This is a genomic window from Uliginosibacterium gangwonense DSM 18521, from assembly GCF_000373965.1.
GTDB lineage: Bacteria > Pseudomonadota > Gammaproteobacteria > Burkholderiales > Rhodocyclaceae > Uliginosibacterium > Uliginosibacterium gangwonense.
Genome location: NZ_KB892835.1, coordinates 344,470 through 402,140, shown reverse-complemented (window position 1 = coordinate 402,140; position 57,671 = coordinate 344,470). Strand labels below are relative to the sequence as shown.

The 57,671-nt window shown below is 58.7% G+C and carries 49 protein-coding genes (2 of these 49 only partly in view); 25 read left to right on the top strand and 24 right to left on the bottom strand.

Features of this window, described 5'->3' with window-relative positions:
* Nucleotides 1-103 carry the 3' end of a P-loop NTPase family protein gene (locus B145_RS0104690; protein ID WP_018605509.1) on the top strand. The gene continues 557 nt to the left of window position 1, outside the view, so only the last 103 of its 660 coding nucleotides appear in the window; the start codon falls outside the window, past its left edge; its stop codon occupies nucleotides 101-103.
* 142 nt (nucleotides 104-245) lie between these two features.
* On the opposite strand, the gene B145_RS0104685 is transcribed toward B145_RS0104690, so the two are convergent.
* Nucleotides 246-902 carry a response regulator gene (locus B145_RS0104685; protein WP_018605508.1) on the bottom strand — a complete coding sequence of 219 codons (657 nt, stop codon included), beginning with the start codon at nucleotides 900-902 and terminating at the stop codon, nucleotides 246-248.
* A 447-nt stretch (nucleotides 903-1,349) separates the two neighbouring features.
* Between B145_RS0104685 and B145_RS0104680 the strand changes: the two genes are divergently transcribed.
* From B145_RS0104680 to B145_RS0104670, 3 genes are read left to right on the top strand one after another with little or no spacing between them, the layout of a single operon-like run.
* Nucleotides 1,350-3,260, top strand: coding sequence for an ATP-binding response regulator (locus B145_RS0104680; RefSeq protein WP_018605507.1), 1,911 nt, complete (start codon nucleotides 1,350-1,352; stop codon nucleotides 3,258-3,260).
* 38 nt (nucleotides 3,261-3,298) lie between these two features.
* The gene (locus B145_RS0104675; protein WP_018605506.1) at nucleotides 3,299-3,736 is read left to right on the top strand and encodes a PhaM family polyhydroxyalkanoate granule multifunctional regulatory protein; all 438 of its coding nucleotides are present in this window, start codon (nucleotides 3,299-3,301) and stop codon (nucleotides 3,734-3,736) included.
* On the top strand, nucleotides 3,733-4,818 hold the full coding sequence (locus tag B145_RS0104670) for an FIST signal transduction protein (protein WP_018605505.1): 1,086 nt from the start codon (nucleotides 3,733-3,735) through the stop codon (nucleotides 4,816-4,818). Before B145_RS0104675 ends, B145_RS0104670 begins: the two co-directional genes overlap by 4 nt.
* A 27-nt stretch (nucleotides 4,819-4,845) precedes the next feature.
* On the opposite strand, the gene B145_RS0104665 is transcribed toward B145_RS0104670, so the two are convergent.
* The 4 genes from B145_RS0104665 to B145_RS0104650 form a co-directional block, all read right to left on the bottom strand.
* Complete coding sequence (locus B145_RS0104665; RefSeq protein ID WP_018605504.1) at nucleotides 4,846-6,219, bottom strand: ATP-binding protein; 1,374 nt, start codon at nucleotides 6,217-6,219, stop codon at nucleotides 4,846-4,848.
* Complete coding sequence (locus tag B145_RS0104660; protein ID WP_018605503.1) at nucleotides 6,216-6,893, bottom strand: response regulator transcription factor; 678 nt, start codon at nucleotides 6,891-6,893, stop codon at nucleotides 6,216-6,218. Before B145_RS0104660 ends, B145_RS0104665 begins: the two co-directional genes overlap by 4 nt.
* Before the next feature lie 105 nt (nucleotides 6,894-6,998).
* Nucleotides 6,999-7,121, bottom strand: a complete 123-nt coding sequence (locus tag B145_RS29450) for a hypothetical protein (protein WP_018605502.1) — start codon at nucleotides 7,119-7,121, stop codon at nucleotides 6,999-7,001.
* 170 nt (nucleotides 7,122-7,291) lie between these two features.
* Nucleotides 7,292-7,909 carry an OmpW/AlkL family protein gene (locus B145_RS0104650; RefSeq protein ID WP_018605501.1) on the bottom strand — a complete coding sequence of 206 codons (618 nt, stop codon included), beginning with the start codon at nucleotides 7,907-7,909 and terminating at the stop codon, nucleotides 7,292-7,294.
* 270 nt (nucleotides 7,910-8,179) lie between these two features.
* Here B145_RS0104650 and B145_RS0104645 point away from each other — a divergent pair, with 270 nt between their 5' ends.
* The 4 genes from B145_RS0104645 to B145_RS0104630 are packed head-to-tail and all read left to right on the top strand — an operon-like array spanning nucleotide 8,180 to nucleotide 12,354.
* Entirely contained in the window at nucleotides 8,180-9,982 is a 1,803-nt protein-coding gene (locus B145_RS0104645) for an alkaline phosphatase (RefSeq protein ID WP_018605500.1), read from the top strand.
* Nucleotides 9,983-10,441: a hypothetical protein gene (locus B145_RS0104640; protein WP_018605499.1), complete on the top strand. Its 459-nt coding sequence runs from the start codon at nucleotides 9,983-9,985 to the stop codon at nucleotides 10,439-10,441. It abuts the gene before it with no gap.
* Nucleotides 10,442-10,445: 4 nt separating this feature from the next.
* Complete coding sequence (locus B145_RS0104635) at nucleotides 10,446-11,135, top strand: ABC transporter ATP-binding protein (RefSeq protein WP_018605498.1); 690 nt, start codon at nucleotides 10,446-10,448, stop codon at nucleotides 11,133-11,135.
* A complete protein-coding gene (locus B145_RS0104630) occupies nucleotides 11,128-12,354 on the top strand; it encodes an FtsX-like permease family protein (RefSeq protein ID WP_018605497.1) in 1,227 nt (408 codons plus the stop codon). The genes B145_RS0104635 and B145_RS0104630 overlap by 8 nt, the downstream gene beginning before the upstream one ends.
* Nucleotides 12,355-12,408: 54 nt before the next feature.
* On the opposite strand, the gene alaS is transcribed toward B145_RS0104630, so the two are convergent.
* The 3 genes from alaS to B145_RS0104615 all read right to left on the bottom strand — a co-directional run bounded on the left by alaS (nucleotide 12,409) and on the right by B145_RS0104615 (nucleotide 16,300).
* Nucleotides 12,409-15,057 (bottom strand): alanine--tRNA ligase, encoded by a 2,649-nt coding sequence (gene alaS / locus B145_RS0104625; protein ID WP_018605496.1) that lies wholly within the window; start codon nucleotides 15,055-15,057, stop codon nucleotides 12,409-12,411.
* Nucleotides 15,058-15,160: 103 nt separating this feature from the next.
* Nucleotides 15,161-15,976 carry an FTR1 family iron permease gene (locus tag B145_RS0104620; RefSeq protein ID WP_018605495.1) on the bottom strand — a complete coding sequence of 272 codons (816 nt, stop codon included), beginning with the start codon at nucleotides 15,974-15,976 and terminating at the stop codon, nucleotides 15,161-15,163.
* A 3-nt stretch (nucleotides 15,977-15,979) separates the two neighbouring features.
* Entirely contained in the window at nucleotides 15,980-16,300 is a 321-nt protein-coding gene (locus B145_RS0104615; RefSeq protein WP_018605494.1) for a cupredoxin domain-containing protein, read from the bottom strand.
* Nucleotides 16,301-16,445: 145 nt separating this feature from the next.
* Between B145_RS0104615 and B145_RS0104610 the strand changes: the two genes are divergently transcribed.
* The 7 genes from B145_RS0104610 to ahpF all read left to right on the top strand — a co-directional run bounded on the left by B145_RS0104610 (nucleotide 16,446) and on the right by ahpF (nucleotide 23,886).
* On the top strand, nucleotides 16,446-18,608 hold the full coding sequence (locus tag B145_RS0104610) for a TonB-dependent receptor (protein ID WP_051082535.1): 2,163 nt from the start codon (nucleotides 16,446-16,448) through the stop codon (nucleotides 18,606-18,608).
* Nucleotides 18,609-18,690: 82 nt separating this feature from the next.
* Nucleotides 18,691-19,371 carry a Fe2+-dependent dioxygenase gene (locus B145_RS0104605; RefSeq protein WP_018605491.1) on the top strand — a complete coding sequence of 227 codons (681 nt, stop codon included), beginning with the start codon at nucleotides 18,691-18,693 and terminating at the stop codon, nucleotides 19,369-19,371.
* The gene (locus B145_RS0104600; RefSeq protein ID WP_018605490.1) at nucleotides 19,368-20,066 is read left to right on the top strand and encodes an energy transducer TonB; all 699 of its coding nucleotides are present in this window, start codon (nucleotides 19,368-19,370) and stop codon (nucleotides 20,064-20,066) included. The genes B145_RS0104605 and B145_RS0104600 overlap by 4 nt, the downstream gene beginning before the upstream one ends.
* A gap of 58 nt (nucleotides 20,067-20,124) precedes the next feature.
* A complete protein-coding gene (locus B145_RS0104595) occupies nucleotides 20,125-20,850 on the top strand; it encodes a MotA/TolQ/ExbB proton channel family protein (protein WP_018605489.1) in 726 nt (241 codons plus the stop codon).
* Entirely contained in the window at nucleotides 20,850-21,278 is a 429-nt protein-coding gene (locus tag B145_RS0104590; RefSeq protein ID WP_018605488.1) for an ExbD/TolR family protein, read from the top strand. Before B145_RS0104595 ends, B145_RS0104590 begins: the two co-directional genes overlap by 1 nt.
* A gap of 299 nt (nucleotides 21,279-21,577) precedes the next feature.
* Nucleotides 21,578-22,141: an alkyl hydroperoxide reductase subunit C gene (ahpC, locus tag B145_RS0104585; RefSeq protein ID WP_018605487.1), complete on the top strand. Its 564-nt coding sequence runs from the start codon at nucleotides 21,578-21,580 to the stop codon at nucleotides 22,139-22,141.
* Nucleotides 22,142-22,338: 197 nt separating this feature from the next.
* Complete coding sequence (gene ahpF, locus B145_RS0104580) at nucleotides 22,339-23,886, top strand: alkyl hydroperoxide reductase subunit F (RefSeq protein ID WP_018605486.1); 1,548 nt, start codon at nucleotides 22,339-22,341, stop codon at nucleotides 23,884-23,886.
* Between the two features lie 65 nt (nucleotides 23,887-23,951).
* Here the strand turns inward: ahpF and B145_RS0104575 are convergent, their stop codons facing one another.
* Entirely contained in the window at nucleotides 23,952-25,547 is a 1,596-nt protein-coding gene (locus B145_RS0104575; protein ID WP_018605485.1) for a methyl-accepting chemotaxis protein, read from the bottom strand.
* A gap of 181 nt (nucleotides 25,548-25,728) precedes the next feature.
* Nucleotides 25,729-27,027: an extracellular solute-binding protein gene (locus tag B145_RS0104570; RefSeq protein ID WP_018605484.1), complete on the bottom strand. Its 1,299-nt coding sequence runs from the start codon at nucleotides 27,025-27,027 to the stop codon at nucleotides 25,729-25,731.
* A 142-nt stretch (nucleotides 27,028-27,169) separates the two neighbouring features.
* Here B145_RS0104570 and B145_RS24430 point away from each other — a divergent pair, with 142 nt between their 5' ends.
* The 3 genes from B145_RS24430 (at nucleotide 27,170) to B145_RS0104555 (ending at nucleotide 30,268) form a co-directional block, all read left to right on the top strand.
* Nucleotides 27,170-27,568 carry a hypothetical protein gene (locus tag B145_RS24430; RefSeq protein ID WP_018605483.1) on the top strand — a complete coding sequence of 133 codons (399 nt, stop codon included), beginning with the start codon at nucleotides 27,170-27,172 and terminating at the stop codon, nucleotides 27,566-27,568.
* 83 nt (nucleotides 27,569-27,651) lie between these two features.
* Nucleotides 27,652-28,728: a 23S rRNA (cytidine(2498)-2'-O)-methyltransferase RlmM gene (rlmM, locus tag B145_RS0104560; protein WP_018605482.1), complete on the top strand. Its 1,077-nt coding sequence runs from the start codon at nucleotides 27,652-27,654 to the stop codon at nucleotides 28,726-28,728.
* 169 nt (nucleotides 28,729-28,897) lie between these two features.
* Nucleotides 28,898-30,268 (top strand): DEAD/DEAH box helicase, encoded by a 1,371-nt coding sequence (locus tag B145_RS0104555; RefSeq protein ID WP_018605481.1) that lies wholly within the window; start codon nucleotides 28,898-28,900, stop codon nucleotides 30,266-30,268.
* Between the two features lie 18 nt (nucleotides 30,269-30,286).
* On the opposite strand, the gene B145_RS0104550 is transcribed toward B145_RS0104555, so the two are convergent.
* The 3 genes from B145_RS0104550 to B145_RS0104540 all read right to left on the bottom strand — a co-directional run bounded on the left by B145_RS0104550 (nucleotide 30,287) and on the right by B145_RS0104540 (nucleotide 31,593).
* Nucleotides 30,287-30,721 (bottom strand): DUF192 domain-containing protein, encoded by a 435-nt coding sequence (locus B145_RS0104550; protein ID WP_018605480.1) that lies wholly within the window; start codon nucleotides 30,719-30,721, stop codon nucleotides 30,287-30,289.
* A complete protein-coding gene (locus tag B145_RS0104545) occupies nucleotides 30,718-31,308 on the bottom strand; it encodes a pseudouridine synthase (RefSeq protein WP_018605479.1) in 591 nt (196 codons plus the stop codon). Before B145_RS0104545 ends, B145_RS0104550 begins: the two co-directional genes overlap by 4 nt.
* A gap of 81 nt (nucleotides 31,309-31,389) precedes the next feature.
* A complete protein-coding gene (locus B145_RS0104540) occupies nucleotides 31,390-31,593 on the bottom strand; it encodes a cold-shock protein (RefSeq protein WP_018605478.1) in 204 nt (67 codons plus the stop codon).
* 469 nt (nucleotides 31,594-32,062) lie between these two features.
* Here B145_RS0104540 and clpS point away from each other — a divergent pair, with 469 nt between their 5' ends.
* Nucleotides 32,063-32,371 (top strand): ATP-dependent Clp protease adapter ClpS, encoded by a 309-nt coding sequence (clpS, locus tag B145_RS0104535; RefSeq protein ID WP_026258823.1) that lies wholly within the window; start codon nucleotides 32,063-32,065, stop codon nucleotides 32,369-32,371.
* The gene (clpA, locus tag B145_RS0104530) at nucleotides 32,372-34,645 is read left to right on the top strand and encodes an ATP-dependent Clp protease ATP-binding subunit ClpA (RefSeq protein ID WP_018605476.1); all 2,274 of its coding nucleotides are present in this window, start codon (nucleotides 32,372-32,374) and stop codon (nucleotides 34,643-34,645) included.
* Nucleotides 34,646-34,783: 138 nt separating this feature from the next.
* Here clpA and B145_RS29445 read toward each other — a convergent pair whose 3' ends face one another.
* Nucleotides 34,784-36,751, bottom strand: a complete 1,968-nt coding sequence (locus B145_RS29445) for an acid phosphatase (RefSeq protein ID WP_018605475.1) — start codon at nucleotides 36,749-36,751, stop codon at nucleotides 34,784-34,786.
* 350 nt (nucleotides 36,752-37,101) lie between these two features.
* On the opposite strand from B145_RS29445, the gene aceA reads away from it, so the two are divergent.
* The 3 genes from aceA (at nucleotide 37,102) to B145_RS24425 (ending at nucleotide 40,013) form a co-directional block, all read left to right on the top strand.
* Nucleotides 37,102-38,403: an isocitrate lyase gene (aceA, locus tag B145_RS0104520; protein ID WP_018605474.1), complete on the top strand. Its 1,302-nt coding sequence runs from the start codon at nucleotides 37,102-37,104 to the stop codon at nucleotides 38,401-38,403.
* A 193-nt stretch (nucleotides 38,404-38,596) separates the two neighbouring features.
* Nucleotides 38,597-39,454, top strand: a complete 858-nt coding sequence (locus B145_RS0104515) for a DMT family transporter (protein ID WP_018605473.1) — start codon at nucleotides 38,597-38,599, stop codon at nucleotides 39,452-39,454.
* Between the two features lie 175 nt (nucleotides 39,455-39,629).
* Nucleotides 39,630-40,013 carry a SpoIIAA family protein gene (locus B145_RS24425; protein WP_018605472.1) on the top strand — a complete coding sequence of 128 codons (384 nt, stop codon included), beginning with the start codon at nucleotides 39,630-39,632 and terminating at the stop codon, nucleotides 40,011-40,013.
* A 72-nt stretch (nucleotides 40,014-40,085) separates the two neighbouring features.
* On the opposite strand, the gene B145_RS27225 is transcribed toward B145_RS24425, so the two are convergent.
* The 7 genes from B145_RS27225 to msrA all read right to left on the bottom strand — a co-directional run bounded on the left by B145_RS27225 (nucleotide 40,086) and on the right by msrA (nucleotide 49,776).
* Nucleotides 40,086-41,627 (bottom strand): SpoIIE family protein phosphatase, encoded by a 1,542-nt coding sequence (locus tag B145_RS27225; RefSeq protein WP_026258821.1) that lies wholly within the window; start codon nucleotides 41,625-41,627, stop codon nucleotides 40,086-40,088.
* Between the two features lie 34 nt (nucleotides 41,628-41,661).
* Nucleotides 41,662-42,594 (bottom strand): response regulator, encoded by a 933-nt coding sequence (locus B145_RS24410; protein WP_018605470.1) that lies wholly within the window; start codon nucleotides 42,592-42,594, stop codon nucleotides 41,662-41,664.
* Between the two features lie 12 nt (nucleotides 42,595-42,606).
* Nucleotides 42,607-46,875 (bottom strand): PAS domain S-box protein, encoded by a 4,269-nt coding sequence (locus tag B145_RS0104495; protein WP_018605469.1) that lies wholly within the window; start codon nucleotides 46,873-46,875, stop codon nucleotides 42,607-42,609.
* Between the two features lie 246 nt (nucleotides 46,876-47,121).
* The gene (locus B145_RS0104490; protein ID WP_018605468.1) at nucleotides 47,122-47,481 is read right to left on the bottom strand and encodes a sirohydrochlorin chelatase; all 360 of its coding nucleotides are present in this window, start codon (nucleotides 47,479-47,481) and stop codon (nucleotides 47,122-47,124) included.
* Nucleotides 47,478-48,248, bottom strand: coding sequence for a tRNA threonylcarbamoyladenosine dehydratase (locus B145_RS0104485; protein WP_018605467.1), 771 nt, complete (start codon nucleotides 48,246-48,248; stop codon nucleotides 47,478-47,480). The genes B145_RS0104490 and B145_RS0104485 overlap by 4 nt, the downstream gene beginning before the upstream one ends.
* Nucleotides 48,230-49,210 (bottom strand): MBL fold metallo-hydrolase, encoded by a 981-nt coding sequence (locus B145_RS0104480; RefSeq protein ID WP_245541824.1) that lies wholly within the window; start codon nucleotides 49,208-49,210, stop codon nucleotides 48,230-48,232. Before B145_RS0104480 ends, B145_RS0104485 begins: the two co-directional genes overlap by 19 nt.
* Complete coding sequence (msrA, locus tag B145_RS0104475; RefSeq protein ID WP_018605465.1) at nucleotides 49,207-49,776, bottom strand: peptide-methionine (S)-S-oxide reductase MsrA; 570 nt, start codon at nucleotides 49,774-49,776, stop codon at nucleotides 49,207-49,209. The genes B145_RS0104480 and msrA overlap by 4 nt, the downstream gene beginning before the upstream one ends.
* A 155-nt stretch (nucleotides 49,777-49,931) precedes the next feature.
* On the opposite strand from msrA, the gene B145_RS0104470 reads away from it, so the two are divergent.
* A complete protein-coding gene (locus B145_RS0104470; protein WP_018605464.1) occupies nucleotides 49,932-51,092 on the top strand; it encodes an aldose epimerase family protein in 1,161 nt (386 codons plus the stop codon).
* Between the two features lie 74 nt (nucleotides 51,093-51,166).
* Here the strand turns inward: B145_RS0104470 and B145_RS0104465 are convergent, their stop codons facing one another.
* Genes B145_RS0104465 through B145_RS0104455 form a run of 3 tightly spaced genes read right to left on the bottom strand, consistent with a single transcriptional unit; the run spans nucleotide 51,167 to nucleotide 56,918 of the window.
* On the bottom strand, nucleotides 51,167-52,579 hold the full coding sequence (locus tag B145_RS0104465; protein ID WP_018605463.1) for an efflux transporter outer membrane subunit: 1,413 nt from the start codon (nucleotides 52,577-52,579) through the stop codon (nucleotides 51,167-51,169).
* The gene (locus tag B145_RS0104460) at nucleotides 52,579-55,716 is read right to left on the bottom strand and encodes an efflux RND transporter permease subunit (RefSeq protein WP_018605462.1); all 3,138 of its coding nucleotides are present in this window, start codon (nucleotides 55,714-55,716) and stop codon (nucleotides 52,579-52,581) included. Before B145_RS0104460 ends, B145_RS0104465 begins: the two co-directional genes overlap by 1 nt.
* 14 nt (nucleotides 55,717-55,730) lie before the next feature.
* The gene (locus B145_RS0104455; RefSeq protein ID WP_018605461.1) at nucleotides 55,731-56,918 is read right to left on the bottom strand and encodes an efflux RND transporter periplasmic adaptor subunit; all 1,188 of its coding nucleotides are present in this window, start codon (nucleotides 56,916-56,918) and stop codon (nucleotides 55,731-55,733) included.
* Nucleotides 56,919-57,212: 294 nt separating this feature from the next.
* Between B145_RS0104455 and B145_RS0104450 the strand changes: the two genes are divergently transcribed.
* Nucleotides 57,213-57,671, top strand: partial view of an acyl-CoA thioesterase gene (locus B145_RS0104450; protein WP_018605460.1) — the 5' portion only. It continues 33 nt past the right edge of the window; only the first 459 of its 492 coding nucleotides appear in the window; the start codon lies at nucleotides 57,213-57,215; the stop codon falls past the right edge of the window.

The following is a 57,671-nucleotide window of genomic DNA, read 5'->3' as shown; positions in this document are numbered from 1 at the left end:
CTGCAAACAACTGGCCAACCAGTTGCTGGAGATGATGGAAGGCAGCGATGAGGATGTTTCAAACGCGCTGGCGCAGGCTGCTGCGCTGAATGCGGGCAGGTAATCTCTGGCAGGCAACTCAGCCAAACAGTCGAGGCGCCACAGACCTGCTCGTGATCGGTGGCATCGGTGGCACAAGAAGAGGCCATCTCGGCCTGTTCAACATGCAGACCTTGATCACGCCCTTGCCCACGGCAAATGGAATCTCAGCCCCGCACGCCCTGGCGAGCCAGCAACACCAGCGCCTGGGCACGATTGGGCACCCCCAGCGCGCGCAGGATGGCAGAGCAATGGACCTTGATGGTGCCTTCGGCCAGCCCGAGCAGGTCGGCAATCTCCCGGTTGGTGCGGCCTTCGACCATCAGTTCCATCACCCGGGTCTGCGCGGCGGTCAAACCGAAATGTTCAGCGGCGGATTCCATACTGCGCCGTTTGCCGTGGCGGGCCGCAGAGGATACGGGGGTAGAGCCCCCCTCGGTCACCACCACGCCACCTGCCAGCAAAGTGTGGATCGATTCCACCAACTGGTCGGAAGACATGGATTTGGACAAAAACCCTGCCGCCCCGGCTTTGAGCGCACGTTTGACCGAAGCCTCATCCGCCAGCGCAGAGACCACTACCACGGGCACCGCAGGAAAGCGGTGCGCCAGTATTGAGACCAACGAGAAGCCACTCATGTCTGGCAGCATCAGATCCACCAACACAAGATCAAATTCCTTGCTGTCTTCGATCATGGCAAGAGCATCCTTGCCACATGAGGCAACACTGAATTCACAGGGGAACCCCAACTGACCAAGCGCACTAACCAACGCTTCGCGTACCAAGATATGGTCTTCAATCACGAGGACCCGACAATTTTCCATATGCGTCCTGCTCCCTGAGCCGTGCTTGTGCATGCAGCCCCATCTTAATGGCCGCCCTCATGGCAAACCATCCCGACCTACCCGCCCGGGCAGGTCTGCATACCTATTTATCTACATGTAGTGACTTATACCATTGCCAGCGCTTTCCAATCTGCATACCATCATTGCAACAAGCAGTCAGCCGACAAACGTAGCGCCACGCGACATTATGCCATTGCCCACATGCGGGTACATTTGATGCGCACCAAGCTTACTTCAGAAGTATGCTATCAGCAAACTCTTGTCATATCCGCATCGACCGTGTCCGCATATAGCACATCAAACAAAACAAATGCGCAAAAAAACGGCCACCACTGTTCAAACGCTGCTTCGCACTTGCTACGGGTGCGAAGCAGCCCACTTTCCTGCGCACAGATTGCCGACAACCTTTCACATGGATAACAAGTCATGAACATAGGCTGGGATATTCGCACCCGTGTACTTATCGTCGCCCTGGTACCCACCATTGTGCTGGGGATTCTACTGACGACCAGCCTGACATTTTCCCGCCTCAGTGATCAGGAAGACGCCATGCGCATGCAGGGCCAGGCTCTGGCGCGACAATTGGGGTCGGCCGCAGAATTCGGGCTGATTTCTGACAACCGTGAGCAGCTCCAAAGGCTGGCCACCTCGGCGCTGACCTCATCAGATTTGCAAGGGGTCTCCATTTTTGATCGCAAAGGGGGCCTGCTCGCCGTGGCTGGCATGCAGGCACACAGCACCAATATGCTGACAGGAGACTCCAGCATCCAGATGCTCAGCAACCAGATGTTGCGGATTTCCGAACCAGTCAGGGCGACTTCACCGGTCAAAAGCACCGGCAAACAAAAAATGCAGGCAAGCAACGCCTTGCTTGGGCAAATCGTGGTACTGGTCTCGCAGGAGCAGCTCGAACAGCTCAAATGGCGTCAGGTCGCCACGGCATTGGGCACACTGATCATCGTGCTGTGTGGCAGCGTGATCCTGTCGTTTTACATGAGCGCCACGGTGAGCAAACCGATCTGGCGCATCGCCCAGGCCATGACGGACATTGGCCGGGGCAAGCTGGACACCCGGGTACCGGTTGAAGGGCGTGGTTCGCTACGCAATCTGGCCGAGGGCATCAACGAGATGGCAGCAAGACTCGCTGTTGTGCGTGACGACATGGCCCAGCGCATTGATGCCGCCACCTCCCAGCTCCGCGAGCGAACCGAGGACGCCGAACGTGCCAACCTTGCCAAATCGCGTTTTCTGGCTGCGGCCAGCCACGACTTGCGCCAACCCATGCACGCCCTGGGTTTGTTCATCGCCGATCTGGCCCGCAAGCAGCACAGCGCCGAGAGCCGCCTGCTCATCGACCGCATCGCAGCCTCTGCCGAAGCAATGGAGAATCTGCTCGACAGCCTGCTGGATATCTCGAAACTTGACGCCGGGGTGGTCACGGCCAACCCTCGCCCATTTGCCCTGGCCCCGTTGTTTGAGCGCATTGAGACCGACTACGGCCCCTCGGCACGCGAACGTGGGTTACGCCTGCGGGTTCGGCCCACCCAACTGTGGGTACACAGCGACCCGCTGCTGTTTGAGCGCATCCTGATGAATCTGGTCTCCAATGCCTTGCGCTATACCCTGAAGGGTACGGTGTTTGTCGTGGCCCGCAAGCGTGGGGATCACGTCCTGATAGAAGTGCTCGATAGCGGGGTGGGCATTCCGCAAGAGGAACAGGCGGCCATCTTCCAAGAGTTCGTCCAACTGGCCAACCCGGCAAGGGATCGCAGCAAAGGCTTGGGCCTGGGTCTGGCCATTGTGCGTCGTCTGGCGGACCTGCTCTACCACCCCATCACCCTGCGCTCGGAACCCGGGCGTGGCTCCATCTTTGGCGTCATGCTGCCACGTGCCCCGGAAGAAAATCAGCAAACCCAGCCTGTGCTGCTGGACACGGAACAGGAATTCGTCGGCAAGATTGTGGCGGTCATCGATGACGATACCTTGGCCCAGGAGAGTCTGGTGGGCTTGCTGCGCGCCTGGGGCTGCTTTGTGGTGGCCGCCGATGGACCAGACAAACTCATGCTTTCGCTGGCGGAGGTGGAGGTGGAGCCCGACATCCTGGTCAGCGACTATCGCCTGCCCGGTCATCGCAATGGTCTGGACGTGATTGCCGAGCTACGCCACCGCTTCGGCCCAGGCCTGCCAGCACTTCTGCTCTCGGGCGATACGGGGCCGGAAACATTGCGCAGCGCCACGGATCAGGGAATACCCCTACTTCATAAGCCCGTCAGGCCTGCCAAGCTGCGGGCTGCGCTGGCGCATTTGCTGGGCCGGCAGGGTACGCCTGAGGCGTGAAAACGGTATGATTATCCCTTCACCACAAGGAGCGCATCATGAGTTCCTCTACGACACCTCCGCCTGAAGACGGTTTTGATTTTGTGCGCAAAATGTGGGGCGGCATGGGTTTTGGCCTGCCTGGGATGGCGACACCATCGCTTGATGTCACCGATCTGGAACGCCGCATCAATGACCTCAAGGCCGTTGAAGGCTGGCTCAAGATGAATCTCGGGATGCTGCAAATGACGATCCAGGGGTTGGAAGTCCAACGCGCAACGCTGGCTGCCGTGCAGGCAATGAGCCAGACCGCACGTGACAATCCTGAGGCAGCCAACCCGTTTGCCAACCCGGCGCTATGGTCCTGGCCATTTGGCAACACAGCCACACCGGCAGCCGACCCCGAAACCGGCAGCACGCCAGCCCAGTCTGCCGAGCAGACGCCTACCGAACAACAGCCGCCTAAGGCAGCTCGCAAACCCGCTTCACGTGCATGAATTCACCACGCTTTGTCAGTGCCAGCCACACCAGCCCAGACTGGGAATCCGCCCTGCATCAGCTCATCACCAAGCTGCCCCGGCTACAGCAGGCCAACCTTGGCTTTGTCTATGTTTCCGACGAACACGCGCATGGGCTTGAAACCATCCTCAGCCGCCTGAAGCAACATACAGGGGTGCAGGAATGGGTGGGCGCCACGGGGGTCGGGATCATCGGGCATGATGCCACCTATGGCGAACCGGGGATTTCTGTGCTGCTGGGCGCATTTACGCCAGAGAGCTTCCGGATTTTTTCCGGGCGCCGTCCTCTGCCCCGCGATTTCATCCCCTACTCGGCCTTCGTGCACTGTGACCCGCTGACTCCCGACATGGCCGAACTGGTCAGCGATATGGCTCAGAAAATTCGCGGGGGCAGGCTTGCAGGCGGGGTTGCCAGCGCCAAGGCCACAGCGTGGCACATCGCGGAGGAATGCCTTACCGGCGGCTTGTCCGGTGTAGCTTTCGGGCAAGACATCCAGATCATTACCGGCATCAGCCAGGGGTGTGCCCCTTTACCGGGCAACCGGCGGATTACCCAGGCACAGGATTCGCTGATCGAGCGCATCGATGGTCGCCCGGCGGTGGACGTTTTCCGCGAGGCCGCCGGGCCGGAGCTGGCGGCCGATCTGCGACGCGCCGCTTCAACGCTCATGGTGGGTTTGACCGAAGATGATCAGGATCGCCGCCTCTACTCGGTGCGCCGTATCGTTGCACTGGATTTGCGCAGCAATCGCATTGCGATCAACAGCAGCGTGGAAAACGGCCAGAATTTCATTTTCGTCAAACGCGACGGCGAGAGCGCCAAACAAGACTTGGTGCGGATGCTTGATGAGTTGCGGCAGGCTTGTCCACATCCACCCAAGGGGGCGCTCTACGTCAGCTGTGCCTCACGGGGCGGGGTGATGTTCAATGCAAACGACACCGAACTAAACGTGATCCGCGAAGTGTTTGGCGATATTCCCCTTGCAGGCTTCCATGCCGCCGGGGAAATCGCAGGCGACCACCTGTTTGGCTACACGGGCACGCTGACGCTTTTCCTGTAGCCCCACGCGGGGCAGGCGGGCTCCAGGCTACACCAAGGGAATTTGCAGGCGAACCGACAAACCGCCCAATTGTGCAGACTGTTCCAGTGCGATATCTATCCCGTATCGTTCTGCAATTTTCTGCACAATCGCCAAGCCGAGCCCGTTGCCATGCGCCTCCTGCCCGGCCATCCGATAAAAGCGCTTGAACACTTCTGGGCGCTCTTCGGGTGGGATACCGTGTCCATTGTCTTCCACACACAGCACGGCCATGTTCCCTTCGCGGCGTAGTGAAAGATGAACGACTCCTTCGCTGGCGCTGTATTTCACGGCGTTTTCAAGCAGATTGCGCAACAGAATACGCATTGCCTCAATATTTCCATTCGCATGGAAAGTCTCTTCGGGGAGATCTTCGGCAAGGTCCGCCCCGATGTCGACGCCACGTTCCTGCACCAGGGGTAACACATCTCCAATAGCCAGTCGGGCGGCCTGCGGCAGACTGATCACGGTTGTTTCATACGCACGTACGTCTTCACGGGCCAACATCAGCATCCGTTCCACCAGCCGGGTGGCGCGATCAATCCCCGCGATCAGGCGGGCACTGGCACGATCACGGGTTTCCTGGCAGTTCGCCCGCTGCAGGCTTTGCGCCTGCAAACGCAGCGCGGCCAGGGGTGAGCGCAACTCATGGGCCGCGTTGGAAACAAAGTTTTGCTGCGCAGCAAACGAATGGTTGATGCGGGTGAACAACACATTGATTTCCCGAATGAAGGGCAGGATCTCATCCGGTACGTGATCGGTACGCAAGGCTTGCAGATCGTTGGCCTGGCGCTGGGCGATTTCATGCTGGGAAGCCGTCAGCGGGCGCATTGCCCGCGAAATCCCCCACCAGATGATGAGCAGGATCAGCGGCCCCATCAACAGGCTGGGCGTGACGGTGCGCAAAGCCAGCTCACGAGCGCTATGGTGGCGCGTAGCCAAATCCTGGGTCACCTTGATCAGCTTGGTATGCGTCAGCAAGGTCAAGACCCGATACTTTTTGCCTTGGGTCGTCTGATAAGAAAACTCATGCAAGGGCAGTTTGGCGGGTTGCTGGTTCTGGGCCTGGCTCTGCGCTTCATCGTCCAGCGATGTAGCAAGCTTCACCACCAAGGGGCGCTGGGTGACCTCCAGGGTAAAACAGTTGTTGTCTGCATCATCAATAGGGGTCAGTGCGCTGCCAGACGAGACTTTCATCGTTGGCTCCAGCAGGCTGCGCCGCATGGCCAATCCAATCTGGAGCATGTGGTAGTCAGAGATGGTGTCCACCTCCTGGTCAGCCATGTAATAGGACACGGCAATCTGACCGAACATCCCCACGGAAATCACCACGCTCAGCATCAACAACACGCGATAGCGAACGGAGTTCAGAGATAGCTTCATGCCTGCTCCCCTCCATGTGCCTTGGGAATGAGATAACCCACACCACGCACGTTCTGGATCAAGGCATTCCCCAGCTTTTTACGCAAGCCATGGATATAGACTTCCACTGCGTTGCTATTCACCTCATCCTTCCAACTGAAGAGCTTCTCTTCCAGTTGGGCGCGAGACAGGATCATGCCAGGGCGCGCCAACAACGGTTCCAGCACCGCCCACTCGCGTGCCGACAGAATCACGGGCTCGCCTTCCACCAATACCTCCTTGGTCGCCGTGTTGATGCTCACCCCCATGTATTCGTACACCGGCTCAGCCCGCCCGGCACTGCGCCGCAGCAAGGCACGGATACGCGCCAGGAGTTCGTCCAGATCATAGGGCTTGACGATGTAATCATCCGCCCCGGCGTCCAGCCCTGCCACGCGCTGGGTCACCGCGTCACGGGCGGTAGCCACCAGCACAGGTGTTCTATCCTTGCGCGCACGCAATCCACGCAGAACCTCCAGGCCATCCTTGCGCGGCAAGCCCAGGTCGAGCAAAACAATGTCATACGGGTTGCCTTGCAAGGCGGTCTCGGCGGCCAGGCCATCACGCACCCAGTCGACGGCATAGCCATCCGCGCTCAGGCAATCCAGCACCGTTTCCCCAATCATCCTGTCGTCTTCAACCAACAGCAAACGCATAGCGGCCAGATTCCTATTCATTGATCACTGCAAAAACACCGGGCCCAAACATCCGCATGGCGCCTCAAGGCGCCATGCGGGGAATGATATGCTGACTTGAGCCTATCAATCGACAATTTCAAGCCTTTTGAAATTATCATGACTATCAACATCCAGACAGCCACTTTGGCTGCCGCTGAAAATATCCGAAGAGTCATACACAGCAGGGATGAATGCGCGGATCTTCATCACAGACGCCTCTATTTTTACTCACCAGACAAAGGGAGCCTGTCTACGATTTCAGCTTAACCACTAGCACTTAGTGGAAACTTAAAGCGCCCTTGACTCCATCGGATTGCTTGCACGCAAAAAAATGGGCGCCCTACGGCGCCCATCTGCCTACTCAAAGAGTAGCCGGATCAGAAACGATAACCCACACCAATGCCCGCCGTAATCGGGTTCAGGCCCACGCTCCCCACCTTGGTGCCGCCCACGGTCACATCGGTATTCATCTGGATGTACTTCACATCCAGGTTCACGGACCAGTGCTTGTCGATGAGGTAATCCACACCCGCCTGCGCGGCAAAGCCGACGCTGGAGTGATCCACACTCGCAGCGCCACCCAGAATGTTGCTGCGCTTGGTAAAGATCGTATAGTTCAAGCCCACGCCCAGGTAGGGCTTGAATGCCCCCAGATCGGTAAAGTGGTACTGCACCATGAGCGAAGGCGGCAAAGCCTTGATCGTGCCCTGCTTGGTGCCGCCCACCTTGATGTCGATATCCTGCGGATAGGTCAGCACCAGCTCGGTGGCAATGTTCTTGGTCCAGAAGTAGCTCACGTCAAACTCGGGAATCCAGCGGCTTTCTGCCTCTATCTTGGTCGTGCCATTCAGGGGCAGGCCATCGGACTGGGCATTGTCAAACTGAAGGTCCACTGCACGCACCCGCAGCAACCAGGGGCTGTCTTCGGCCTGCGCGGCATTCCCAAAACAAACTCCAGCAAGCAACAACATGGTGCTGAGAATTCTGCGATTCATAACACAATCTCCTCTATTGGAATTGGACACTTGGTCGTCGCTTCTTGCGGCGGCAGTTGATTCTAGTCAATATAGCAACATCTTTAGTAGGGATATTTTGATATTCATCCAAACAACACTACTTGTTTTGTGGTTAACCCAACACATCCCCGGTGAACTGCTACACGGGGACGCCAGATACCGCCCGCAAATATGACCTGTCAAAAAACCGTAACCTGAACTGCCTAGCATGTCAGCTTCGATTGCCCATCCACGAGGACGAAGCCCGCCATGTATTCCACCCGCCTTGCCACTTTGACCACTCTGCTGTGTGCAGCCCTGTCGCTGCCCGCTGCGGCACAAACGATCTATCCGCTCAACCGTGCCGACATCCTGGCTGGTTCCCACTTCGATCTGAAAGTGGAATTCCCCGGCGTGGTCTCCGCAGACAAAATCAAACTGAGCGTTAACGGTGAAGATGCGGCCAAGGTGTTCGGCAAGGCCCCGCAAATCATTGCCCGCGAAAACGACAAGGACGGCACCAGCGTCATCCTGCGCGATGTGAGCCTGACCAAGCCGGGCGATTACACCGTCTCGGTCAGCGATGGCAACAACATCCGCATGGTGGGTTGGAACGTGTACGGCACCCCGGCCAAGCCGGTTGCGAAAAACGTGATCCTGTTCATTGGCGACGGTTTCTCCGTTGGCCACCGTACCGCCGCCCGCATCCTCTCCAAAGGCATTAGCGACGGCAAGTACAACGGCAAGCTCGCCATTGACGACATGCCCTACATGGCACTGTTGAGTACAGAGGGAACGGATTCCATCATCACCGACTCGGCCAACGCCGCCCACGCCTACACCACCGGCCACAAATCCTGTGTGAACGCACTGGGCGTGTACTGCTCGCGCGCAGCCAATACGCTGGATCACCCCAAGGTTGAAACCCTCACCGAAGCCGCCAAGCGTCGCGGCATGGCGGTGGGCGCCGTCACCAACGCCGAAATTGAGGATGCCACCCCGGCGGCGATGGTGGCCCACACGCGCCGTCGTTCCGACTACAACGACATCGTCAAAATGTACTATGACAGCCAGATCGACGTGATGATGGGGGGCGGCTCACCCAATTTCCTGCCCAAGAGCACGCCGGGCTCCAAGCGTACCGATGACGTGGATTACATCGGCGCTTTCCAGAAGGCGGGTTACGCATTCGCCACCACCAGGACCGAGATGGATGCAGCAGCGGCCGATGGCAAGACGACCAAGCTGCTCGGCCTCTACAACACGGGTAACGTGGATGGTGCGCTGGACCTGAAGTTCCTCAAGAAGGGAACAGTGAAAAACTTCCCTGACCAGCCCGATGTGCCGCAAGAAATGATGGCCGCGCTCAAGGTGCTGTCGCGGAACAAGAATGGTTTTGTGCTGATGGTTGAATCCGCCCGGATCGACAAGTATGCCCACTCAATGGACCCTGAGCGCGCGATCTACGACACCATCATGCTTGATGATGCCGTGCGTGCCGCCAAGGAATGGTCCAAGGCCAACGGGAACAACACCCTGATCCTGGTCACCGCCGACCATACCCACCCGGTCAGCGTGATCGGCACGGTGGATGACAACCTGCCCGGCCCCGATATGCGTAACAAGGTTGGCATCTATGCCGACGCCGGTTTCCCCAACTACCCGGCACCGGATGCCGATGGCTACCCGAACATGGTGGACGTCTCCCGCCGCATCCGCCTGGTCTCTGGCGCGCATCCGGACTTCTACGACACCTTCCGCCCCTACATGGATGGCGAGAATGTACCGGCGATCAAGAATGCCGATGGCACGATGGTCGCCAATGAGAAGTACAACGTACCGGGCGCACAGTTCATCCCCGGCAACCTGCCGAACAAGGGGCCGAGCGCAGCCAACCAGGAAGTCCACTCGGGTGATGATGTGATCCTCACCGCCACCGGCCCAGGGGCCGAACAGGTGCACGGCCAGATGGAAAACTCCGACCTGTTCCGCATCATGGCCAACGCCCTGGCGCTGGCACCTCAACCCGCCAACGCGGTTCCTGTGAAGGGCAAGAAGAAGGCAGCGCAATAAGTGACTCACCTTGTCTCACAAACCGGCGGCGCACGCCGCCGGTTTTTGCTCTCCCTTGCCGCCTTGTGCATGGCCCCGATGGCACGCGCAGCCGAACTGCTAACTTTCGACGGCCTCTACAAATCCAATACCGTACTCGGGCTGAAATTCGCAGATCGCACCCTGGCACTCAAAGGCCAAACCGTGCGCCTGCGCGGCTACATGGCCCCACCGCTCAAGCCCGAGAGCAATTTCTTCGTCCTCACCCACGAGCCCGTTGCGATCTGCCCCTTCTGCTCTTCAGACGCGGAGTGGCCGGTCGACATCGTGGTGATCTACGCCAGCAAAACCGTCATCCCCACCAATTTCTCTGAACGCATCGAGGTGGAAGGCACGTTGGAAGTCGGCTCCTTCATCGACCCCAAGACCGGGTTTGTCAGCCAGTTGCGGCTGCGCGATTCGGTTTTTCACAAGCTCTAGGATCATGCACAACGGCGCCTTGAAGGTTCGGGACCTGCGATTCCGTTTCCCTGCTCAGGAAACCGATCTCTTCCATATCGAATCACTCGACCTCGCCCATGGCCGCAGCCTGGGCATCCGGGGGCCATCGGGCGCTGGCAAGACGACCCTGCTGCATTGCCTTGCGGGCATTGAGCCTGCCCAGGCTGGCAACATCGAATGGGGTACTGAGAATATCTCCCGGCTTGATGGCGCCGCCCTCACTCACTGGCGGCAGCAGAAGCTGGGGCTGGTGTTCCAGGATTTCCACCTCGTCGAAGGCCTGAGCGCTTTTGACAACATCCTGCTGCCCGTGAGCTTTTCCGGCTGGCGAGTCAGCCCGGCGCTGCGCGAACGCGCCCATCAACTCCTGGAGCGCGTGGGCATCCACACACCCCAACGCCGCGCCGAACTGCTCTCGCGTGGCGAACGCCAGCGCGTGGCCGTAGCTCGGGCGCTGCTGTTTTCCCCCGCAGTGATTCTGGCTGACGAACCCACCGCCAGCCTCGACCCAGAGAACCGCGAGATCATCGGTGCCCTGTTGCTGGACGTGGTACGCGAACAAGGTGCCACGCTGATAGCCGTCTCGCATGAACTCAGCCTGCTCTCCCGCTTGGACGAGCAGATGGAACTACGCGGCGGCACGCTTGTTGCGCTGGAGGCCGCCCATGTTTAACCCCTTCCCGGTAGTCATCGCGGATTACCGTCGCAACCGCCTGCTGGTGGCCATCACCATTGCCTTGGTCGCCATCGCGGTGGCCATCGGCGTTGCCGTGATCGCCCAGGAACGCGCTTTGCGCCAAGGCAGTGCGCGTGCGGCGGATGATTTCGATCTGCTCGTCGGCGCCCCCGGTAGCCCGACCCAACTGGTGCTCACCAGCGTCTATCTGAAACTGCAGGCCATCCCCCTGGTCAGTGGCGAAGTGCTTGCCAAAGCCAGCACCGCCAGGGGTGTAGCCTATGCCGCACCCATTGCCTTTGGCGACAGCTGGCAGGGCTACCCCATCGTTGGCACCATCACCGCGTTTGCCAATCGCGGCGGCATGCTGCCACCCCACGAGGGGCGCTTGTTTGCAGCCCGGGGCGAAGCCATAGTGGGAGCCAACGTGCCGCTTGCCATCGGCACCAAGATTCATCCCGAACACGGCCAACATCACGAAGCCGATGGGGATGAGGACGAACATGATCACCACGAGCACAATCTGAGCTACACCGTGGTCGGGCGCCTGCCCGCACGTGACAATGTCTGGGATCAGGCCATCCTGGTGCCGGTCGAAGATGTATGGGCAATCCACGAACTCCCCACCGGGCACACCCCCGGCAGCACCCGGATCGGCCCACCCTGGGCAGTCGACCAGTTACCCGGCGTACCCGCGATTGCCGTCAAACCCGAATCAGTCAGTGCAGCCTACGGCCTGCGCGGGCAACTGCGCACCCCGCAGAGCATGGCGCTCTTCCCGGCAGAAGTGCTCAACGAGCTGTATAGCACGCTGGGCAATGTGCGCGACATGATGTCGATTCTGGCCGTGGCAACCCAGATCCTGGTGGTGGTGGCCGTCCTCATGGCGCTGCTGGTCGGCTTCCTCGCCCGTGCACGCCAGTTCGCGGTGCTGCGGGCCATCGGGGCCAGTGCCAAGTATGTGTTCGCGGTGATCTGGCTGGAAGTCAGCCTGCTGGTCGCAGCGGGTGCCGCCCTTGGCTTGGGTGCGGGTTATGGCGCGGCCTGGCTGCTCTCCGCCTGGATTGCACCGCAAACCGGGTTCCGCATGCCGATCACGCTCGGCGCAGAAGAACTCCTGCTCGCCGCCGCATTGGCGCTGGCCGGGCTCATCATCGCCACCCTGCCCGCGCTGCTGGGCATGCGCCGCCCGATTGCAGAAGGCTTGAAAGCCTGACATAAAAAAACAGGGCTCCCGAAGGAGCCCTGTTTCAATTTGCATACGCCAGGATCAAGCCAGCTTCTGCGCAACCCAATCCTTCACACCGCTCAGCGCACCAGCCAGCGCTGCTGGATTGGTGCCGCCTGCCTGTGCCATATCCGGGCGGCCACCGCCCTTGCCACCGACTTGCTGGGCCACGAAGTTCACCAGCTCACCGGCCTTGACCTTGCCGGTCAGGTTGGCGGTGACGCCTGCAATCAGCGATACCTTGCCATCATTGACTGCGGCCAGCACCACGGCGGCAGAACCCAGCTTGTCGCGCAGCTTGTCGACCGCTTCACGCAGCGCGGGCACATCCGCCCCTTCGAGCGTGGCAGCCAACACCTTGACGCCACCCAGATCGATGGCCTTGGTCACCAGTGCATCGCCCTGGTTGCCTGCGAGCTTGGATTTGAGCGCAGCGATTTCCTTTTCCAGCGCCCGCACTTCATCAAGCACATTCGCCAGCTTGGTACCCACTTCGGCAGCAGGTACCTTGAGGCTGGAAGCCACCACATCCAGGCTGGCATCGCGTTCGAGCAGGTAGTTCATGGCGTTCTCACCCGTCACCGCCTCAATCCGGCGCACGCCAGCGGCGACGCCGCCTTCGGCCACAACCTTGACGAAGCCGATATCCCCGGCGCGGCCTACGTGAGTGCCCCCACACAACTCGCGGGAGGAACCGATATCCACCACGCGTACGGATTCGCCGTACTTTTCACCGAACAGCATCATCGCGCCGGTCTTCTGCGCGTCTTCAATGCCCATCACGCGAATCTGGCTGGCCGCGTTGGCAAGGATCTCGCGGTTGACGATCTGCTCGACCTTACGGATTTCTGCGTCGCTCACCGGTGCATTGTGGGCGAAGTCGAAACGGGTCTTCTCCGCATCAACCTGCGAGCCCTTCTGTTGCACGTGGCCGCCCAGCACTTCACGCAAAGCCTTGTGCAGCAAGTGGGTGGCAGAGTGGTTACGCATCGTGGCGGTACGGCGGTTGCCATCGACACGGGCATTGACCGCATCCCCGACATGCAACTCACCTTCCACCACACGGCCATGATGGCCGAACACATCGGCCTGAATCTTGATCGTGTCTTCCACCACAAAGCGAGCCGTGGCGTTTTGCATGGAGCCCGCGTCACCTACCTGACCGCCGGATTCGGCGTAGAACGGGGTGTTATCCAGCACGATCACCGCATCGTCACCCGAGCGCACCACCTCAACCGGGCTACCATCCACATACAACCCCGTAATCTTGGTGCCTTCCACGAAGAGCTTTTCGTAGCCATGGAATGTAGTCGGCGTGCCGGTGTATTCCAGCCCTTGGGCCATCTTGAACTTGCCTGCCGAGCGGGCCTGTTCGCGCTGGCGATTCATGGCAGCGTTGAAACCGGCTTCATCCACAGTCAGGCCACGTTCACGCAGCACGTCCGCCGTGAGGTCGAGCGGGAAGCCATAGGTGTCGTGCAGCTTGAAGGCGGTTTCGCCATCCAGCGGTTTGCCTTGTTCCAGCGATGCCAGTGCGGTTTCCAGAATTTCCATGCCGTGGGCGATGGTCTGGAAGAAGCGCTCTTCTTCATGCTTGAGCACTTCGGTCACACGAGCTTGCTGCTGCTTGAGTTCCGGGTAGGCACTGCCCATCTCTTCTGTCAGCGCATCCACCAACTTATAGAAGAAGGAGGTACGCGCCCCGAGCTTGTAGCCATGGCGGATGGCACGACGGGCAATGCGGCGCAGCACGTAGCCACGACCTTCATTGCTGGGGATCACCCCGTCAGCCACCGTGAAGGCACAGGCACGGATGTGGTCGGCAATCACCTTCAGTGAGGGCGAATCCTTGTCGCAATCGCCTGCACCTGCTTCATCCACCACACGCTTGGCAGCGGCGAGCAGATTGACGAAGAGGTCGATCTCGTAGTTGGCGTGCACGTGTTGCAGCACGGCGGCGATCCGCTCCAGCCCCATGCCGGTATCCACGCTGGGGCGGGGCAGCTTGTCCATCACGTATTCGCCGTTCTCGTCCAGACGACGGTTGAACTGCATGAACACGTTGTTCCAGATTTCGATGTAGCGGTCGCCATCCTGATCGGGCGATCCGGGAGGCCCTCCGGCGATGTCTTCGCCGTGGTCGTAGAAGATTTCCGAGCATGGGCCGCAGGGGCCGGTGTCACCCATCATCCAGAAGTTGTCGGACGCGTAACGGGCGCCCTTGTTGTCGCCAATGCGCACACAGCGCTCAACCGGCACGCCGATTTCCTTGGTCCAGATGTCAAAGGCTTCGTCGTCCTCGGCGTACACGGTCACCCACAGCTTGTCCTTGGGCAGCTTGAACACTTCGGTGAGCAGTTCCCAAGCGTAATGCAGGGCGTCATGCTTGAAGTAGTCCCCGAAGCTGAAGTTGCCCAGCATCTCGAAGAAGGTGTGGTGGCGGGCGGTGTAGCCGACGTTTTCCAGGTCGTTATGCTTGCCCCCGGCGCGGATGCACTTCTGCGAAGTGGTCGCACGGGTATAGGGGCGCTTGTCGAAACCCAGGAACACGTCCTTGAACTGGTTCATCCCGGCGTTGGTAAACAACAGCGTCGGGTCATCACCGGGTACGACAGGGCTGGAGGCCACGATCTGGTGACCCTTGGATTCGAAGTACTTCAGAAAGGTAGAGCGGATCTCAGCGGCTTTCATGGGCGTGGCCAAAATATCAGTGTGAAATCAAAGGGTCGATTCTACCCCGGATCGGGCCTTGCACCTAAGCCCTCTACACCCACGCCCCACAATCGGGATATATTCAGGCAGCCACAGGCCTGCGGGCCTCCCTGAGCATACCAATCAGGATCAGGATGGCAGTCACCCAGTACACCAACACATGCATGCCGGTCGGCTGGGCATCGTAGCCAGCCAGGGCATGTAGCACGCTTCCCAATACCGAGTCCTGGCCGATCCATGCGGAAGAATCCCACAGCGGATCAGCCAAGGCAGGCAGATATCCGGCCTGGATCAACAGCCGGGCTGCCTGCCCAGCCATACCGGCAGCCAGAAACAGGATCAGCGCGGAAGTCACACCAAAGAACCAGCGCATGGGAATCCGCAACAAGCCCGCATACAAGGTAGCCCCCAGTACAACCCCCGCAGCTAACCCGAGCAGGCCGCCCATCAGCATCCCCATGGCGGAAACGCCGCCTTGGGCAAAAATGCCGTACAGGAAGAGCGCTACCTCGGAACCTTCCCGCAATACGGCCATGGAGATGACCACCAGCAGTACCGTAATGGGTTCGGCACCACTACTGACGGCTTGCCCGGTCTGGCGGGCCATACTTGCCAACTCACGGCCATGCGCAGCCATCCAGATGTTGTGCCAAGCCAACATGGCCACCGCCACGCACAGCACGCCTGCGTTGAATACCTCCTGCCCCATGCCGCTGGCCAGATTGGCGATGAAACCAGTCAAGGCGGCTACCACGCAGGCCCCGCCCACGCCGAGCAGGATTCCGCTGCCGATCCACATCCCGCGCCGGGGCAAACCGCGCGTGGCTGCCGCAATGATGCCGATGATCAGTGCCGCTTCCAGCACTTCACGAAACACGATGATGGCTGCACCCAGCATGGCTTACTCCGCAATCAGCACGCCTTGTGCAGTTTTTTCGTTGAACTCGCCATAAAAGCTGTATTGCCCTGGCTTGAGTGGCCCCACCATCACCACGCCCTTGCTCTTGCCGGGGATTACTTTCTCGGCCCTCAGCTTCTGGCTTTCAAACTCTTCCGGGGTGGCGTCCCGGTTATCCACCACGATGCGAATCTTCTGCCCGGCCGCCACCCGTAGCTCGGCAGGCACAAAGCGGTGATTTTCGATCACTAGGCTCACGTCCTGGTCGGCAAAGGCCTGAGCAGCAGCACACATGGCAAGGGCGGCACACAACAGTCTGAACATCTGGATTCTCCGTTATACGAAAACCTTGGGGATGTCCAAATGTAATTGCGAATGGTTCTCATTGTCAATTGTGTTGACATAAATTCTCAAATGAGAATAATTCGCAATAATGATTTTTTACAACAACACTCGATAGAGAGATTCCATGCGCTTTTCCTCCGAACTCTTCAGCAATGCACCCTCCCGCCTGATTTCTGCACTGGCCACGGGGGCCGTCGTCAGTAGTGCAGCGGTGGCCGCCGAACCCACCGCCAGCACTGCCGAGGCGGACAAGACACTGCAACCAGTCGTGGTGCAAGGTGAGCGCGATGGGGCGCGCCCCGAGCGCAGCTACAAAACCGAGACGACCACCATCGGCAAGCAGACACAGGCACCGAAGGACATTCCGCAATCCATCACCATCGTGCCGGAAAAGCTGATTGCAGACCGCAAGGAGGACAGCCTGAAATCCGCCCTGCAAAACGTGGCCGGATTGACCTTCAACGCTGGTGAAGGCGGGCGCATTGGCGACAACATCAACCTGCGGGGCTATGTGGCGTATGGCGACCTGTACCAAGATGGCATGCGCGATATCGCCCAGTACAACCGCGAAGTCTTTAATCTGGAACGCATAGAGGTACTCCGGGGAGCGGCCTCCATGCTGTTCGGGCGCGGCTCCACGGGCGGGGTGATCAACCAGGTGAGCAAATCCCCTTTCCTCGCTGATGAAACCGTGCTCAATGCCACAGTAGGCAACAACGATTATTTGCGCACCACGGCGGACATCAACCAGGTGATTGGTGAAACAACAGCCATTCGGCTCAACACCATGACCACCAATTCGGCAGGCGACCCGGACGGCGCTGACAGCAAACGCTATGGCTTTGCGCCGACGCTGCGCACCGGCATCGGCACCAACAACGAATTTGAAGTGGGCTACTACCACCTCAATTATGACGACACACCGAATTATGGTTTCGGCTGGGCCGGTGGCCGCCCGGTCGACAGCGCGGCAGATCACTTCTACGGCTTGGACAGTGACTTCCAACGGGACTCTGCTGATGTACTGACCACCAAATACACGCACCGCTTCAGCAACAAAACGCAACTGACCTCAACGCTGCGCTACGGTGAATACAAGCGCGATCTATGGGCCACTACCGCACGCCCGATCAGCACGCTCAACGTCACCGACAGCAGCACCTTCACCCGTGGCAGTCAACGTCGCGGCGGGGAGGAGCACCACTTGTTCAACCAGACCGATCTCACCACACGCTTTGATGCTTTCGGCATGAAGCACGAAGCCTTGGTCGGCACAGAGCTGGCGCGTGAAGATTCCGAACGCTGGGGCTACGCAGGCACCCCTGCCAAGAGCGGTGGCACGGTAGGCAACCCGGAAGCCACCAGCAACCAGTCCATCGCCGCGACTGGCATGCGAACGGGATTCTCCTATTTCACGGCATCCACCCTCGGGCTGTATGGGCAGGACATGATCGAATTCCTGCCCCGCTGGAAGCTTCTGCTTGGCGCCCGTTGGGACCGTTTCTCCGGAGACTACAGCTCTGGCGCAGATAGCACCGCTGCCCGCTTCCAGCGCAAGGACTATCTGTGGAGCTACCGTACCGGCCTGATCCGCGAACTGACCGACAACCTGAACGTGTACGCAGCCTATGGCAGCTCATTCAATACTTCCGGCGACCTGTATCAATATGACAGCTCCAGCGCCAAAACCAAACCGGAGCAAAGCCGCAACATCGAACTCGGAACTAAGTCTGAATGGCTGGACGGCAAGCTCTCGACGCGGTTTGCGCTATTCCGCACGGAAAAGTACAACGAGCGCAGCACCGATACAGAAACAGCCGCCGGGGAATATCTGCTCTCAGGCAAACGGCATACCGATGGGTATGAAATTGAAATCAACGGGGAACTGACCAAGAACTGGGACGTGTTCTTCAACGTTGCCCACATGTGGTCAAACATTGATAAGGCCGGTTCAGCCGCTACAGCAGCCGCCACGGTTGGCCGCCCATCCGCCAACACGCCAACCAACTCCGGCAGCCTGTGGACCACTTACCGCTTCATGCCGAACTGGACCGTCGGCGCAGGGGCAGACGGGCAAAGCAAGCGCAACCCTTCGCACAACTCCAGCAACTGGGCACCGGGTTATGTCAAATATGACGCCATGCTCAAGTACGAGCAACCCCGGTACAGCGTGCAGTTGAATGTCATCAACCTGTTCGACCGCATCTATTGGCAATCGGTCTACAACGGCCATGCAGTGGCCGGTGCCCGCCGCACCGTTCAGCTGACCACCGAGTTGCGCCTGTAAATCCTGCATCTGGCGGGTCTGCCAGCAGGTAGACCCGCATACCCAGCCAAATGATTTTCAATAGCCAGCCAGAAAACCAACCATGTTGATCCAAGCCCAAGGGGTGTTGCGCCCCGACGAACTCCAATGCCTGCGCACCTTGCTGGACGCAGCAGACTGGGCCGATGGCCGCATCACCGCAGGCACCCAATCGGCTCAGGTCAAACGCAACCAGCAGTTGCCGGAAAGTGCGCCACAGATTGTAGAAGCCCGCGCGATTGTGCGCGCAGCACTCGCCCGGCATCCTGTATTCTTCTCTGCCGCACTGCCCAAGGAAATCTATCCGCCGCTCTTCAACCGCTATGAAGGCGGGCAGCACTTTGGCAACCACGTCGACAATTCCGTGCGTCTGCTGCCGGACGGTAGTCGCCACATGCGCACAGACGTCTCCGCTACGCTATTTCTGGCAGAACCGGATGAATATGACGGCGGCGAATTGGTGATTGATGATACCTACGGTGAGCATCGCGTCAAGCTTGCTGCAGGTGACATGGTGGTGTATCCCTCCACCAGCCTGCATCGCGTAGAGCCTGTCACCCGTGGGGCACGTGTGGCCTGCTTCATGTGGATTCAAAGCATGATTCGTGAAGACGCCAAGCGCAGCCTGCTGTTTGACATGGATGTATCCATTGCCACCTTACGCCAAAAGCATGGCGAAGAGGAAGCACTGGTGGGGCTGACTTCGGCTTACCACAACCTGTTGCGGATGTGGGCAGAAGTATGAACCCGACCCTGCCAGCCATCTCTTCAGCACCCGAGCGCCTCACAGGCGCCACCGTCGTATTGGCACTGCATGTGGTCGCAGGGCTAGGGCTTGCGGCGCTGGCGCACAAGCAGATCAGCCAGATTACGCCCCAACCCATCCGCATAGAGATGGTCAGCGCCGCGCAGGAAGAAGCGCCAACGCCTCCGGCAACACCTGCAGTTCCACTCAAGCCCACCCCTGCTGCCGTCGCACCACGCCCGGTACAGCGCACCAGCACGCCTGCGCTGATCCAGACTGAAACACCGGCCCCGGCCAATACCACCGCCTTCACGGCGCCCGCCCCCTCACCGGAGCCCCCTGCTGCGGTGCAGCCGGAAACACCGGCCCCTGCAGCCCCAGCCAAGGCTGCCGCGAGCGGTGCGGAAAGCGCCCAGGCGCCACGCTTTGACGCAGACTATCTGCATAACCCGGCCCCGGCCTACCCGCGTACTTCACGTGATCTGGGCGAAGAGGGGCGTGTGCTGCTGCGCGTGCAGGTCAGCGAAGAAGGGCGCGCGCTGCAGGTACTGGTTGATGCCAGCAGCGGCTATTCTCGCCTGGATCGTGCCGCCCGTGAGGCCGTGGCGCAGTGGCGCTTCGTGCCTGCCCGGCAAGGGCAGCAGGCGGTGTCTGGCTGGGTCAAGGTCCCCATCGTCTTTGAGCTGAAATCCTGAATATTGGGAAAGCATTCCCAGACCATACTCTTCTACATTCGATAGGAAAGAATCCACCATGCAAACTGAATCACTGGGCTTTACCCACTTTCTGGGGCAGGCCGATGGCCTTGGCAAAACACTGTTCGTCATCCTGATCGTGATGTCATTGACATCCTGGTACTTCATCGTCACCAAGCTCATCACCCACCTGCGCCTGCGTCGTGCCTCCGGACATTTTGTAGATTTGTTCTGGAATGCCAGCTCGCTGGACGAAGTGCGCAACGAGATCAACACCCACGGCGCCAACGAGCCGTTTGCCCACCTCACCAGCCACGCATTGTTTGCCCGAGAACATCATCAGCGCACGGGTGGCGGCAAGCTGGGGGAAGCCGGTTCGCTAGCCGAGTTCCTGACCCGTGGCATGCGCAAGGTGATTGATGAGGAAACCGCACGCCTGGAGAACGGCCTAACCCTGTTGGCAACCGTGGGCGCCACCGCCCCCTTCGTGGGCCTGCTAGGCACGGTCTGGGGCGTTTACGGTGCCCTGGTTTCGATTGGCATGAGTGGCGCAGGCACGCTGGATAAAGTGGCAGGCCCGGTGGGCGAAGCGCTGATCATGACTGGCCTGGGCCTCGCAGTCGCCCTGCCTGCCGTGGTGGCCTACAACAGTTTTACCCGCAGCAACCGCCTGACGCTCGCCCGCCTGGACGCGTTTGCCCACGACCTGTTCGCCTACCTTACCACCGGCGCGCAAGTCAGCCAGCAAGGCAGCAAGCTGCATAGCCTGCAAGGAGCAGCATAATGGCTTTCGGTGGATTCTCCAAAGAGGCCAATACGGCGCCCATGGCCGAAATCAACATGGTGCCCATGATCGATGTGATGCTGGTGCTGCTGGTGATCTTCATCCTCACCGCGCCACTGCTCACGCATGCGGTCAAGGTCGATCTGCCGCAAACCAGCAGCAGTGAGAACCGCACTCAGGCCGAACGCATCGAAATCGCACTGACGCCGGACTCGGGCATCTTCTGGAATGGCGAGAAGCTGGATATGGACGGCCTGGATCAACGCCTGCAGGCAGCCGGTGCCGCCATCAAGGATCCGGCCTCGGCCCCGGAGATCAACCTGCGTGCGGATAAAACCACCCCGTATGACGCGGTTGCCAAGGTGCTGGCTGCGGCATCCCGCGCACATCTGGGCAAAATCGCGTTTGTGAGCGAGCCTGCCAAATAGCAGCATACCTCAAGGTGCTTCAGGCCCAAGGGGGCCTGGAGCCCCCACCCAAGCCAGGCATCCTCCGGGCAGCGCTTGCAAGACGGTTTGCCGGGGTAGACACTGCACAGACACTTCATCGCCCACGATTAACCACATGAATAGTATTGGATTAATCATCAATAGCAACTGCCTATCAAAACAAGAACCGTATTTAATTAGATCAATCGCAGCGATCTCGATACGATAGCTTCATTCCACTGAACGACACACGGTTCGACAAGTGGAGAACCCTGAACCTCAATATCGGAGATCACAAAATGTCCATCATCAATTCTGAAGTCAAGCCCTTCAAGGCCACCGCTTTCCACGCTGGCAAGTTTATCGAAGTGTCCGACGCCGATCTGCGCGGCAAGTGGTCGGTCGTGTTCTTCTACCCGGCTGACTTCACTTTCGTCTGCCCGACCGAACTGGGCGATCTGGCGGATCTGTACGCTGACTTCAAGAAGATTGGTGTCGAAATCTACTCCGTTTCCACCGACACCCACTTCACCCACAAGGCTTGGCACGACACCTCCGACACCATCAAGAACATTGAATACCCGATGGTGGGCGACCCGACCGGCACCATCACCCGCAACTTCGGCGTGATGATTGAAGAAGCTGGTCTGGCTGACCGTGGCACCTTCGTCATCGACCCGCAGGGCAAGATCCAGATCGTTGAAATCAACGCCGGTGGTGTGGGTCGTGACGCTCAGGAACTGCTGCGCAAGATCAAGGCCGCCCAATACGTGGCCAGCCACCCGGGCGAAGTCTGCCCCGCCAAGTGGAAGGAAGGCGATGCCACCCTGGCCCCGTCTCTGGACCTGGTCGGCAAGATCTGATTCTGATTCCAAGCGGAACACGCTTCCCTTGTAGTAAAACTGGCCAACCCGCCCAGGCACAATTCCCCCGCTCATGCCTGGGCGGGTGCGGTCAGCCCAAATCATAAAAAAAGCATCCCCAATCCCAACACTCAACCGCACCGCCTGCGCACTATGACGCGGGAATTTACAACAGAGTTAATAGAAAAGAGCTGATCATGTTGGACGCCGCCCTCAAAACCCAGTTGCAAGGCTACCTTACACGTCTGCAACAGCCCATCGAACTCCTCGCAAGCCTCGACGACAGCGCCAAGTCGCATGAAATGCGTGAGCTGCTTGAGGAAATCGTTGCCCTGTCTGACAAGATCAGCCTGCAAGACGAAAACAATGCCACCGCCCGCAAGCCCTCTTTCGTGGTGCGGCGTGTCGGCTCCGACATGGGCATTCGCTTTGCGGGCCTGCCGCTGGGCCATGAATTCACTTCACTGGTACTAGCCTTGTTGCAGGCAGGCGGCCACCCGCCCAAGGTGGATGCCGAAGTCATCGAGCAGATCAAGGCGCTGCCCGGCAAGTTCGAGTTTGAAACCTTCATCTCGCTGACCTGCCACAACTGCCCGGACGTAGTGCAGGCGCTGAACCTGATGGCGGTACTCAACCCGAATATCCGCCACACCATGATCGACGGCGCTTTGTTTCAGGACGAAGTCAATGCCCGCCAGATCATGGGTGTGCCCTCGGTGTATCTGAATGGCGAAGCCTTCGGCCAAGGCCGCATGACGCTCGAAGAAATCCTCGCCAAGATCGATACCGGTGCTGCGGATCGTGAAGTGGCCAAACTGGCCGACAAGGAAGCTTTCGACGTACTCGTCGTCGGTGGTGGCCCGGCGGGTTCCTCTGCCGCCATCTATGCCGCACGCAAGGGCATCAAGACCGGCGTGGTAGCAGAACGTTTTGGTGGGCAGGTACTGGATACCGTTGGCATTGAGAACTTTATCTCGGTGAAGGAAACCGAAGGCCCGAAGCTTGCCATCGCGCTGGAGCAACACGTCAAGGCGTATGATGTCGACATCATGAATCTGCAGCGGGCACAGGCGCTGGTCCCCGGCGATGTGATCGAAGTCAAACTCGCCAATGGCGCCAGCCTGCGCAGCAAGACGGTGATTCTGGCAACCGGAGCACGCTGGCGTGAAATGAATGTGCCGGGCGAGCGTGAATTCCGCGGCAAGGGTGTGGCCTACTGCCCGCACTGCGACGGCCCCTTGTTCAAGGGCAAGCGCGTAGCGGTGATCGGCGGGGGCAACTCCGGCGTTGAGGCGGCGATTGATCTGGCTGGGATCGTGGCGCATGTCACCTTGCTGGAATTCGATAGCAAGCTGCGCGCGGATGCGGTGCTGCAAAAGAAGCTCAACAGCCTGCCTAATGTCACGGTCATCACCTCAGCCCAATCGACCGAAGTGACGGGTACCGATAAGGTGGGCGGCCTGCTCTACAAAGATCGCAACAGCGGTGAGACGCATCGTATCGATCTGGAAGGCATCTTCGTGCAGATCGGGCTGGTACCGAACACCGACTGGCTCAAGGGGACGATTGCCCTGAGCCCGCGTGGCGAGATCGAAGTCGACACGCGTGGTCAAACCTCGGTACCGGGCGTATTCGCTGCGGGGGATGCGACCACGGTGCCCTTCAAGCAGATCATCATTGCGATGGGTGAAGGCGCGAAGGCTTCACTCGGCGCTTTCGATCACTTGATCCGTCATTCGGTCTGATTGGCGAGCGTCAAGCGTGAAGAAAAAGGCATCGCAAGATGCCTTTTTCTTTTCAGACCACATACTCAGAATGAATTGCCCGTAGAAAGATGAAACCGCTGTACCGCCTGCCGCAACCCTTCTGCTTCGGCGCTCAGTTGGCGGATGTTGTCGGTCGTCTCACCAATCTGGCTGGCGCTTCGTCCAGCAATTTCATCAACGCTCATCACATGCTCATTCATCGCGGTAGTTTCGCGTGAATGCTCTTCGGTAGCCGAGGCAATCCCTTCGAGCATACGGCTGATGTCCTGCACAGCCTCTTCAATGCTGCGCAGGCTCTCCATCGCCTGCACACCCTGCTGGTGGCTGAAATCGACGCCATTTGCCGCAACGCTCATAGCCGTCTGCATATCCTTGCAACTGGCCCCCACCTGCTGCAGCAGATGATCGATCTTGCCCGTCGACACAGTGGTGTTCTCTGACAGGGCGCGGACTTCATCGGCCACCACGGCAAAGCCTCGCCCATGTTCACCGGCACGGGCGGCCTCAATGGCGGCGTTAAGTGCAAGCAGATTGGTCTGGCTAGCGACATTCTTGATCAGCCCGCTGACGCCACCAATCTGCTGCACAACATCCAGCAGGTGGGCCAGTTTGTCCTGCGCCTGGGTCACGGAAGCCTGCAAGTGCGCAAGGCGTTGCGCGGATTCCTGCCCAAGTTCAGCCGCTGCAGTCGCCAGATCGCGGGCACGCGAGGATAGCTGAGCCGCTTCGCCCGCCGAGCTTGCGATCACCTCTGTGGCGCCATTCATTTCAGCCACTGACGTGCTAATCTGGCGAATCTCTCCTGTTTGCTGGCCGACATTTGCCTGCACGACATTAGCATGTTCATGGATGGCATTGGCCAGTTCGGTGGTGCGGTCTGCACTCTGTGATACGGCTTTCACCATGTTCTCCAGTGCCTGGATGGCCTGATTGGTGTTGCGCGCCAAGTCACCGATTTCGTCATGAAACTGCTCGGGCAGGCGCTGTGACAGATCTCCTTCAGCCAGCCGCCGGGTGCAGGTTTCATACTCTTTCAGGCGTTTTTTCAGGCGTGCCCCAAAGCGCTGCTGAAAGAGCAACATCACCCCACCCGCAAGTAGCAACGGCCAAAGCACCGACCATAGGATATTTTGCAATTGGTGCTCGATACGCGCACGCTCTTCAGCCACATGAGTCTGGCGTGACTGGATCAGCCGATCCACCTCACCGGCCAGCGGCTTGATGTACATGTCATGAATTCGTTCCGGGATGCTCAACGCATCATTCGGGGAAGTGGCAAATATCTTCAGCGCGCTGGCATAATTCTTGTGGTATTCGCTCCAGTTGCCTGCAATCTGCGGTTCGGCTCGCTTGCGTTCATCGGCGGGGAGTTCTTTGGCAAGGCCGTCCCAGCGTCCGCGTACCAGTTTGTCGTGCGCGGCCAGTTGCTGTTCGGCGTCAGCCGCCAACAGGTCGGCTCGTGACTGCTCCAGTGCGGCGGCTTTAATCTCGGTAAGCTGGTAGAGCACGGCTTCATCGCCGCTGACCAAAAAGAAGCCTGTCCGCAATTGCGCCAGGCGCACGCTGCACAACACGATTGCGCATGTCAGCGCCAACCCGTTGAGCAGGGCCAAGAAAAACAACTGTCTGGAAATCCGCATGAAGCCTGTTACCCATAAACGAAAGAACTAGGCGATTAGCGGCAGAGCACACTGGGGCTTGAGCGGAATTTTATGAATCTTTCTTTACACAACAATGACTTAACACACAACAATTACAACTTTATGAATAAAAACGGCGCCAGCAGGCGCCATTTATGACCTAGCTTAAAAACAACTCAGATCAGCGAACGCTAGTGCGAATCCGCTGCACTGCGTCATCCAGACCTTGCTTGGGCGGCTTCTTGTCGTCGAACACCTGTTCGATTTCTTCCGCCAGAATGCGACGCACCCCAACCTTGTGGGTAAATGCAGTCGCGGCAGGCGAAGGCTTGTTGCTCAGTTCAGCCAGCGCCACGCGGGTCGCAGCGGTTTCGTTGCGCAGCAAGGCACTGTCGGTCGCAGCCAGACTGCCCGCCTTGTTCAAAGGCAGGTAGCCTGCATTGACTTGCCACTCAACCTGGCTATCCGGCTGGAGCCAGAACTGGATGAAGTGGGCAATCAGGCGGTACTCGGCAGCACTCTTGCCATTGGCCACCCACAGGGCCGGGCCATCGGCCACGGTGCGGGCGGGGGCGCCATAAGCGTCGTCATGGTAGGGGTAGGAGGTCACACCCACCTGGAAGGAAGCCTGACGTACCAGGCTGGGGTAGGCGCCAGAGGGGGCGATCATCGCGCCACATTCGCCCGCAGCAAAGTGGGCTTCAGCCTCGTTGCCACGCCCGTAGTAGTACAGGAAGCCCGCCTTGCGCCAGCTCGCCATCATGGCCATGTGCTTGATTTGCACCAGACCATTGCCTGCAAATTGCTCGCTCTTCCCGCCGGTGGTCAAGGGCTGGTTGTTCCACAGCGAGGCATTCTCGTAGAGGTTGAACACCGGTTGCGACACGGTTATGGGGCAGCGCACACCCTGGGTGTAGAAGCGGCCCAGTACGTTGATCCAGGCGCTCCAGGTGCGCGGCACATCGGCTTCATTCACGCCCAGCTTGGTCAGCAGATCCTTGTTATAGAACAGCACCGGGGAGGACAAGGCGATCGGCAGCGCTTGCAGCCGATTGCTGGAATCCACAACCGAAGGCACCATGTACTTGGAGGGGGCGCCTGCCAGCGGCACCTTTGCGTCCTTCATCACCTGCCACAGGGGCTTGAAACGGCTCTTGTTGTCTAGGAAGAGGTCTTCGTCCTGCTCCGACACAATGGTCATGTGCGGCAGACTACCTTGGCCCCAGGGGCGCGTGGACACCACGATCTTGCCTTCCGTGCTCTGAGCGTTGAAACGCTCGATGAGCTTGCGCAGCTGCGCATCCTTGTCTTCGCCCAACTGGTGGTCAAGCTCAACCTCGATATTCCCAATGGCAGCAGGCGCTGCCGCTGTAGCCTGCTTGGGCGCGGCGGCCTTGCGGGCCTGCGCAGTCGGCATGCCCAAACCCAGCAGCACTGCACTGGTGCATGCCAGGACACGGAAAGCAAAATGACGGTCCATCAACGAACTCCTGAAATGAGTGTTACGCATAGGCCGTTATTATCCCGAAAAGTAAAGGCAGGCGATCTACTTTCCGGCCAACGGTTCAAGTCCTGCCTCCGGGTGACGTTATTTCCAGTAGCAAATTGTTGGGTCACCTGTCATGAAACTCTGCTCCCTGAGCCTCATCGTTCTGCTTGCCAGCCTCTCCGCCTGTGATCTGCTGGGGATTCCCGATCCAGCCAAGGAGGCCGAACGCAAGGATGCCGAGGGCAAAGCCATCGGCGGCGCCTGTCGCCATGCCGGTCGGGCACTGGAAGACTGCTTCGCGCTCAATCCAACCGCGCCCAAGGCCTCGGTTTTTGCGGGCTGGAAAGACATGAACGACTACATGGCTCAGAACAAGATCGATATCGTCAAACCGGAAATCACCAAAGGGGCTTCTCAAGCAAGCCCAAAAGAGGAGGCCGCCGCCCCGGATGGTGAGGCGGACACGGATGCTTCAGCGGCCAAGGCTGCGCCTTCCCGTAAAAAAGGAAGCAAACCAGGCACTGAGAAGTAAGCTCGACTGGTCATGCAGGTGGATTCCGCTCGCCCACGCTTTGGGCTACTATCGCGCCCTTCCCGCTGCAATCCCTATTGACCATGACTGCTACCGCCAAAGGCTATCTACTGCTGTGCCGCCCCGGCTTTGAGAACGAGTGCGCCGCCGAAGCGGATGCCTTCGCCCAGAGCGCTGGGATTCCCGGCTTTGCCCGCACCGAAGCCAACAGTGGCATCGTGCATTACGTCTTCCACGAAGTGTGCGATTGGCAACTGGCTGCCGAAGCGGCGCCTTTCACACGCTGGGTGTTCCCGCGCCAGCGCAGCATCTGGGTGGAACGCCTCAAGGATCTGCCGCCAGAAGATCGCGCCACCCCGCTGGTAGCGGCCATTGTCGCACTGGGGCAAAACGTGGGCCGCATCATTGCTGAAACGGCGGATACCAATGATGCCAAGGAGTTGGGCGGTTTCCTCAAGCGCTTTATCCCGCACATTGAGCGGGCCTTGCAGGCCAAGCACATCCTCCGCCCGAAAAAGGATGATCTGCCCAGCCTGCATCTGCTTTTCAAGGATTCCAGCCAGGTTGACCTGGGCCTTTCTGTGGCGGGCGACTCTTCACCCTGGCCGATGGGGATTGTACGGCTGCGCATGCCACGCAACGCGCCCAGCCGCTCCACCTTGAAGCTGGCGGAAGCCTTTGAAGTGTTGATGACCGAAGAGGAACGCAAGAACAGCCTGCGCGCGGGGTTGCATGCGGTCGACCTGGGCGCTTCGCCCGGTGGCTGGAGCTTCCAGTTCGCCGAACGCGGACTGCATGTGTCGGCAATTGATAATGGTCCCCTGGCAGATTCGCTGCTCGCCACGGGGATGGTCGAACATTTCCAGGCCGACGGTTTCACCTGGCGCTCAAATCGCAAGAGCGTGGAATGGCTGGTTTGCGACATGGTCGAGCAACCCACCCGCATTGCCCAGTTGGTGGCGGACTGGACGGCCTCGGGGCGGGCGCGGCGTTGTATTTTCAACCTCAAGTTGCCGATGAAGAAACGCTTTGAGGAACTCAAGCGCTGCCGCCAGATCATCGACGCCCGCTTCAAACAACATGGCGACAGCTATGTGTTGCGCGTCAAGCACCTGTATCACGACCGTGAAGAAGTGACGGCCTATCTGGCACGGAGCTAGGGCTGTTCATCTTTACCCGACGGTTGCGCCGGGCAAATGTGAGCAGGCCCTAGACCATGATCAGCAAGTCTGCAAAACCAAATCAGACCCCTCGTGTCAATAGCGGTTATAATGTACTGTTTTCTTTCATAAAAACTTCGCATTTTCTTGCGAAGACTTGCCTATACACATGAGCTTTGCCGAACTAGGTCTGATTCCTGAACTCCTGCGTGCCGTGGACGAGGCAGGCTATACCGAGCCTACGCCGATCCAGCAGCAAGCGATCCCTGTCGTTCTGGCGGGCCACGATATGATGGGGGGCGCCCAGACGGGGACCGGCAAAACTGCAAGCTTCACCCTGCCCCTGCTGCAAAGGTTGGCTCCGCACGCCAGCGCCAGCACCTCGCCCGCCCGCCATCCGGTACGCGCCCTGATCCTGGCGCCCACCCGTGAGCTGGCGGTGCAGGTGCAGGAATCGGTGCAGACCTATAGCAAGTATCTGCCGCTGCGTTCAACCTGCATCTACGGCGGGGTGGACATGAACAGCCAGATCGCCGAACTGCGCCGTGGTATCGAGATTGTGGTCGCCACACCGGGCCGTCTGCTGGACCATGTGCAGCAAAAAACCATCCAGCTTGGCAATGTTGAATTCCTGATCTTGGACGAAGCCGACCGCATGCTGGACATGGGGTTCATCCCGGATATACGCCGCATCATCGGCTTGCTGCCACAACGCCGCCAGAGCCTGCTGTTCTCGGCGACCTTCTCGGAAGAAATCAAGAAGCTGGCAGACACCATGTTGCGCACGCCGCAACTGATCGAAGTAGCCCGCCGCAATACGGTGTCGGAAACCATCACCCACGTGGTGCACCCGGTTTCCACCCATGCCAAGCGTGAATTACTGGCCGATCTGCTCAAGAACGATGCAGGCAGCGCTGGGCAGACCCTGGTTTTTGTAGCCACCAAATTCGGCTGCGCCCGGCTCTCCCGCTTTCTGGAACGTGAAGGCATCCTGGCCGACGCCATCCATGGTGACAAAAACCAGCAGCAGCGTACCGAGGCACTGGAGCGCTTCAAGACCGGGGCAATCCGCGTGCTGGTGGCCACCGATGTGGCGGCTCGCGGCCTGGACATCGACGACCTGCCGCATGTGGTGAATTTTGAATTGCCCTCCACGCCGGAAGACTACGTGCACCGTATCGGCCGCACCGGGCGTGCCGGCAAGCTGGGCAAGGCGGTATCGCTGGTGGCGCCCGAGGAGCAACCCAAGCTTGGCGCCATTGAGCGCCTGATCAAGCTGAAGATCACCCAGCAGGAAATCCCCGGCTTTGGCGCCCATGCCACAGAAGAGGAGATGGAGGCCCGCACACGCCAGCGCCATCGTGCACCCAAGCCGCAGCGAGCCGTATCGCACACGGCGGCCGATGGATTTGATTTCAACCGCCCCTATACCCCACAATCTGGCCCAAGCAGCAAAGAGGAAGCAGCTGCGGCACTGGAAGCCAAGAAGTCGGCCAAAACCGTGCGGGCGTTCCTGCTGGGCGGCAGCGGCAAGCGTTAATCCTGCCTTCCCGTCGGCTCAGCGTGCAGCCGGGGTAACGATCCCATTGATCAGCGTGCCTGCGCGGGCGCCGTGACTCAAAAACCAGCCCTGGTTCATCTCCAAGGCGTAGCGCACAGGGCGGGCGGGGCAATGCGCCTCTTCCGTCTGGGGTTGCATGTCGGCGATGTTGATGATCTTGCCTGTCTCATCGAGAAAGGCCACCGACAGGGGCAGCAGCGTATTCTTCATCCAGAAGCAATGCACCGCCGAGCGATCAAATACGAACAGCATCCCCGCCTGGGGTGCGAGCGACTTGCGGTTCATCAGCCCGGTTTCCCGATCCTGCTCCGTGACAGCCACCTCGGCCTGGATGCGATACATCCCCACCGACAGATCAGCCACCTGTAGTCGTTCTGCCTGGGCCAGAGTGCAGACGCACAGTGCCAGACCGGCCAATAACCATTTCTTCATCGTGCTCTTCTCCGCGTCACACGTGCTGCATCGGGCGCAGGGGGCTGCACCGTTTCGGTACGCGACTGGCCGGGCTGCAAATCACCCAATGACCATTGACCAATCGACCAGCGCACCAACCTGAGGGTAGGCAGGCCGACTTTGGCCGTCATGCGCCGCACCTGACGATTTTTGCCTTCCCTGATGACAATTTTCAACCATGATGTTGGAATGGCTTTACGAAATCGGATGGGTGGCTCACGCAACCATAACCATGCGGGCTCAGCCACCTCTTCCGCCTGACATGGCAGGGTTTTGAAATCCCCCAGGTCCAGCCCTGCCTGCAAGGCCTGCAAGGCAGCCGCCTCCACGCTACCCTCCACCTGCGCATAGTAGGTTTTGGGCGCTTTGTGGCGGGGGTCCGCCAGCGCATGTTGCAGAGCGCCATCATCAGTCAGCAGGAGCAGACCTTCGCTATCGGCGTCCAGCCGCCCGGCAGCATAGACATTTTTTTCCGTAACAAATTCGGCCAGGGTGCGCTGCGCTGCCTCGCCTGTGAACTGGCTCAATACTCCAAATGGCTTGTTGAGTAGCACAAGCTTGCTCATGCCAGTTCCTTAAAAAAAGCAAATAAAAAGCCCGCCATTGGCGGGCTCCGCAGAACCGCCACAAGGGCGGCCTGCAACAAATCAGGCACGCTGAATGTTGGAAGCTTGCTTACCCTTGGGCCCCTGCAGGACTTCAAAGGAAACCTTCTCACCTTCTTTGAGCGACTTGAAGCCGTTCATGTTGATGGCGGAGAAGTGCGCAAACAGATCTTCGCTGCCGTCATCCGGCGTGATAAAACCGAAACCCTTTGCATCATTGAACCATTTCACAGTACCGGTTGCCATACCCCTATTCCTTCTTCCTCTGGTTTAGTGTGTCTCAATCCCGCCAAAAAGCGGGTGTGCTTTCTTGTTGAAGATCCGGCTGACGCCAGCGTTGCCTTGCACCCGCCTCCCGACAGAGTGCACGACAAGCAGAGCACAAGGCGGTATTTACGCCTTGTGTCCGCGTGCGTCAAGGCTTCGCAACGCATCAAAAGGACAAATCTGGCTACTTTGTGCGAAAAATGTATCAATTCAACAAATCGGCATGTCATTTGCTTGATAAATCATGCTACCCGTGATCCCAAACAGGCATACCTAAAGGAGCGGCTCATTATGGCGAAATCTGCATCCTTAACCATACTTAGTACATGCATGCCGACGCCGCTTGACCTGACGGCGCAAACCCGGAAGATTAACTTGCCCCCCAGTTGCCACCTGAAGAGGCGGCAATGAACTTGAACTCTTGGTTGAACGCATTAGAATGGGCCGCATGGCTACTCGCAAGCAACACGAATCCGTGCTTGAGGCAGACCGCACTGAAGTGCAGCCGCCTCGGCTATATAGAGTCTTACTGCTGAACGACGATTACACGCCGATGGATTTCGTTGTAATCGTTTTGCAACGTTTTTTTGCACTGGATCGTGAGCGTGCAACACGTGTGATGTTGCAGATTCACCATGAGGGCAAAGGTACTGGCGGGGTGTTTCCGCATGACATCGCGGCAACAAAGGTTGAACAGGTGAGCAACTATGCTCGTCAGCACCAGCATCCACTGGCCTGCGTGATGGAGGAAGAGTAAATGATTGCCCAGGAACTTGAAGTCAGTCTGCACATGGCCTTTGTGGAGGCACGGCAAAACCGCCACGAATTCATCACGGTCGAGCACCTGCTGCTAGCTTTGCTCGACAACCCCTCTGCTGCCGAGGTTCTGCGTGCCTGCGCGGCCAATATTGATGAGCTGCGCCGGGAATTGAGCACCTTCATCAGCGAGCACACCCCAAAAGTATCCGGCCAGGATGAGATCGACACGCAGCCGACCCTCGGGTTCCAGCGCGTCATCCAGCGGGCGATTCTGCATGTGCAGTCCTCGGGCAAGAAAGAGGTCAACGGCGCAAATGTGCTGGTCGCCATTTTCGGCGAGAAGGATTCACACGCGGTGTATTACCTGCAACGCCAAGGGGTTTCCCGCCTGGACGTGGTGAACTTCATCTCCCACGGGGTTTCCAAAGCCCCCGGGGCACCAAGCGCCCAAGCCAAGCCCTCCGAAGGTGAAGCGGGGGAAGGTGGCGAGGCCGAAAACCCGAATGCGGGTGGCGCCCTGGAGAGCTACACCCAGAACCTGAACCAACAGGCGCTGGTGGGCAAGATCGACCCCTTGATCGGGCGCAGCCAGGAACTGGAACGCGTGATCCAGACCCTGTGCCGTCGCCGCAAGAACAACCCCTTACTGGTGGGCGAAGCGGGCGTGGGCAAAACGGCCATTGCCGAAGGCTTGGCCCGCATGATCATCGAAGGCCGCGTGCCCGAAGTGTTGGCCGATGCCCAGGTGTATGCGCTCGATATGGGCTCGCTGCTGGCGGGCACCAAGTACCGGGGCGACTTTGAGCAACGCCTCAAGGCTGTGCTCAAGCAATTGGTGGAGCACCAGAACGCGATCCTGTTCATTGACGAGATCCACACCCTGATCGGGGCGGGCGCTGCATCGGGCGGTACGCTGGATGCTTCCAACCTGCTCAAACCTGCGCTGTCCTCCGGCCAGCTCAAGTGCATTGGGGCGACCACCTACACCGAGTTCCGCAACATCTTCGAGAAGGATCATGCCCTCTCCCGCCGCTTCCAGAAGGTAGATGTGCATGAGCCTTCGGTATCCGAAACCATTGAAATCCTCAAGGGGTTGAAGTCGCGCTTTGAAGAGCATCACGGCGTCAAGTATTCCGCTGCGGCCATCACCAGCGCAGCGGAGCTGTCGGCGCGCTTCATCAACGACCGCCATCTGCCCGACAAAGCGATTGATGTGATCGACGAAGCCGGGGCCGCGCAGCGCATCCTGCCCAAGAGTCGGCAGAAGAAGACCATTGGCAAGAACGAGATTGAAGAGATCGTGGCCAAGATTGCCCGCATCCCGCCACGCTCGGTTTCCAATGACGACCGCGCCGCGCTGGCCAAGCTGGACCGGGACCTGAAGAACATGGTCTTCGGCCAGGATGCCGCCATCGATGCACTGGCCCGTGCAATCAAGATGTCACGCTCCGGCCTGGGCAATCCGCAGAAGCCTATCGGCAGCTTCCTGTTCTCCGGCCCCACTGGGGTCGGCAAGACCGAAGTCGCCCGCCAGCTGGCCTATACGATGGGCATTGAGCTGATCCGCTTTGACATGTCCGAGTACATGGAACCCCATGCGGTCAGCCGTCTCATCGGCGCGCCGCCGGGATACGTGGGCTTCGATCAGGGCGGGCTGCTCACCGAGGCCGTCACCAAGAAGCCGCATTGCGTGTTGTTGCTCGACGAAATCGAAAAAGCCCATCCGGACATCTACAACATCCTGTTGCAGGTGATGGACCATGGCAAGCTCACCGACAACAACGGACGCGAGGCCGATTTCCGCAACGTCATTGTCATCATGACGACCAATGCGGGACAGGAAACCATCCAGAAGGCCACGCTGGGCTTTACCTCCACGCGTGAGGTGGGCGACGAGATGGGCGAGATCAAGCGCGTATTCACACCGGAATTCCGTAACCGGCTTGATGCGATCATCTCCTTCCGTCCGCTGGACCGCGAAATCATCATGCGGGTGGTCGACAAGTTCCTGCTCCAGCTCGAAAGCCAGTTGCAGGAAAAGAAGGTGGATGCCACCTTCAGCGAAAACCTGCGTGCCTGGCTGGCCGAAAAGGGCTTCGACCCCCTGATGGGCGCCCGCCCCATGGCCCGGCTGATCCAGGATTCGATCCGCTCTGCACTGGCCGACGAATTGCTGTTTGGGCGCCTGGCCAATGGTGGCAAGGTCAACATCACCATCGACGACGAGGGCAAGGTCACCCTCGACTTCGAAGAGGAAGAAGCCCACGCCTGATCGGCTTGCCGCAAGCATCCTCCAAAAGCCGGAAGTCTCTCGCCAGAGCCTTCCGGCTTTTTCTTGGTGATCGCCCAATAAAAAACCCCGGCCTGGGCCGGGGAATATTCCATCAAGGAAGAGAGAAAATCCTGTCGATCAGATGGCGACGATCTTCAGCTGAACGCCCGTGTTAGTGTAGACCGGTGTCACCTTGCTGAAACCATCCACCGTGATGGAGGTAAAGCTGCCATAACGTGTGCCTGCGCTCAGCACCGTAATGGTGTCTCCCACGGCCGGTTTGTAGGTGGCGGGGAAGGTGACGTGCAAGGCACCTCCTGCCAGCGTGGCAATACCACTCACGGAGATTGAGCCCTGGCTGCTGGCGTTCATGGCCACCGTCAGGGTAGAAGATGACAGCTGGGTCAGGTTGCCGGTAATGCTCAGGGAACCTGCCACATTGGAGAGCAGCGTGCCCCCGCTGATGTAGACATCGCCCTTGCCAAAGGCCGCTGCCGAGTCCGCAGCCAGCACCCCACCTTCGAGCTTGGTGCCCCCTGTGTAGGTATTGGTACCCACCAGACGCAGGGTTCCCGTGCCTTGCTTGGTCAGCTTGCCAACACCTGTGATGTTGTTCTTCCAGCTATCCTGGGCGTTGAAACCGCCCTGGGTGGCATCCATGCTGACCGTCACATCGCCATTGAAGGCGCCATAACCATCGGCAGCGGCAAACAGGTTCAGGCGCCCCCAACCTTCGGCATCATCCATCACGGGATAACCGGAACTCATTTCCGTGGTCTTGAGCACAACCCGTCGTTGGGCTGAGCTCAGGTACGGCAGGCGGGTTTCCAGAAGAACTTCCGCGCCTTTCGGCACAACAGGGGCAACCGTGGTGCTGGCAATCGGAGAGAAGCCAAACGTCATGCGCTTGGCGAAGTTCGCCTTGTTCGTCGCGTAGTCAGCAAACCGATCTGTTGCGGTCGTGCCGGAGTGGGCCACCGTGTTCAAGTCAGCCGCCGTACTCACGCCTGCCTGCGCCTCCAGCCATGTATGGGCTTGATTGTAGGCAGTGGTCTTGAGCGTGGCATTGGATGCCTTGTTCATATTGTAGGCCGCTACAGCAACGGCCTGGATGCGCCCGCCCATGACATCCAATGGTGAATGCATACCTGCCATGATGCGGTTTTCACCCAGCTCTGCCGCGCGGGAGATGATCTCCTGGAAGCGCTCCGGCGCCACGTAGGCCATCGCTAGCGCGTCACGCCAGCCTTCTGCGGAGTGGCCGCTGATGAAACCACCATCGGTCGCAGGGCTGGAACTCTTGGCAGGAACCAGTGAGGGGGCAACAACGACCTTGCTGCTCCAACGCCAGGGACGGGCATATTTGAAGAAACGCTTGGCCGGTTCGGTGGACGCGTCGGTGCCCATTGCACCGATGAAATCGACAACGGAACCCATATTACTGTTGGTGGAGGAACCCACCCCCAGGTTGTTGCCCGTGTCGTTATACAGCACGGTGGTGGCATCCGAGGCGATACTGGTAATCGACGTGGTCTGCTGGGTGCCAGCACGCCAAGCGGTCGTCAGCGGCCCCAAGCTATCGGAGACGCTATAGCCTTTTTGGCGACGGTCATCCAGATAAGCGGCCAGTTCCTGGTCGGAGGTACGGGCAGCCGTCAGCGTTTCCACATAGGCGACGTTGGCTGCGTGCACGGTGGCATTCTTGATGGTGCCATCGCTGGCATCCCCCGGAATGCCCGTCCAGCTTGAAGCGGTAATGGCCGGGCATGTCGATGTCGCTGCGGCCGTCACCCCTGCATCCACAAGCAGGGTGCTGGGCGTCCAGATATCCAGAAAGCCGCTGACAACGCGCACCCCTGCATTGGTATCTACTGTGGCATGGCAACCATCACCACGCACATTGGTGGCGCCATTGTCGACATAGGCAGCCACCCCGCTGGCAGGGTCGGCACTCTCCACCGAACCCACCCCCTGCGGCTCAGCCGGAATGGTGTAAGCAGAATTGACGACGCTACTGGTGTTGTCGCTACTGCTGCTATTCCCACCACAGGCCACCAGGCACAGCGCCGCAAATACCGCTACGCTGATGCTTTGAGGGCGAAACATTGATTCCAACTGCATAGATCGATCACTCCCCGTGATTTTCCGCCGCAGAGGCGGTTTGGTGATTTGGCAAGCCGGGGATGATCCGTTTTGATTGTTACGTCCGTATAACGCTTTAGTTAAACATCGCTCGGCGAAAACACCGCCTCCGCAACGAGCCAGACATGAACCAGGACAAAGGCATGGCGCCTCTCACGGCGATTATGGGAATACGAGAAACATGACGGGCACGATCTGCAATTAGAACAAGCCCTTACGGACATTTTGCTGCGACGCAGCACTTTTGTTTCTATACTGTTCTTGATCGGGAAAAAAATATCAGCCGGTCATCTATATAACCAACGGAGACAAACATGAATCGCAGTGAACAGATTGCCCAATTGGCACAAGACTGGAAAAACAATCCACGCTGGGCCAATATCCAACGCGCCTATTCGGCTGAAGAGGTGATTCGCCTGCGGGGTTCTGTGCAGGTGGAACACACCCTGGCCCGGCAGGGGGCGGAAAAACTTTGGCAATTGATCACCCAGGAATCCTTCATCAATGCACTGGGGGCACTCACAGGCAACCAGGCCATGCAACAGGTCAAGGCCGGTTTGAAGGCCATCTATCTCTCAGGCTGGCAAGTGGCGGGGGATGCCAACCTTGCTGGCGAGATGTACCCGGATCAGTCACTCTACCCCGCCAATTCAGTGCCTGCCGTGGTGCGCCGGATCAACAATACCTTTACCCGCGCGGACCAGATCCAGTGGTCGGAAGGCAAAAACCCCGGCGATGAAGGCTGGGTGGATTACTTCGCGCCCATCGTGGCGGATGCCGAAGCGGGATTTGGTGGCGTACTCAATGCGTTTGAACTGATGAAGGCAATGATTGAAGCCGGTGCCGCAGGCGTGCACTTTGAAGATCAACTGGCGTCAGTCAAGAAGTGTGGGCATATGGGGGGCAAGGTGCTGGTCCCCACCCGCGAAGCCGTCGCCAAACTGGTGGCGGCCCGTCTGGCAGCGGATGTGCTGGGCGTACCCACGGTGCTGGTGGCCCGTACCGATGCAGAAGCAGCGGACCTGCTGACTTCAGACGTGGATGACAACGACAAGTCATTCTGCACAGGGGAGCGCACGGTGGAAGGCTTCTACCGCACTCGCCCTGGCCTGGAGCAAGCCATTTCGCGGGGGCTGGCATATGCGCCTTGGGCCGATTTGATCTGGTGCGAGACCGGCAAGCCCGATCTGGCGTATGCTCGTGCCTTTGCGGAAGCCATTCACAAGCAGTTCCCCGGCAAGATGCTGGCCTACAACTGCTCGCCCTCGTTCAATTGGAAAAAGAATCTCGACGACACCACCATTGCCAAATTCCAGCGCGAACTGGGAGCAATGGGTTACAAGTTCCAGTTCATCACACTGGCCGGCTTCCACAGCCTGAACTACTCGATGTTCAACCTCGCCTACGGGTATGCGCGGCAGAACATGAGTGCTTTTGTCGAACTGCAGCAGGCGGAGTTTGCCGCAGCCGAAAAGGGCTTTACCGCCGTCAAGCATCAGCGCGAGGTGGGCACAGGTTACTTCGACGTGGTTACACAATGCATCGAGGGCGGGCAATCGTCCACCACGGCACTCAAGGGTTCGACGGAGAACGAGCAGTTCTTCGACAAGCACTGATCGGCTTTGTTTTTCCCACTACGGGGCGTGGGCAGAGGTATTGGGCACGGAGCGAGGCTTCGTGCCAATCCTGGTGTTTCTCTCCCCGTTTCGCCGCGCATCCAGGCATTCCCGCCTTGCGCGGCTTTTTCTTGCCCCTTTTCTTTGCCCTACCCCTGCAAATCCACAGGCAGATCGCGCCGGAGGGTGGGCAATGAATCTGCTCTGGATGCCCATTTCGAGCTTGCTGTTTGCCAGCATGGGCTTGTGCGTCAAACTCTCCGGCTCCCACTTCAATCTGGGTCAGGCCGTTTTTGCACGCGGTTTCATCCCCATGCTGATGATCGGAGCATGGATACTGGCCCACCGTTTCACCCTGCGGACTCCATTCTGGCGTTCCCACCTGTACCGCTCAAGCGCAGGCACAATCGGAATGCTGTTGTACTTCACAGCAATCTCACTCCTGCCTCTGGCTGCGGCCGTCACGCTGAACAATACCTCGACCCTGTTCATGGCGCTGTTCCTGTCTTTCCGGCAACGCCCACCGCTATTGATTCTGTTTGCGTTGGCCATGGGCTTTGTGGGGGTGGGTATGATCCTGCAACCTGCGATTTCCGCCCAGCAATGGCTCGGTGGCGTGCTGGGGCTATGCTCGGGTTTCATGTCGTGCATCGCACAATTGAATCTGCGTGAGTTGGGGCGTGCGGGGGAGCCGGAATGGCGGACGGTGTTCATCTTTTCGGCCACCAATAGTGTGCTGTCCCTCCCTTTTGCGTTTCTGTTTCCCAATCAGGCCACAGAAGCCAGCGTACAGCAGGTTCTCTTTCTGGTTTGCGTAGGCGTGCTGGGCGGTTTGGGGCAGTTGGCGCTATCGCGGGCATTTGGCAAAGGCCGGGTATTAGTGACAGCCGGTCTGGGCTACCTGACGGTGGTGTTCTCCAGCCTGTATGGCATGTTCGTGCTGGGGGATCACCTAGATGCCGTATCGTGGCTGGGCATGCTGGTGGTGATCGCCGCCTGCCTCACCACCATCCACCCGGCTGCGTGGCAAGGCGCCAAGGAGCAGGATTGAGGCCCGCCTTGGGCAATGACCATTCCACTGTCTATAGTGAACAAAAGGGCAAGGGGCGATAGCCTCTTCAGAACCTGTTTACGATCTGTGACAAAAGCACAGTGCTGATCACAAGCCCACGCTGGCGTTGCAGGCGGATTCTTGGCATACACATAACAGGCGGAGACGACACACCATGATCACGACCAATACAGTGGAAGGCAGAATCGAGATGCGGGCCTTCGGGCGCCTGACCCTGGCAGACCTGAAAGCTTTTGAAGCCCAATCAGATGCCTTGGGTGCCAAGCGGGATCTCCTGTTGGATTTACGCAACCTGGGTGGTACATCGCTGGACGCCTTGATTGAGGAGTGGAAGTACGCCCATCAGCATGCCCAGGATTTCCGGCGGATTGCGGTCATCTCGGAAGACTCGTTCGTGGGTTGGGGGGCTTGCCTCTCGCAACTCTTTGTCGATGCCGATATCCAGCTTTTTGACTCTGAAGCACGGGCCAACAGCTGGCTGACAAGCCCGTATGTTTCACCAGGTGAAGAACCCCCGGCAGACGCCGCCCCTCAATGACATCCGCGTGCAAACAAAAGGGGCTGCATCAGGATGCAGCCCCTTCGCTTTGACTTGATGCTGTCGTCACAATCAGGGTTTGCGTTCCACCATCAGAATCGAGATGTCATCATGCGCGGGAATGCCATCCAGGTGTGCCGTCAGCGCCTCCATCACACCAAACAGACGTTCCTCTGGCGTGTGTCCATAAAGGGACTTCTCCAGCCCTTCATTTTCAAAAACACGTCCATCCGCAGAGGCCGCCTCAATCACACCATCAGAGCAGAGCAGCAATTGCTGGTTTTGCTGCAATTCAAAGGGCTCGGTCACCGCGTCTTCCAACTCCATGCGCACCACCCCCAGCGGCAATTGCTTGGAAGAGAAACGTTGCACAACGGAACCGACAACGTCCAGTTGCAGCACATCAGGCACCCCGCCGACCCACATGCCTCCTCGCCCCGTGTTCTGATCTACACACAACATGGCCGCCGAGACAAAACGGCCAACCGGCAAGAGTTTGCGTAGCGCATTGTTGATGTCGACCACCATGTTCGCAATGGGCATTTCCTGCTCAACGGCATGGTAGAAGTCATTCACAATGGTGAGTCCACTCAGGGCGGCCGCCAGCCCATGCCCCGTGGCATCGGCGAGCATGGCGTAGAGCACATTGCTGTTGGAGCGGGCGGCCAGCACGATGTCGCCCGAGAAACGCTGCGTCGGACTCACCCAAGAACGCACGCCGCTCTGGGTCAGCATGTCGCGGCGGATGTGGCGCTCCATGATGTCCTTGGCAAGTTCCGCCTCGGCTTCAGCTTCGTCATGATATTGCTGCAAGCGTGAGGTCTTGTCGGCCAGCAGGGATTCCACATACTTGCGTTGGCTGATGTCCCGGGCAGTGGCCAAGAACAGGCGGGTATCGGTCACCGGCAGTTCGGTCACGCACAATTCCATGGGGAAATCTTCGCCGCTGCGGCGTAGCCCCACGACCTCCTGCTGATGGCCGATAAAAGGCTCCGTCCCCCCCTCTAGGTATTGCAGGAATTGTTGCTCCAGGTGGGCCCGGTCCTGCTCACCCAGCAGCAGGCGCAAGTCGAAGCTCGCCAGTTCGTTGCGTGGGCGGCCAAAGGCTTGCTCTGCAGCACGGTTGGCATCCACCACGAGAAAAGCCGTATCAAAGGTCAGCACGCCGTCGGCCATCGCATCGGCCACAGCAGCCTCACGCTGCATGGCTTCTTTACGGCTGGCCTGGAATTCCAGGGAACGCGCCAGATTGCGCATCTTGGCGGCAAAGATCTGGTATGACAGCGGCTTGGTCAGGTAATCATCTGCACCGCTCTCCAGCCCGCGCACCACATCATATTCGGCATCCATGGCCGAGACGATCACCACCGGCACCCAGCGCTCCATCTCGGTCGCGCGGATACGTCGGATCGCTTCAAAACCATCCACCTTGGGCATCATCAGGTCCATCAGCACGATGTCGGGCAGGTGCTCATAGAACATCGCGATGGCCTGCTCGCCGTCCTCAGCCATCAGGGTCTCGAAACCCATGCGGCCAAGATAGGCGCGCAGCAGCGCCCGATTGGCCTGCATGTCATCGGCAATCAGTACGCGAAAGGTTCGTTGATTCATCATTTATTGCGTCCGGTATTCTTCTATCCTGCGCCTGTCACCCGGCACCCTTGCACTCTGTCACGGGGTCTGATGCGCTCCCTACGGCGGGAAAGCGAACTTCAACCACGTTACCTTTTCCGATGTAGTTGATATCCTTGAACACCAGCATCCGGGTAATGGCAATCCCTCGACCATTAGGCGCGAAGGCCCGGTCTGGGGCGAGTTCAAGGTAGCGTTGCCATTCAAAACCATCTCCATCATCTTCGATGCGCACATGCCATTCATCCTGTTTGCGCACGATCTTCAAACGAACACGCTTCTCCACATACTCGGTCAAGTCCTGACGCCGCAAAACTTCTTCCTGCCAACGGTCTTCGGACTTCAAGCGGGTCTTGGTCTGGAAATCGATTCCCAGATTACCATGCTCAATACCGTTGACCAGCAATTCACTCAAACCCATGGCAACCGGATCGGGGTCGCGTGCCATAAGTGCCACTAAGGCAGCCAGCGCCTGGGCATCTTCCAAGGTGCGCAGCTCAAAACTCCCCTCGCCCATCAGCGCCAAGGCCCTGGAGTGGTTGGCGATGCGCTGGGCAACGTCGGCCCAACGGGCGCCATCCTGCACAGCCGCACGCACAATGGACAAGAGCGCGTCGGAGCGGAAAGGCTTGGTCAGATAATAATGGGCGCCAGAGGCCAAGCCCTCACTGACCTGTTCAGGACTCGCGGCAGCCGTCTGCATGATAACGGGCAGGTGCTGCATACGCGGATCAGCCTTGATCCGACGCAACAGGGTCAGCCCATCTATTTTGGGCATCATGCGATCCATCACGATCACATCGAACTTGTCCGGCTCTGCATCCAGCGCATTCCAAGCCACTTCCGGGTCATCAAAGAATGTCATCTGATAACCGGTATCGATCAGATATTCACCGATGATTTCCAGATTGAGTGGCTCATCGTCAAGAATTAGTAGCGAAGCCCCCATATTCCCGTCCCATTACTGTTCTAAGGGGTGTTCAGCGCACCCAAGCTCTGTCGAACGTGCCACCGGCAGTTGCACGACCAGCACAGTCCCCCCGCCTTCCCGATTACGGGCATACAGCTGGCCACTATGGGCCTGGACAATCTCGCGGCAAATTGCCAAGCCCAGCCCCGTTCCACCCGCAGAACGGTTCAGGCTGCTTTGCACGAACTTGTCGAAAATCCTTTCCAGCTCGCTCTCCGGAATCCCCGTCCCCGTGTCCATGACATCCAAGGTCACAGAACGCACTTCCACCCGTTCGGACTGTCGGCGCCCGACGTTCATCAGGCCAGAATATAGCTTCATCGTAATGCAACCACCATCTGGCGTGAACTTTATTGCATTTGACAACAAATTCCGCACCACTTGTCCAATTCGTTTGGCGTCAATTGATAAGTTTGGCAAATTCTCTTCATAGTCACGTTGCAATTCGATTTTTCTGGCGCTTAGCAATGCTTCATATTCGTTTGCCACTTCATCGAGCACAGTCTGTAAGGAGCATGGGGACAAATCCATCACCATCCGTCCGGCTTCCAGCTTTGAGATATCCAGCAATTCGTCGAGCAGTTTGAGCAGGCGCTCACCACTGGTTGCCACGCGATGGAAATACTCCTTGAGCTTGTCGGGACTCAGGCGCTCGGCCCGCTCCTCGCCGATCTGGGCAAAACTCAGAATGGCATGCATAGGGGTACGCAACTCATGTGACACATTCGAAAGGAATTCTGTCTTGGCTGCATTGGCACGTTCTGCAGCATCCTTGGCGGCAACCAGGCCAGCCGTCTGCTCTTCAACCAGTTCCCGCAAATCATCACGATGGCGGCGCAGCGCCTCTTCCTCCTGCTTGCGTGGGCCAATATCACTGTAGGTGCCCACCATCCGCAAGGGAGCGTCCTGTTCGTCATACTCAATCACTTTGCCACGGCCCAGCACCCACATGTAAGCACCGCTCTTGGTGCGTTCCCGATGCTCACTGATGAACACCGGCGTCCGCTTGCTCAAATGATCTTGAATCCGCTGTTTGACTGCTTCCACGTCTGCAGGATGCACGCTCTGCAACCATTGGTCAAAACCAGGCTCCGGGTCCGTTTCCGTATACCCAAACATCGTCTTGCAGCGTGGCGAATAGTAAAGCTGCCCTGAGGGGATGTGCCAATCCCAGACTCCGTCCCCCGCGCCTTCCAGTGCAAACTGCCAGCGTCCTTCACTCTGATGCAAGGCTTCGTCGGCCAGCTTGCGTTCGGTCAGATCCACCACCAGCACCCAGTACATGGGGCAGGCGGGATCTTCGTGCACCAACACGCCACTGACCAGGACGGGGATTTCGCGTCCGCTTTGCGCCAGCAAAGCTGTCTCAAATGGTTGGATCACCCCGGTGCTACGCAGTTCATCTTTCTTTTTCTCATCCAGCTCACGATACCTGGCAATCACCAAGCCTTGATATTCCCTATCCAGCAGTTCCTCTTCATGGTAACCCAACAAACTGACCAAGAATGGGTTGACGCCATGGATGCGACACCCGACACCCAGCAAGGCGATGCCAAGCGGGGCATTGTCAATCAGTGTCGTCAGGCGCCGCAGGGTGCTGCGCAAATTGCGCTCCACCGCCCGCAGGTTTGAAAGATCGGTATGCGTGGAAACGATCAGGCGCTCACCATCAACCCCTTCGTACACCACTTTGCGTAACATGACTTCGTGCGCCAAGCCATCAGCATAGCGCAGGGGCAACTCCCGCTCCATCACCTGCCCAGGCTCCTGCTGAAAGAGGGTGTTGTCCAGATCTATCGTAGATTGTGCTTCTTCAGGCGTATTGAAATCCCAGGTGCTCTTGCCCAGGGTTTCTTCAAGTGAGCGCTGATGTGCCTCGCAAAAAGCCTTATTGACCAGTTGATAGACATGGTTTGTATCTTTGACCGAAACCGGCAGGGGAATCGCATCAAACAGGCGTTGATAAAATTCGCGCAGACGTGCCTGCCTGGCTTCTGCCTCATGCAATTCCGTGACATCAATCGTAATGCCGATCAAAACGGGATTCCCCTCCGCATCACGACTGAGTACCTTGCGCACCAGATTGCGCCGAATCCGGCCATTGCCGTCCACCAGCGAATATTCCGATTCCGCCTGCCCATGGTTGATGCCATTGAACAGGCGCTCTTCTTCTTCATGGATGCTCTGTGCCACTTCCGGCACCGCATAATCCCAAGAGGTGGAGCCAATGATCCGCTCACGGGGGGTGTTGTGAAATGCTGCATGCGCCCGGTTGGTCATGATGTAACGATGCTTGCGATCCTTGATGAACAAGGGGTGAGGCAAGGCATCAAAGGTCTCTTGCAGAAATGCGCGCATCCGCGTCTGCTGTTCCAGCGCGGCACGCAAATCCAACTCGGCTTGGCGGATGTCTGTCAGTTCATAATTGGAGCCCACAATCACCGGCTTGCCATCAATATCCAGGCACGAACGCTTGGTCACGGCCCAGTGCCTTAACTGGGCGGTACGGGCATGGAAGATACTTTCCTGCTTGCGGATCACCTCGCCGGCCATCACCTTGCGATCCTCTTCCTCAAGCGAGGCGCCACGCTCATTGCCAAACAATTCGCGCGAGGAGCGCCCCACCATGTCTTCTGCCCGCATGCCCCACTGATCGGCCATTGCTGCATTGACAATCAGGTAGCGGCTCTCATCATCCTGCACGTAAAGCGGGTGGGGAATGGTTTCAATCAGGCGTTGGACAAAGGACTGGACCTTGACATTCTGGTCGGCCAAGCGTCTGGCATAGCTGCGCACCTCAGTCTGATCTTCATAGGTTGTCACAATCACCGCCTTACCGTTTTCGTCCAGGCAACGGCTCTTGGTGACACGCAAAAAGACTCGGCGCCCGGCCAGCGCGATATCAAACCAATCTTCCAGGGAATGCGTGAGCCCGGTTTCAAGGACGAGCCGATCAATCATTTCCAACTGCTCGGCCATCCGGGAGTCCACCAACTGGTTGGCACGCTTGCCGATCAACTCGCCAATCATTTTGTGCAAGGACTGGGCATGAAGTTTGTTCACCAGGATCAGGGCACCATCCACCCCCTTGACCGAAATCGGCATGGGCAGGGCATCGATCACCCCGGCCATGAAACTCTGGTAACGGTCGCGCTCACGGGCCAACTCGATCTCTTCGGTCACATCGGAGATTGCGCCAGTCACATAGCTGCGATTCGGGGCCACCCGTCCGCGAATCCGCAACCAACGCTTGTTGCCGCCAGCCCCCTGTATCCAGACCAGTTCATCCAGCCTTGAAGCTTCGTCCCACGCCGCCCGCAGGGCGCTGACCATGCGGCTGCGCTGCTCCCTGCCCAACAGACGCAAAAATGCCCATAGCGGCTTTTTCGCTCCAGCGGGCAGGCAGGCTAATTCAAAGCATATGGGGGCCACGAACAAGGCTTTGTGGGCAAGGTCGTATTCCCATACCCCGTCATGCGTCGCTTCCAGGGCACGCATCCAGCGATCACGGTTCAGCTCGGCATCCAGTGAAACTCGTTTGACTTCATCATGCGCAGTTTGCTGAACCTTGCCCTGTATCCACATCAGGCCCACCAGCACGAGCAAGGCGGCAAGCTGAATAATCTGCAACCAGCCAAATACAGAACCGGTGCCTACCTGCACATCGTTTTGCCAAATATCGAGTGCCCACTCGGCATTCGCCGTCGACTGGATGACCTTGCTCAACAGCAGATTCTGCGCAGTGCCCGAAGGCGCTTCATCAAGCAGCGTCTGGCGTGTGCCATATGCACCCACGGTGCTGATACGCACGAGCAGCGTACCGGAGGCCAGTTCGGCATGCTGCCGCCACGCGGCCAGATCCATTCCGGCGAGCAGACGATGCCCTCCGTCCAATGTGTGGGTGATCCACACGATATGGCCGCTGTCATGCTCTGGCGCCGCCACGATATTGGCGACGGAAGTATTGCCGGAGACATCGCTCACGAGCGAGAGGCGCTCAAAGGCGGAGCCCCCATCTGGATTGAACGGGTATTTCTGTGCAAGCTCGCGCAGAGCTGCCACATTGTCAGGCGAGGTTTGTCCCATCCTTGCGGCAAACAGAGCCAGGCTCGCCTGCAGCCCCTTGAGATGGTATTCCAGATGGTCTGCCAACGCCTGGGCCTGCAAGTGGCGAACCTGCTGGTTTTCGCGCTCGACCAGACCACGCACCCACCACGTACTCAACAGGATGAAAGTGACACCCAAAAGCAATACGAACACGGCCAATCGCCAAGGCGTTCGGCGGAACGGCAGGGCAAACGTCGTGGCTGGCAGTAATTGAGACGATGCAGGCATGGATGGTGGACGCACGGGGCATTGATCTCACATAACGGTTCTTGCCACCTTGGCTTGATACCGGTACTGCGGGTCTGGCAGGCACCCGCGCATACCGAGGAACCCACCTTAGCCATATTTCACGCGCCATCCCGCGTGGCGGGCCGCTTATTGCCCAAACGGGCGAAGGACTCAGCCCAAAATGACACCTTCGGCCAAAGCCTCAATCACCCGATCCAGCTCGCCCAGGGCGGGCCTGAGAGTAAAAACGACCTTGGGGTGGCGCAAACGTGCGGCCTCAACGATATTGGGTACATCACGCTTCACATGCCCGCCTTGGGCCAGGAATACGGGGACCACGGCCACATGGTCCGCTCCGGCCTGGACGGCGGAATCGATGGCGAGGTCAAGCGTGGGGGCCATAAATTCCAAAAAAGCCAGGCGCACATCCGTATCGGGCAGGCGTTTGCATACCACGGCCTGCAAACGTATCAGGGGTTGCGCCCATTCCTGGTCACGTGCACCATGACCGAACAGGATGATGGACTTCATGGCATGCCTTTCTGTACCGCCAGAAGCTCCAGGGCTTTGGCGGCGGCAAAGAAGCCAAAGCTTGCCGTCACGCAGACCCCCGAGCCATACCCTGCGCACGACAGACCTTGCGGCGCATCGCCCTCGCAGACGGTTGGGCGTTGCAAGGGTTCAGTCGAATAAATGGCAGGGATACCAAAGCGGCGCTTGGGATCGCGGGGAAAGCCGTGTTCCTTGCGCAACTGGGCCCGAACCTTGGCCAACAGGGGGTCTTGTTCGGTACGTGCAAGGTCGTCGACCAGAATACGGGTAGGGTCTTGCTTGCCCCCCGCGCCACCCGCCATCACCAATGCGGCCCCGGTCTTCGCTGCCCAGGCAGCCATGGCAATCTTGACCTTGGCCTGGTCGATCGCGTCGATCACCACGTCATGCCCAGCCAGCAGGGTCGCCAGATTATCCGCATCCACAAAATCCTCGACGCAATGCACCTGGCATGCAGGGTTGATGGCCAATATCCGGTTTCGCATGGCTTCAACCTTGGCTTGCCCCCATACATCGTCGAGTGCGTGAATCTGGCGGTTGGCGTTCGATTCGGCCACCATATCCAGATCAATCAGCGTCAGCCGCCCCACCGCGCTACGTGCCAAGGCTTCTGCGGCCCAGGAGCCGACACCACCGATGCCGACCACACACACGTTGGCCGCCACAAAACGGGCCGCCGCATTTTCGCCATACAAACGCCCGACACCAGAAAAACGGCGCCCGAGCTTCAAAGCTGATTCATCCATCCCTGCAAACCTTGTGCGTTAAGTGCCAGGTCTACCGCATACAACGCCACTGCGGCCTCGCCTTGCACAGCCCAGCCTTGACGCGCCGATTCCGCATGGACCAGTTCGACAAGCTTGGCGTGAAGCGCTGCATATTGGCGGACGGGATCTTTTTCGTCCAGCACATCCTGTGCCAAGACCACGTAGGCGTCAATCAGCCGATGCAGATCAGCCCCCAGGCGCGCCACATCCTCCACCCGGCTGTAGTGGGTCAGGTACATGCAGGCGGGCTGCCGCGCCAACAAACGGTCAATGCTCTGCTGCATGATCTGTGGCTCAAACTGACTGGGGGTAGTGGCAGGCAACACAAAGGCCCGCTTGCCGACATGAGTCTCACGGTAGGAGAGACCAAACGCATCGCCGGAAAACCAGCCACGGCTCAAACCATCCCAATAACATACATGGTGGCGGGCATGTCCTGGGGTATCCGCCACCTCGATGGCCCGCCCCGCCAGATCAATGACCAGACCATCACGCGCCTCAACGATACGGGCAGGCTCCACCGGAAGCAGTTCGCCATATTCACGGCGGGCAAAATCCTCGCCATACACCGCCACGGTGGCCGCCCACAAACGCGAGGGGTCGACCATATGCCGCACGCCTCGCGGATGTACCACCAGCCGGGCGTTGGGCAGCGCCTGCAACAAGGCCCCCGCCCCGGCGGCATGATCAAGATGAATATGAGTCAGCAGCAGCCAGTCGACCGCCTCGGGGGCCAGACCAATCTGTTCCAACGCTGCCATCACAAGGGGAACGGAATGCTGCGTTCCGCTTTCCACCAAAGCGGCCCGTCCACGATGGGCAATCAGGTGGATGGCATCCAGGCCGGGACGCACATAGGCACTATCGAGCGCATAAACATTGTCAGGCAAAGCCTGTAGGGCAAGCCCCTCCCCGCCAGCCAAAGATCCGGCCCTGCTCACGCTGGCGGTGCACACAGTGCAGCAAAAGTCTGGCGAAGTTTTACCAGCTTGGGCGCCACGATGCGTTGGCAATATGACATTGCGGGGTTACGCAGGAAGTAATTCCGATGGTAATTCTCCGCCGGGTAGAACACCTGTGCGGGTTTCACCTCTGTCACGATCGGGGCAAGGAAGGCCTGAATCCGGCGCAACTCTTCAATGATCCGGCTGCAATGAAATTCCTGGCGCTCATCAAACCAAAAGATCGCCGAACGGTACTGCGGGCCAATGTCATTGCCCTGACGGTTGCGCTGGGTCGGGTCGTGGATGACGAAAAACACTTCCAGCAACTGGCGATACTTCACCTGAGCTGGGTCAAACACAATCCTCACGGCCTCGACATGCCCGGTCTCCCCTGTGCATACCTGGTTGTAGGTGGGGTTCGGCACAGTGCCACCGGTATAACCCGGTTCCACACTGATCACCCCGCGAACCGCCTGGAATACGGCCTCCGTGCACCAGAAGCAGCCACCGGCAAAGATTGCTGTCTCCTGGGCGGGCACGTTGTCTGAATGCACTTCAGTCATCTGCTTCACTCCAAGCGACAAACGGTCTCGAATTATTCATAGTTGTCTTACCTTCAATCAAATCCACAATCAATTGTAAGACTAATTCTCCCTACAATAGCTTTGCTCTTTGAGCATTGCAGCACTTGAACAACACACTTCATCATGGAGGAGACATGCGTACAACCACCACTGCAATCATTCTAGCCACGGCTGGCCTCAGTGCATTGGCCAGTGCAAACCAGACTGTGAAGCTTTCCACAGAAACCCACGAACTCAAGCCGGAAAATTTCCAGAAAGTGGTCGACGGCAAACCTGTCAGCCTCTACGCCTTGCGCAACCATAAAGGTATGGTAGTCAAGATCACCAACTACGGTGCAAAGATTGAGCAAATACTGGTACCAGACCGCCAGGGCGTTTTTGCCGATGTGGCGCTGGGCTTTGACAACATTGATGCCGTCATGGCCGGGCAGCCTTCCATGGGCGCCTTTGTAGGCCGCTACGCCAACCGGATCGGCAATGCCAAATTCACCCTGGCGGGGCAAGATTACCAGCTTGCCGCCAACAACGGCACCAATAGCCTACATGGCGGCGCAAAAGGTTCGCGCTTCCAGGTGTTCAACGCCCGCCAACTCTCGGACGACAGTGTGGAGATGTGGTACGTCTTCCGCGATGGGGAAGAAAACTATCCGGGCACCCTACCCGTGCGTGTGGTCTATGCGCTCAACGACCAGAATGAATTGAGCATAGACTGGACGGCCACCGCTGTCGACAAGACGACCGTAGCCAACTTCACCGGGCACACTTTCTTCAATCTGGCAGGGGACCCGACCACCCTGAACTCGGATTACCGTATCACCGTCAATGCCGACAAATACCTGCCGATCGACAAAAACCTCGCCCCCACCGGCGATCTGGCCGATGTAGCCGGAACACCGATGGATTTCCGCAAGGCCAAAGCTTTTGGGCAAGACATCGGGCAGGATTTCGAACAACTCAAGCTGGCCAACGGTTACGATCACCACTACGTCATCAAGCGGAACAAGGAAGGGGCACTTGAATTTGCTGCCAGCGCGCTGGACCCCAAGTCGGGCCGCTACCTGGAAGTGTGGACCACCGAACCGGGCATCCAGATCTTCTCCGGCAACAATCTCTCAGCCGATCCAAAGCTGGATGCGGGCAAGGGTGGCAAACTCTTTGCCTTCCGGGGGGCATTCTGCATGGAGCCTTCGCATTTCCCCGATTCCCCCAACAAGGCGCACTTCCCCAGCACCACGCTCAAGCCGGGCGACTGGTACAGCGGCAAGATCGTCTATAAATTCAGTGTGAAACCTTAAGTGCTGCCCATGGCATAAAAAAGGCCTGCAAGGGCTCCCCCTTGCAGGCCAGGTCTCTTCTCATCACCGCTACATCAGGAAGCCGACTTGCCTTCCTGCACGCCTCCACCACCGAGCACCTTGTAGAGCGTCACCATATTGGCCTGCCGCGATTGACGAATCGTGATCAGGTTTTGCTGGGCGCCATACAGATTGCGCTGGGCAGTCAGCACATTCAGGTAGTTTTCCACCCCTTTGTCAAAACGCAGGCGGGTCAGGCGATCGACATCGGCATACGCGGTGGTCAAGGAAACCTGTGCGGACTCCTGCTCCACCAACGAGCCATGTTGCGTCAGCGCGGTCGACACTTCGCGGAATGCCGTCTGGATAGCCTTCTCGTACTGTGCAACATAAATATCGCGGTTGATCTTGGCGACATCCAGGTTGGCGCTGTTCAAACCCGCATCGAAGATCGGTATGCTGATCTGCGGCATGAAGGTCCAGGTGCGCGAAGCCCCCTTGAACAGATCATCCAGCATCACACTCCCAAAGCCACCCGAAGCCGTCAGCGCGATCTTCGGGAAGAATGCCGCCCGTGCCGCCCCGATGTTGGCGTTGGCCGCCTTGAGCTGATGCTCGGCCTGGATCACGTCTGGACGGGTCAGCAGCACATCCGATGGCGTCCCCGCAGGCAGATCGGCAAAGCTGGTGATCTGCTCTGGCAGTTTTTCGGGAAGCAGGTCCTTGGAGACATCGCTGCCCACGTCCATGCTCAACGTATCGATATCCTGCTCGACCAGACTCGTGTAGCGGGCCAGATCGGCACGCGCGGACTCAAGCCCGGACTGGGCCTGTGCCACATCCAGTGCAGAAGATGAGCCTGCCTGTGCCTTGCGCGTCATCAGGCTCACTGTCTCCTGATAGCTTTGCAGGGTACTTTGCGCCAGGAGCAAGCGCTCACGATCCGCCGCCAGGGTCAGGTAATCGCTGGCAATCTGCGCCACCAGACTGATCTGGGTGGTCCGTTGGGACTCCTCCATGGACAGGTATTGCTCCAGCGCCTGATCCTTCAGGCTTTGGATACGCCCGAAGAAATCCAGCTCATAAGAGGAAATACCAACCCCTGCCGCGTATTGATGGCTGACGCGTTCCTTGCCCGTCGATGACAAAGCAGCAGGCGTGCGTGTCGCTGTCTCACTCCCGGTGGCGTTGACCGTTGGGAACTGCGCCGCCCGCTGGATGCGGTATTGCGCCTCATATTTCTTGACAGTCAGCGCTGCCACCCGCAGATCGCGGTTGTTTTCAAGGGCCGTGTCGATCAGCTTGCGCAGGGCGGGGTCGGCAAAATAATCCCGCCAGGGCAACTGGCTCACAGCCTGCCCGGCTGCCGTCTGCTGCGACCACTGCGCAGGGACCGGCATGGCCGGACGCTGGTAGGTTGGCGCCATGGAACAAGCACTCAGGCTCGCCGCCAGGATCAGCGCCAGTTTGATTGGGTGCTTATTCATCAGTGGGTCTCCTTCCCGTCAGGACTCGTCGCCCGCAACTTGAACTTGAAATGACTACGAATCACGACAAAGAATACCGGCACCAGGAAGATCCCCAGTACGGTGGCCGAGATCATCCCGCCGAGCACGCCCGTGCCGATGGCATTCTGACCGCCAGAACCCGCGCCGTGGGAAATTGCCAGCGGCAACACCCCCAGGCCGAAGGCCAGCGAAGTCATCAGGATCGGACGCAGACGCATACGGACAGCCTGCATGGTGGCGGCCACCACATCCTGCCCCTGTTCCTGCAACTGCTTGGCAAACTCGACAATCAGAATTGCGTTCTTACACGACAGCCCCACCGTGGTCAGCAAGCCGACCTGGAAGAATACGTCGTTGGAATAGCCACGCCCATGTGCTGCCAGCAAGGCGCCAATAACCCCCAGCGGCACCACGAGGATGACCGAGAAAGGCACCGACCAGCTTTCATACAGGGCGGCCAGACTCAGGAACACCACGAGCAGCGAGATGGCATACAAGGCGGGGGCCTGGGAACCTGCCTGCCGTTCTTCATACGAAATCCCGGTCCACTCGTAACCAATCCCGGCTGGCAGTTGCGCTGCAATCTGCTCGGCTGCGGCCATCGCGTCCCCGGTACTCTTGCCAATCCCAGGTTGCCCCAGAACTTCAACAGAAGAGTTGCCGTTGTAACGTTCCAGACGCGGCGAACCATAGCCCCAGTGTGCCTTGCCGAACGCGGAGAACGGCACCATCTGGTTCTGCGCATTACGCACATACCACTTGTTCAGGTCTTCAGGCTGCATCCGTGAAGGTGCATCCCCTTGCAGGTACACACGCTTGACCCGGCCTTTATCCAGGAAATCATTGGCATAGGCACTCCCCCAGGCCGTCGACAAGGTGGTGTTGATATCCGTCAGGCTCAGCCCCAGGGCTGTGGCACGAATGGGATCAATATCCACTTGGTATTGTGGCGTATCGTCCTGACCATTGGGACGCACCGCCATCAGAGCCGGGTTCTTCATCGCCATCCCCAGGAACTGGTTACGTGCAGCCATCAGGGTTTCATGGCCCACGCCTGAGCGGTCCTGCAACTGCAAATCGAACCCGGTGGCATTACCCAACTCAATCACGGCGGGAGGCGCAAAGGCAAACACCATCGCCTCACGGAACTGGGAGAAAGCCCCCATCGCACGCCCGGCAACCGCCTGCACCTTCAGTTCAGGAGAATTACGCACCGACCAGTCCTTGAGCATCACGAAGGCCAAGCCGTTGTTCTGCCCGCTACCGCCGAAGCTGAAGCCCGCAATGGTAAAGATCGATTCAACTGCCTTGCTTTCATCCTTCAGGAAATGGTTTTCCACTTTCTTGATGGTTTCCAGCGTCTGCTCCTGCGTTGACCCCGCAGGCAACTGAATCTGGGCAAACAACACGCCCTGGTCTTCATCCGGCAAGAATGCTGTTGGCAAGCGGACGAACAGGAAGCCCACAACAACCACGATCACCACATAGATGAACATGTAGCGCGTGCGCTTGCCAAGCATATTGCCTACGCCACGGGTATAACGCAGCACGCTGGCATCAAACATGCGGTTGAAGCCACGGAAGAACCAGTTCTCCGAGAAGTGTTCCCCTTGATGCACGGGCTTGAGCAAAGTAGCGCACAACGCTGGCGTCAGGATCAGGGCTACCACCACAGAAAGTACCATTGCGGAAACAATGGTGATGGAAAATTGCCGATAAATAACCCCTGTGGATCCGCCGAAAAAGGCCATAGGCACAAACACGGCAGAGAGAACTAGCGCGATCCCGACCAGGGCGCCGGTAATCTGATCCATCGATTTCTTGGTGGCTTCGTAAGGCGACAGCCCTTCTTCACTCATCAAGCGTTCAACGTTTTCAACCACGACGATGGCATCATCCACCAGCAAGCCGATGGCCAGCACCAAGCCAAACATGGTCAAAGTGTTGATCGTGAAGCCAAAGGCCGACAGCACCCCAAAGGTACCCAGCAACACCACCGGCACGGCAATTGTCGGGATCAGGGTGGCGCGGAAGTTCTGCAAGAACAGCCACATCACCAGGAACACCAACACAATGGCTTCGGCCAGCGTCTTGATCACTTCTTCAATAGAGAGCTTGACGAACGGGGTGGTGTCATAAGGCGTGACCACCTGCATGCCATGCGGGAAGAAGCGCGACATCTCTGCAATCTTGGCCTTGACCGCCTTGGCCGTGGTCAGCGCATTGGCCCCCGCAGCCAGCTTGATCCCCAGACCGGCGGCAGGCTTGCCCTTGAAGCGGGCCACCGCGTTGTAGCTTTCCGCCCCCAACTCGATACTGGCCACATCCTTCAGGTAGACCGCAGAACCATTGGTATTGGTGCGCAGCAGGATCTTGCCGAACTGCTCAGGCGTCTGCAAACGGCTTTGCACATTGACCGTGGCATTGAGCCGCTGGCCGTCCACAGCCGGTGTGCCACCCAATTGCCCGGCGGATACCTGCACGTTTTGTGCGGTAATCGCGTTTTTCACATCCCCTGGTGTCAGGCTGTAGTTATGCAGCTTGGCCGGATTGAGCCATATGCGCATAGCATACTGCGAACCGAAGGTCTGAACTTCACCCACGCCTTCCACGCGGCTGATCGGGTCATTAATGTTAGCGACCACATAGTCGGTCAAGTCATTCTGGGTCAGACTGCCGTCTTCCGACACGAAACCAAGCACAAGCAGATAGTTACGTGCGCTCTTGGCGACCGTCACCCCCTGGTTCTGCACTTCCTGCGGCAAACGGGTCAGCGCGGATTGCAGCTTGTTCTGCACCTGCACCTGTGCGATGTCCGGATTGGTCCCTGCCTTGAAAGTCAGGTTGATGGACACGCTCCCCGAGGCATCACTGGTCGAGTTCATGTACAAGAGGCCATCGAGCCCGTTCATCTTCTGCTCGATGATCTGGGTCACTGAGTCTTCCAGCGTCTTGGCCGAAGCGCCAGGGTAGCTGGTGGAAATGGCGATGGTAGGCGGCGCAATGGATGGATACTGCGAAACAGGCAATGTATCAATCGACAATGCCCCTGCCAACATGATGATGATGGCAATCACCCATGCAAAAATGGGTCTATCTATAAAAAACCGTGCCATGGATATCCTCTCCCTTAGCGTGCAGCCGAACTGGCGGCGGCAGGCGCACTACTGCTCCCCATGGGGACGGGTTTGATCACAGTGCCTGGGCGCAGACGTTGCAACCCTTCGACAATCACTTGGTCGCCGGGCTTCAAACCATCCGTCACCAACCATTTGTCACCCACCGTCTGCTCAGCCTTGATGAGGCGTTGTTCAAACTTGCCGTCATTGCTGGCAATCATCACGACTGCGTCCCCACGCGTGTTGTGGGAAACTGCCTGCTGGGGCACAAGGATGCTCTGGTCGCGGGCACCGGTTTCCAGGCGGGCGCGTACAAACATACCCGGCAGCAGTTCATGCTTGGGGTTGGGGAAGAGCGCACGCAGCGAGACGCTCTCGCTGGTTTGATCGACGGTCACATCGGTAAAGGCGAGCTTGCCTTCGATGGGGTAGACCGTGCCATCTTCCAGCACCAGTTGCACCTTGGCTTCGTTGCTGCCAGCACGCTTGAGGGCACCGCTGGCCAGCTCACGCTTCAGGCGCATCAGATCCGCCATGGATTGGGTCAGGTCGACATAGATCGGGTCCAGTTGCTGCACGGTAGCCAGCGCAGTGGTCTGGTTGGTCGTGACCAAGGCTCCTTGCGTGACAGAAGACTTGCCAATCCGCCCGGAGATCGGAGAACTCACACGGGTATAACCCAGGTTGATCTGGGCGGTCTGGATCGCAGCCTTGTCAGAGAGCACATTGGCTTCTGCCTGCTTGTAGGCAGCCTGGGCATCGTCGAAATCCTGTTGGCTGATGGCCTTGTCGGCAATCAGGCTCTGGTAACGCTCAGCCTTGGCCTTCGCGCTCATCACAGTGGCCTCATCGCGCGCCAGTGCTGCCTTGGCACTTTCCAGGCTGGCCTGATAAGTCGCGGGGTCAATCTGGTAGAGCAACTCCCCTGCCTTGACCTCTCCCCCTTCGGTAAACACCCGCTTCTGGACGATACCGCCAACCTGCGGGCGGATTTCAGCCATTGCGTAGGCACTGGTCCGCCCCGCCAATTCGGTATTCAGGTCCACCGTTTGCGGCTGGACAGCCACCACACCGACCTCGGCGGGCGGCATCTGACCACCAGGACCGCCAGCACCACCTTGTTGAGGCTTGCCGCACGCAGCCAGGGAAGCCAGCGCGGCAATCGTTGCACTGTAAATAATAATTTGTTTGATTTGCATGGGAGATCCTCAACTTGGGGCAAAAACCCAACCGCTTAGATGTATGCAAACAAGACACACAAAAACGGAGCGGGAGAAAACGTTGCTGGCAATTACGTTTGTCAGCGACTAGATTGAATGTTCATTCTAATGCGCAATTTGAGATAAAATCAAGCCAAGATAAAGCTACCTTAAGACGCTGTTCATGATGAACCGCATGCAAAAACCTCTTCTGGAACATGGCGTTACGTTAAATAAGCCGCTCTTATCGGCTCTATATCGTCACCCAGACAGAGGATTTGTGCAAACCTTTTCATGAACAGGGACCAAGATTCTGAAACCATGATGCACGGCGTATTTACCCATTGCTTCAATATCCCGGACAGCGCGATTGACATCAATCGCCATGTCAACAACCTCGAATATCTGCGCTGGATGCAGGACGTTGCCACCGCACATTCCAGCGCCTGTGGCTGGCCGATGGAGCGCTACCTGTGCGCGCGCAGTTCCTGGGTGATCCGTTCCCATTTCATTGAATACCTGCGCCCAAGCTTTGCCAATGAAAACATTGCATTGGCAACCTGGATTGCAGACATGGGCGAGCAAAGCTCGCCGCGCAAATACCTGTTCCTGCGCGCCGCCGACCGGCAGGTACTGGCGCGCGCTGAGACCCAGTGGGTCTATGTCAACGCCAAAACCGGACGACCACAGGCAATCCCTGCCGAATTGCGTGCGGATTTCACGATCATTGCCGACGACACGGAAGTGCTTGCC

What these genes read in the sequence shown, in the direction of transcription:
- B145_RS0104615 (WP_018605494.1), bottom strand. Translation starts at nt 16,300, where the DNA reads ATGTTCAGACTGTTGTGTGCCGCCCTTGCCATGTGTGCTGCTGCTCAG.
- B145_RS0104465 (WP_018605463.1), bottom strand. Translation starts at nt 52,579, where the DNA reads ATGAATAAGCACCCAATCAAACTGGCGCTGATCCTGGCGGCGAGCCTG.
- B145_RS0104670 (WP_018605505.1), top strand. Translation starts at nt 3,733, where the DNA reads ATGAATTCACCACGCTTTGTCAGTGCCAGCCACACCAGCCCAGACTGG.
- B145_RS0104630 (WP_018605497.1), top strand. Translation starts at nt 11,128, where the DNA reads ATGTTTAACCCCTTCCCGGTAGTCATCGCGGATTACCGTCGCAACCGC.
- clpA (WP_018605476.1), top strand. Translation starts at nt 32,372, where the DNA reads ATGATTGCCCAGGAACTTGAAGTCAGTCTGCACATGGCCTTTGTGGAG.
- B145_RS0104605 (WP_018605491.1), top strand. Translation starts at nt 18,691, where the DNA reads ATGTTGATCCAAGCCCAAGGGGTGTTGCGCCCCGACGAACTCCAATGC.
- alaS (WP_018605496.1), bottom strand. Translation starts at nt 15,057, where the DNA reads ATGAAAGCCGCTGAGATCCGCTCTACCTTTCTGAAGTACTTCGAATCC.
- B145_RS0104680 (WP_018605507.1), top strand. Translation starts at nt 1,350, where the DNA reads ATGAACATAGGCTGGGATATTCGCACCCGTGTACTTATCGTCGCCCTG.
- B145_RS24425 (WP_018605472.1), top strand. Translation starts at nt 39,630, where the DNA reads ATGATCACGACCAATACAGTGGAAGGCAGAATCGAGATGCGGGCCTTC.
- B145_RS0104545 (WP_018605479.1), bottom strand. Translation starts at nt 31,308, where the DNA reads ATGAGCAAGCTTGTGCTACTCAACAAGCCATTTGGAGTATTGAGCCAG.
- B145_RS0104590 (WP_018605488.1), top strand. Translation starts at nt 20,850, where the DNA reads ATGGCTTTCGGTGGATTCTCCAAAGAGGCCAATACGGCGCCCATGGCC.
- B145_RS0104540 (WP_018605478.1), bottom strand. Translation starts at nt 31,593, where the DNA reads ATGGCAACCGGTACTGTGAAATGGTTCAATGATGCAAAGGGTTTCGGT.
- B145_RS0104570 (WP_018605484.1), bottom strand. Translation starts at nt 27,027, where the DNA reads ATGGACCGTCATTTTGCTTTCCGTGTCCTGGCATGCACCAGTGCAGTG.
- B145_RS0104455 (WP_018605461.1), bottom strand. Translation starts at nt 56,918, where the DNA reads ATGCAAATCAAACAAATTATTATTTACAGTGCAACGATTGCCGCGCTG.
- B145_RS0104485 (WP_018605467.1), bottom strand. Translation starts at nt 48,248, where the DNA reads ATGGATGAATCAGCTTTGAAGCTCGGGCGCCGTTTTTCTGGTGTCGGG.
- ahpF (WP_018605486.1), top strand. Translation starts at nt 22,339, where the DNA reads ATGTTGGACGCCGCCCTCAAAACCCAGTTGCAAGGCTACCTTACACGT.
- B145_RS0104470 (WP_018605464.1), top strand. Translation starts at nt 49,932, where the DNA reads ATGCGTACAACCACCACTGCAATCATTCTAGCCACGGCTGGCCTCAGT.
- B145_RS0104490 (WP_018605468.1), bottom strand. Translation starts at nt 47,481, where the DNA reads ATGAAGTCCATCATCCTGTTCGGTCATGGTGCACGTGACCAGGAATGG.
- B145_RS27225 (WP_026258821.1), bottom strand. Translation starts at nt 41,627, where the DNA reads ATGATGAATCAACGAACCTTTCGCGTACTGATTGCCGATGACATGCAG.
- clpS (WP_026258823.1), top strand. Translation starts at nt 32,063, where the DNA reads ATGGCTACTCGCAAGCAACACGAATCCGTGCTTGAGGCAGACCGCACT.
- aceA (WP_018605474.1), top strand. Translation starts at nt 37,102, where the DNA reads ATGAATCGCAGTGAACAGATTGCCCAATTGGCACAAGACTGGAAAAAC.
- B145_RS0104550 (WP_018605480.1), bottom strand. Translation starts at nt 30,721, where the DNA reads ATGAAGAAATGGTTATTGGCCGGTCTGGCACTGTGCGTCTGCACTCTG.
- B145_RS24430 (WP_018605483.1), top strand. Translation starts at nt 27,170, where the DNA reads ATGAAACTCTGCTCCCTGAGCCTCATCGTTCTGCTTGCCAGCCTCTCC.
- B145_RS0104645 (WP_018605500.1), top strand. Translation starts at nt 8,180, where the DNA reads ATGTATTCCACCCGCCTTGCCACTTTGACCACTCTGCTGTGTGCAGCC.
- B145_RS0104610 (WP_051082535.1), top strand. Translation starts at nt 16,446, where the DNA reads ATGCGCTTTTCCTCCGAACTCTTCAGCAATGCACCCTCCCGCCTGATT.
- ahpC (WP_018605487.1), top strand. Translation starts at nt 21,578, where the DNA reads ATGTCCATCATCAATTCTGAAGTCAAGCCCTTCAAGGCCACCGCTTTC.
- B145_RS0104575 (WP_018605485.1), bottom strand. Translation starts at nt 25,547, where the DNA reads ATGCGGATTTCCAGACAGTTGTTTTTCTTGGCCCTGCTCAACGGGTTG.
- msrA (WP_018605465.1), bottom strand. Translation starts at nt 49,776, where the DNA reads ATGACTGAAGTGCATTCAGACAACGTGCCCGCCCAGGAGACAGCAATC.
- B145_RS29450 (WP_018605502.1), bottom strand. Translation starts at nt 7,121, where the DNA reads ATGAAGATCCGCGCATTCATCCCTGCTGTGTATGACTCTTCGGATATT.
- B145_RS0104460 (WP_018605462.1), bottom strand. Translation starts at nt 55,716, where the DNA reads ATGGCACGGTTTTTTATAGATAGACCCATTTTTGCATGGGTGATTGCC.
- B145_RS0104515 (WP_018605473.1), top strand. Translation starts at nt 38,597, where the DNA reads ATGAATCTGCTCTGGATGCCCATTTCGAGCTTGCTGTTTGCCAGCATG.
- rlmM (WP_018605482.1), top strand. Translation starts at nt 27,652, where the DNA reads ATGACTGCTACCGCCAAAGGCTATCTACTGCTGTGCCGCCCCGGCTTT.
- B145_RS0104620 (WP_018605495.1), bottom strand. Translation starts at nt 15,976, where the DNA reads ATGCTGGGTGCAGCCATCATCGTGTTTCGTGAAGTGCTGGAAGCGGCA.
- B145_RS0104660 (WP_018605503.1), bottom strand. Translation starts at nt 6,893, where the DNA reads ATGCGTTTGCTGTTGGTTGAAGACGACAGGATGATTGGGGAAACGGTG.
- B145_RS0104555 (WP_018605481.1), top strand. Translation starts at nt 28,898, where the DNA reads ATGAGCTTTGCCGAACTAGGTCTGATTCCTGAACTCCTGCGTGCCGTG.
- B145_RS0104685 (WP_018605508.1), bottom strand. Translation starts at nt 902, where the DNA reads ATGGAAAATTGTCGGGTCCTCGTGATTGAAGACCATATCTTGGTACGC.
- B145_RS24410 (WP_018605470.1), bottom strand. Translation starts at nt 42,594, where the DNA reads ATGGGGGCTTCGCTACTAATTCTTGACGATGAGCCACTCAATCTGGAA.
- B145_RS0104675 (WP_018605506.1), top strand. Translation starts at nt 3,299, where the DNA reads ATGAGTTCCTCTACGACACCTCCGCCTGAAGACGGTTTTGATTTTGTG.
- B145_RS0104650 (WP_018605501.1), bottom strand. Translation starts at nt 7,909, where the DNA reads ATGAATCGCAGAATTCTCAGCACCATGTTGTTGCTTGCTGGAGTTTGT.
- B145_RS0104600 (WP_018605490.1), top strand. Translation starts at nt 19,368, where the DNA reads ATGAACCCGACCCTGCCAGCCATCTCTTCAGCACCCGAGCGCCTCACA.
- B145_RS0104665 (WP_018605504.1), bottom strand. Translation starts at nt 6,219, where the DNA reads ATGAAGCTATCTCTGAACTCCGTTCGCTATCGCGTGTTGTTGATGCTG.
- B145_RS29445 (WP_018605475.1), bottom strand. Translation starts at nt 36,751, where the DNA reads ATGTTTCGCCCTCAAAGCATCAGCGTAGCGGTATTTGCGGCGCTGTGC.
- B145_RS0104595 (WP_018605489.1), top strand. Translation starts at nt 20,125, where the DNA reads ATGCAAACTGAATCACTGGGCTTTACCCACTTTCTGGGGCAGGCCGAT.
- B145_RS0104635 (WP_018605498.1), top strand. Translation starts at nt 10,446, where the DNA reads ATGCACAACGGCGCCTTGAAGGTTCGGGACCTGCGATTCCGTTTCCCT.